This window comes from Colwellia echini (genome assembly GCF_002843355.2).
GTDB classification, from domain to species: Bacteria; Pseudomonadota; Gammaproteobacteria; order Enterobacterales; family Alteromonadaceae; genus Colwellia; species Colwellia echini.
In genome coordinates this window covers 173,014-230,684 of record NZ_PJAI02000004.1, presented here as the reverse complement: position 1 = coordinate 230,684, position 57,671 = coordinate 173,014, and the positions used below count along the sequence as shown (strand labels likewise).

General features: G+C 36.8%; 54 protein-coding genes, 4 tRNA genes and 1 other RNA gene (2 of these 59 only partly in view). 38 read left to right on the top strand and 21 right to left on the bottom strand.

The features are described 5' to 3' along the window. The 5 genes from CWS31_RS05980 to CWS31_RS05960 form a co-directional block, all read left to right on the top strand. Window positions 1-1,147: the 3' portion of an HlyD family type I secretion periplasmic adaptor subunit gene (locus CWS31_RS05980; protein WP_101345257.1), read on the top strand. 227 nt of this gene lie to the left of the window's left edge; the window shows 1,147 of its 1,374 coding nt (coding positions 228-1,374); its start codon lies beyond the left edge, outside the window; its stop codon occupies window positions 1,145-1,147. 128 nt (window positions 1,148-1,275) lie between these two features. Beyond that, window positions 1,276-2,673, top strand: a complete 1,398-nt coding sequence (locus tag CWS31_RS05975) for a TolC family outer membrane protein (protein ID WP_101345256.1) — start codon at window positions 1,276-1,278, stop codon at window positions 2,671-2,673. Continuing rightward, complete coding sequence (locus tag CWS31_RS05970; RefSeq protein ID WP_101345255.1) at window positions 2,670-3,272, top strand: OmpA family protein; 603 nt, start codon at window positions 2,670-2,672, stop codon at window positions 3,270-3,272. The genes CWS31_RS05975 and CWS31_RS05970 overlap by 4 nt, the downstream gene beginning before the upstream one ends. A gap of 31 nt (window positions 3,273-3,303) precedes the next feature. Beyond that, window positions 3,304-3,978 carry a transglutaminase-like cysteine peptidase gene (locus CWS31_RS05965; protein ID WP_101345254.1) on the top strand — a complete coding sequence of 225 codons (675 nt, stop codon included), beginning with the start codon at window positions 3,304-3,306 and terminating at the stop codon, window positions 3,976-3,978. Window positions 3,979-3,982: 4 nt separating this feature from the next. Beyond that, entirely contained in the window at window positions 3,983-5,923 is a 1,941-nt protein-coding gene (locus CWS31_RS05960; protein ID WP_101345253.1) for a bifunctional diguanylate cyclase/phosphodiesterase, read from the top strand. A gap of 405 nt (window positions 5,924-6,328) precedes the next feature. Here the strand turns inward: CWS31_RS05960 and CWS31_RS05955 are convergent, their stop codons facing one another. The 3 genes from CWS31_RS05955 to CWS31_RS05945 form a co-directional block, all read right to left on the bottom strand. Continuing rightward, window positions 6,329-6,946 (bottom strand): hypothetical protein, encoded by a 618-nt coding sequence (locus CWS31_RS05955; RefSeq protein WP_101345252.1) that lies wholly within the window; start codon window positions 6,944-6,946, stop codon window positions 6,329-6,331. A gap of 19 nt (window positions 6,947-6,965) precedes the next feature. Further along, window positions 6,966-7,193 (bottom strand): hypothetical protein, encoded by a 228-nt coding sequence (locus CWS31_RS05950; RefSeq protein WP_101345251.1) that lies wholly within the window; start codon window positions 7,191-7,193, stop codon window positions 6,966-6,968. Window positions 7,194-7,266: 73 nt separating this feature from the next. Continuing rightward, complete coding sequence (locus CWS31_RS05945) at window positions 7,267-7,449, bottom strand: hypothetical protein (RefSeq protein ID WP_101345250.1); 183 nt, start codon at window positions 7,447-7,449, stop codon at window positions 7,267-7,269. A 275-nt stretch (window positions 7,450-7,724) separates the two neighbouring features. On the opposite strand from CWS31_RS05945, the gene CWS31_RS17735 reads away from it, so the two are divergent. Further along, entirely contained in the window at window positions 7,725-8,225 is a 501-nt protein-coding gene (locus CWS31_RS17735; RefSeq protein WP_211355798.1) for a DVUA0089 family protein, read from the top strand. Between the two features lie 69 nt (window positions 8,226-8,294). Here the strand turns inward: CWS31_RS17735 and CWS31_RS05935 are convergent, their stop codons facing one another. The 7 genes from CWS31_RS05935 to smpB form a co-directional block, all read right to left on the bottom strand. Further along, on the bottom strand, window positions 8,295-8,867 hold the full coding sequence (locus tag CWS31_RS05935) for a YagK/YfjJ domain-containing protein (RefSeq protein WP_101345249.1): 573 nt from the start codon (window positions 8,865-8,867) through the stop codon (window positions 8,295-8,297). A gap of 301 nt (window positions 8,868-9,168) precedes the next feature. After that, the gene (locus CWS31_RS05930; RefSeq protein WP_246143392.1) at window positions 9,169-9,603 is read right to left on the bottom strand and encodes a hypothetical protein; all 435 of its coding nucleotides are present in this window, start codon (window positions 9,601-9,603) and stop codon (window positions 9,169-9,171) included. Window positions 9,604-9,612: 9 nt separating this feature from the next. After that, the gene (locus tag CWS31_RS05925) at window positions 9,613-9,864 is read right to left on the bottom strand and encodes a helix-turn-helix transcriptional regulator (protein ID WP_101345248.1); all 252 of its coding nucleotides are present in this window, start codon (window positions 9,862-9,864) and stop codon (window positions 9,613-9,615) included. 76 nt (window positions 9,865-9,940) lie between these two features. Then, window positions 9,941-10,657 carry a hypothetical protein gene (locus CWS31_RS05920; protein WP_101345247.1) on the bottom strand — a complete coding sequence of 239 codons (717 nt, stop codon included), beginning with the start codon at window positions 10,655-10,657 and terminating at the stop codon, window positions 9,941-9,943. 32 nt (window positions 10,658-10,689) lie between these two features. Further along, entirely contained in the window at window positions 10,690-11,928 is a 1,239-nt protein-coding gene (locus tag CWS31_RS05915) for an integrase domain-containing protein (protein WP_101345246.1), read from the bottom strand. 175 nt (window positions 11,929-12,103) lie between these two features. Further along, window positions 12,104-12,453: a transfer-messenger RNA gene (gene ssrA / locus CWS31_RS05910) on the bottom strand. Window positions 12,454-12,590: 137 nt separating this feature from the next. Continuing rightward, entirely contained in the window at window positions 12,591-13,082 is a 492-nt protein-coding gene (gene smpB / locus CWS31_RS05905) for an SsrA-binding protein SmpB (RefSeq protein ID WP_101345245.1), read from the bottom strand. Window positions 13,083-13,269: 187 nt separating this feature from the next. On the opposite strand from smpB, the gene CWS31_RS05900 reads away from it, so the two are divergent. Together CWS31_RS05900 and CWS31_RS05895 are read left to right on the top strand one after the other, a co-directional pair. Next, window positions 13,270-13,710, top strand: a complete 441-nt coding sequence (locus tag CWS31_RS05900) for a type II toxin-antitoxin system RatA family toxin (protein ID WP_101345244.1) — start codon at window positions 13,270-13,272, stop codon at window positions 13,708-13,710. Continuing rightward, on the top strand, window positions 13,710-14,144 hold the full coding sequence (locus CWS31_RS05895) for an RnfH family protein (RefSeq protein ID WP_246143391.1): 435 nt from the start codon (window positions 13,710-13,712) through the stop codon (window positions 14,142-14,144). Before CWS31_RS05900 ends, CWS31_RS05895 begins: the two co-directional genes overlap by 1 nt. A 157-nt stretch (window positions 14,145-14,301) precedes the next feature. Here the strand turns inward: CWS31_RS05895 and CWS31_RS05890 are convergent, their stop codons facing one another. The 3 genes from CWS31_RS05890 to nadK form a co-directional block, all read right to left on the bottom strand. Continuing rightward, a complete protein-coding gene (locus CWS31_RS05890; RefSeq protein ID WP_101345243.1) occupies window positions 14,302-14,793 on the bottom strand; it encodes an outer membrane protein assembly factor BamE in 492 nt (163 codons plus the stop codon). A 250-nt stretch (window positions 14,794-15,043) separates the two neighbouring features. Continuing rightward, window positions 15,044-16,753, bottom strand: a complete 1,710-nt coding sequence (gene recN / locus CWS31_RS05885; RefSeq protein WP_101345242.1) for a DNA repair protein RecN — start codon at window positions 16,751-16,753, stop codon at window positions 15,044-15,046. A gap of 293 nt (window positions 16,754-17,046) precedes the next feature. Continuing rightward, window positions 17,047-17,928, bottom strand: a complete 882-nt coding sequence (gene nadK, locus CWS31_RS05880) for an NAD(+) kinase (RefSeq protein ID WP_101345241.1) — start codon at window positions 17,926-17,928, stop codon at window positions 17,047-17,049. A 153-nt stretch (window positions 17,929-18,081) separates the two neighbouring features. On the opposite strand from nadK, the gene grpE reads away from it, so the two are divergent. The 3 genes from grpE to dnaJ all read left to right on the top strand — a co-directional run bounded on the left by grpE (window position 18,082) and on the right by dnaJ (window position 22,360). Beyond that, window positions 18,082-18,726 carry a nucleotide exchange factor GrpE gene (gene grpE, locus CWS31_RS05875; protein ID WP_101345240.1) on the top strand — a complete coding sequence of 215 codons (645 nt, stop codon included), beginning with the start codon at window positions 18,082-18,084 and terminating at the stop codon, window positions 18,724-18,726. A gap of 255 nt (window positions 18,727-18,981) precedes the next feature. Then, window positions 18,982-20,895 (top strand): molecular chaperone DnaK, encoded by a 1,914-nt coding sequence (dnaK, locus tag CWS31_RS05870; protein ID WP_101345239.1) that lies wholly within the window; start codon window positions 18,982-18,984, stop codon window positions 20,893-20,895. Window positions 20,896-21,220: 325 nt separating this feature from the next. After that, entirely contained in the window at window positions 21,221-22,360 is a 1,140-nt protein-coding gene (gene dnaJ, locus CWS31_RS05865) for a molecular chaperone DnaJ (RefSeq protein WP_101345238.1), read from the top strand. Window positions 22,361-22,462: 102 nt separating this feature from the next. Here dnaJ and CWS31_RS05860 read toward each other — a convergent pair whose 3' ends face one another. Then, entirely contained in the window at window positions 22,463-22,930 is a 468-nt protein-coding gene (locus CWS31_RS05860) for an Lrp/AsnC family transcriptional regulator (RefSeq protein WP_101345237.1), read from the bottom strand. A gap of 315 nt (window positions 22,931-23,245) precedes the next feature. Between CWS31_RS05860 and CWS31_RS05855 the strand changes: the two genes are divergently transcribed. From CWS31_RS05855 to CWS31_RS05815, 9 genes are all read left to right on the top strand, one after another. Then, on the top strand, window positions 23,246-26,038 hold the full coding sequence (locus tag CWS31_RS05855) for a monovalent cation/H+ antiporter subunit A (RefSeq protein ID WP_101345236.1): 2,793 nt from the start codon (window positions 23,246-23,248) through the stop codon (window positions 26,036-26,038). After that, on the top strand, window positions 26,038-26,385 hold the full coding sequence (locus CWS31_RS05850; protein ID WP_101345235.1) for a Na+/H+ antiporter subunit C: 348 nt from the start codon (window positions 26,038-26,040) through the stop codon (window positions 26,383-26,385). Before CWS31_RS05855 ends, CWS31_RS05850 begins: the two co-directional genes overlap by 1 nt. Continuing rightward, on the top strand, window positions 26,382-27,929 hold the full coding sequence (locus CWS31_RS05845) for a monovalent cation/H+ antiporter subunit D (RefSeq protein ID WP_101345234.1): 1,548 nt from the start codon (window positions 26,382-26,384) through the stop codon (window positions 27,927-27,929). The genes CWS31_RS05850 and CWS31_RS05845 overlap by 4 nt, the downstream gene beginning before the upstream one ends. Beyond that, on the top strand, window positions 27,929-28,465 hold the full coding sequence (locus CWS31_RS05840; RefSeq protein WP_101345233.1) for a Na+/H+ antiporter subunit E: 537 nt from the start codon (window positions 27,929-27,931) through the stop codon (window positions 28,463-28,465). The genes CWS31_RS05845 and CWS31_RS05840 overlap by 1 nt, the downstream gene beginning before the upstream one ends. Beyond that, window positions 28,459-28,728, top strand: coding sequence for a K+/H+ antiporter subunit F (locus CWS31_RS05835; protein WP_101345232.1), 270 nt, complete (start codon window positions 28,459-28,461; stop codon window positions 28,726-28,728). The genes CWS31_RS05840 and CWS31_RS05835 overlap by 7 nt, the downstream gene beginning before the upstream one ends. A 12-nt stretch (window positions 28,729-28,740) precedes the next feature. Beyond that, entirely contained in the window at window positions 28,741-29,073 is a 333-nt protein-coding gene (locus CWS31_RS05830) for a Na+/H+ antiporter subunit G (RefSeq protein WP_101345231.1), read from the top strand. A 130-nt stretch (window positions 29,074-29,203) separates the two neighbouring features. Next, window positions 29,204-29,779, top strand: coding sequence for an elongation factor P hydroxylase (locus CWS31_RS05825; RefSeq protein ID WP_101345230.1), 576 nt, complete (start codon window positions 29,204-29,206; stop codon window positions 29,777-29,779). 10 nt (window positions 29,780-29,789) lie between these two features. Next, window positions 29,790-30,953, top strand: a complete 1,164-nt coding sequence (locus CWS31_RS05820; protein ID WP_101345229.1) for an ATP-NAD kinase family protein — start codon at window positions 29,790-29,792, stop codon at window positions 30,951-30,953. 73 nt (window positions 30,954-31,026) lie between these two features. After that, on the top strand, window positions 31,027-31,353 hold the full coding sequence (locus tag CWS31_RS05815) for a YfcL family protein (protein WP_101345228.1): 327 nt from the start codon (window positions 31,027-31,029) through the stop codon (window positions 31,351-31,353). 7 nt (window positions 31,354-31,360) lie between these two features. Here the strand turns inward: CWS31_RS05815 and mnmC1 are convergent, their stop codons facing one another. After that, the gene (gene mnmC1, locus CWS31_RS05810; protein ID WP_101345227.1) at window positions 31,361-32,731 is read right to left on the bottom strand and encodes an FAD-dependent 5-carboxymethylaminomethyl-2-thiouridine(34) oxidoreductase MnmC1; all 1,371 of its coding nucleotides are present in this window, start codon (window positions 32,729-32,731) and stop codon (window positions 31,361-31,363) included. 321 nt (window positions 32,732-33,052) lie between these two features. Here mnmC1 and fabB point away from each other — a divergent pair, with 321 nt between their 5' ends. The 10 genes from fabB (at window position 33,053) to purF (ending at window position 47,260) form a co-directional block, all read left to right on the top strand. Further along, entirely contained in the window at window positions 33,053-34,264 is a 1,212-nt protein-coding gene (gene fabB, locus CWS31_RS05805; RefSeq protein ID WP_101345226.1) for a beta-ketoacyl-ACP synthase I, read from the top strand. Window positions 34,265-34,516: 252 nt separating this feature from the next. Beyond that, window positions 34,517-35,689, top strand: a complete 1,173-nt coding sequence (locus tag CWS31_RS05800; RefSeq protein ID WP_101345225.1) for a 4-phosphoerythronate dehydrogenase — start codon at window positions 34,517-34,519, stop codon at window positions 35,687-35,689. 13 nt (window positions 35,690-35,702) lie between these two features. Further along, on the top strand, window positions 35,703-36,722 hold the full coding sequence (locus CWS31_RS05795) for an aspartate-semialdehyde dehydrogenase (protein WP_101345224.1): 1,020 nt from the start codon (window positions 35,703-35,705) through the stop codon (window positions 36,720-36,722). A 539-nt stretch (window positions 36,723-37,261) separates the two neighbouring features. Next, a complete protein-coding gene (locus CWS31_RS05790) occupies window positions 37,262-40,678 on the top strand; it encodes a FimV/HubP family polar landmark protein (RefSeq protein ID WP_148747690.1) in 3,417 nt (1,138 codons plus the stop codon). Window positions 40,679-40,797: 119 nt separating this feature from the next. Then, complete coding sequence (gene truA, locus CWS31_RS05785; protein WP_101345222.1) at window positions 40,798-41,577, top strand: tRNA pseudouridine(38-40) synthase TruA; 780 nt, start codon at window positions 40,798-40,800, stop codon at window positions 41,575-41,577. 300 nt (window positions 41,578-41,877) lie between these two features. After that, entirely contained in the window at window positions 41,878-42,735 is an 858-nt protein-coding gene (gene accD / locus CWS31_RS05780; RefSeq protein ID WP_101345221.1) for an acetyl-CoA carboxylase, carboxyltransferase subunit beta, read from the top strand. 69 nt (window positions 42,736-42,804) lie between these two features. Continuing rightward, window positions 42,805-44,154 carry a bifunctional tetrahydrofolate synthase/dihydrofolate synthase gene (gene folC, locus CWS31_RS05775; protein ID WP_101345220.1) on the top strand — a complete coding sequence of 450 codons (1,350 nt, stop codon included), beginning with the start codon at window positions 42,805-42,807 and terminating at the stop codon, window positions 44,152-44,154. A gap of 146 nt (window positions 44,155-44,300) precedes the next feature. Beyond that, on the top strand, window positions 44,301-44,921 hold the full coding sequence (locus CWS31_RS05770) for an SPOR domain-containing protein (RefSeq protein WP_101345219.1): 621 nt from the start codon (window positions 44,301-44,303) through the stop codon (window positions 44,919-44,921). Window positions 44,922-45,013: 92 nt separating this feature from the next. After that, complete coding sequence (locus CWS31_RS05765; protein ID WP_101345218.1) at window positions 45,014-45,496, top strand: CvpA family protein; 483 nt, start codon at window positions 45,014-45,016, stop codon at window positions 45,494-45,496. Window positions 45,497-45,742: 246 nt separating this feature from the next. Next, window positions 45,743-47,260, top strand: coding sequence for an amidophosphoribosyltransferase (gene purF / locus CWS31_RS05760; protein ID WP_101345217.1), 1,518 nt, complete (start codon window positions 45,743-45,745; stop codon window positions 47,258-47,260). Window positions 47,261-47,403: 143 nt separating this feature from the next. Here purF and CWS31_RS05755 read toward each other — a convergent pair whose 3' ends face one another. The 3 genes from CWS31_RS05755 to CWS31_RS05745 all read right to left on the bottom strand — a co-directional run bounded on the left by CWS31_RS05755 (window position 47,404) and on the right by CWS31_RS05745 (window position 50,093). Continuing rightward, window positions 47,404-48,003, bottom strand: coding sequence for a Yip1 family protein (locus tag CWS31_RS05755; RefSeq protein ID WP_101345216.1), 600 nt, complete (start codon window positions 48,001-48,003; stop codon window positions 47,404-47,406). Between the two features lie 287 nt (window positions 48,004-48,290). Then, window positions 48,291-48,596 (bottom strand): hypothetical protein, encoded by a 306-nt coding sequence (locus tag CWS31_RS05750; RefSeq protein WP_101345215.1) that lies wholly within the window; start codon window positions 48,594-48,596, stop codon window positions 48,291-48,293. A 225-nt stretch (window positions 48,597-48,821) separates the two neighbouring features. After that, entirely contained in the window at window positions 48,822-50,093 is a 1,272-nt protein-coding gene (locus CWS31_RS05745) for a Vgb family protein (protein WP_246143389.1), read from the bottom strand. A 155-nt stretch (window positions 50,094-50,248) separates the two neighbouring features. On the opposite strand from CWS31_RS05745, the gene miaE reads away from it, so the two are divergent. Further along, a complete protein-coding gene (miaE, locus tag CWS31_RS05740) occupies window positions 50,249-51,004 on the top strand; it encodes a tRNA isopentenyl-2-thiomethyl-A-37 hydroxylase MiaE (RefSeq protein ID WP_101345214.1) in 756 nt (251 codons plus the stop codon). A 57-nt stretch (window positions 51,005-51,061) separates the two neighbouring features. Here the strand turns inward: miaE and CWS31_RS05735 are convergent, their stop codons facing one another. Next, window positions 51,062-51,808 carry a UDP-2,3-diacylglucosamine diphosphatase gene (locus CWS31_RS05735; RefSeq protein WP_101345213.1) on the bottom strand — a complete coding sequence of 249 codons (747 nt, stop codon included), beginning with the start codon at window positions 51,806-51,808 and terminating at the stop codon, window positions 51,062-51,064. 15 nt (window positions 51,809-51,823) lie between these two features. After that, window positions 51,824-52,315 carry a peptidylprolyl isomerase gene (locus CWS31_RS05730; protein ID WP_101345212.1) on the bottom strand — a complete coding sequence of 164 codons (492 nt, stop codon included), beginning with the start codon at window positions 52,313-52,315 and terminating at the stop codon, window positions 51,824-51,826. 201 nt (window positions 52,316-52,516) lie between these two features. On the opposite strand from CWS31_RS05730, the gene cysS reads away from it, so the two are divergent. Continuing rightward, entirely contained in the window at window positions 52,517-53,923 is a 1,407-nt protein-coding gene (cysS, locus tag CWS31_RS05725) for a cysteine--tRNA ligase (RefSeq protein ID WP_101345211.1), read from the top strand. Window positions 53,924-54,082: 159 nt separating this feature from the next. Here cysS and folD read toward each other — a convergent pair whose 3' ends face one another. Beyond that, window positions 54,083-54,937, bottom strand: coding sequence for a bifunctional methylenetetrahydrofolate dehydrogenase/methenyltetrahydrofolate cyclohydrolase FolD (gene folD / locus CWS31_RS05720; protein ID WP_101345210.1), 855 nt, complete (start codon window positions 54,935-54,937; stop codon window positions 54,083-54,085). Window positions 54,938-55,278: 341 nt separating this feature from the next. Between folD and CWS31_RS05715 the strand changes: the two genes are divergently transcribed. The 6 genes from CWS31_RS05715 to clpP all read left to right on the top strand — a co-directional run. Next, a tRNA-Pro gene (locus tag CWS31_RS05715) sits at window positions 55,279-55,355 on the top strand. A gap of 48 nt (window positions 55,356-55,403) precedes the next feature. After that, window positions 55,404-55,480: transfer RNA gene (locus CWS31_RS05710), tRNA-Arg, on the top strand. Window positions 55,481-55,510: 30 nt separating this feature from the next. Beyond that, window positions 55,511-55,586 (top strand) — tRNA-His (locus CWS31_RS05705). Between the two features lie 46 nt (window positions 55,587-55,632). Beyond that, window positions 55,633-55,709, top strand: a tRNA-Pro gene (locus CWS31_RS05700). Between the two features lie 491 nt (window positions 55,710-56,200). Continuing rightward, the gene (gene tig / locus CWS31_RS05695; protein ID WP_101345209.1) at window positions 56,201-57,508 is read left to right on the top strand and encodes a trigger factor; all 1,308 of its coding nucleotides are present in this window, start codon (window positions 56,201-56,203) and stop codon (window positions 57,506-57,508) included. 137 nt (window positions 57,509-57,645) lie between these two features. Then, window positions 57,646-57,671, top strand: the 5' end (the start) of a protein-coding gene (clpP, locus tag CWS31_RS05690; RefSeq protein ID WP_425457513.1) for an ATP-dependent Clp endopeptidase proteolytic subunit ClpP. 622 nt of this gene lie beyond the right edge of the window; the window shows 26 of its 648 coding nt (coding positions 1-26); its start codon is at window positions 57,646-57,648; the stop codon falls past the right edge of the window.

The following is a 57,671-nucleotide window of genomic DNA, read 5'->3' as shown; positions in this document are numbered from 1 at the left end:
ACAAGAGCTATTTGTCAAAGAAGGTATGCAAGTTACCAAAGGTCAAATTATAGCGAGAATAGATGATACTCGTTTTCGCTCTGATATGGCGCAACAAACCCAAGAAGTAGATGCACTACGAGCAAATATTATTAGGTTACGTGCCGAGTTAAGTAACGTATTAGTAGCAGATGTTGATGATTGGCAGTTGCAAGTAAAAATAGAAAAAACACAATTACAATTTCCAGAAGACTTAATCCAAAGTTCACCAGAGCTCGTTATTCGTAATCAAGATGAATACAATACTCGTTTAAATAACATTGAAAATCAAGTCGCTATTCAAGGGCAACAAATAAAACAACGCGAACAAGAAGTTAAAGAACTAACGTCTAAAATCTCTACTCTTAGGGGCAGTTTAGCATTAGCAAATAGTGAACTTGAATTAACTATTCCTTTAGCGAAGAAAAAAATAGTGCCTGAGGTTGAGTTATTAAAACTAAAACGTGTAGTGAATGACTTAGAAGGTGAATTGAGCACTTTAGTACTATTAAAGCCCAAAGTTAAATCGGCGCTTGATGAAGCCATTTTAAAACGTCGTGAAGCCGTTTTCAAATACCGTTCAGATGCGCGTGCGCTGTTAAATGAGTTACAGTCTAAGCTTTCGCGTTTAAATGAAGCACAAGTTGGTGCTCAAGATAAAGTCAGTAAAGCATTAATAATATCACCCGTTGTTGGTACCGTAAAAACATTACATATCACAACCTTAGGTGGTGTTATTAGGCCAGGTGAAGTGTTACTTGAAATTGTACCATCAGAAGATAAGTTATTAGTTGAAGCAAAAATTATCCCTAAAGATATCGCTTTTATCTCTGTAGGTTTAAAAGCCATGGTAAAAGTTACGGCTTATGACTTTACTCGTTATGGTGGTTTAGAAGGTGTGGTTGAGCATATTAGTGCAGATACTACACAAGATGAAGAAGGTAATAGCTTTTATATCATCAGAGTTAGAACAACAGAGTCGAGTATGAAAAGCCGAGATAATACGGCAATGCCAATAATTCCAGGAATGATGACGAGTGTTGATGTCATGATCAGCAAAAGAACGGTATTAGAATATATTTTGAATCCGATCATGCGAGCCAAGGAGCGAGCACTCAGAGAATATTAACAATAACATGTAATCATTAGTACATAGAAAACCTCATGTTCGTGTTAAAGAAATTGATAGAGGGTCATAGGCGCGCTAATACCAATGCCTATAACAACCTGTGAAGCTTATTATAAATATGGATTAATATGAAAAAAGAATGCTTTAAGCAAGTGAATATAAAAGCAATGACACTTTTATCCTGTACTATGCTTTTTCAAACCACCGTAAATGCACAATCGCTTGAACAAGCGGTTGCTTTTACCTTTGACACGCACCCTGAATTAAGAGCCGCTTATACTCGCTTTAAAGTGAGTGAAAAACAAATAGATCAAGCCAAAGCTGGCTATTTACCTACTGTTGATGCTACCGCCGCTTTTGGTTATGAATATACCGACAGCCCAGGTACTCGTAGACAAATAACCGACAACGGCGAAGATACAACTGAGTTACCTCGACGTGAACTTGGCCTCATTGTTAACCAAGAACTCTTTAGCGGTTTTCATACCCAAAGTGAGGTTGATCGTACTAGTTCAACAGCTAGAGCAGAACAATGGCGTTTAAATGGTATTGCTGAAGACTTAGCTTTAGAAGTAAGTAAAGTTTATATTGATGTTATTAAAGCTAAGCAATTAGTGGGCTTGGCAGAGCGCAATTTAAAATCTCATCAAGAAATTTATGATCAGATAAAACAACGTACTGAATCTGGCTTTAGTAGCTCGGCAGATCTTTCTCAAATTGATGGTCGTTTAGCTAAAGCTCATTCCAACTTAATTGCTTCTAAAAATAACTATTTAGACCGTGAAGTAATCTTCTATCGTGTAATTGAACAAAGGCCAAATAATTTAGTTATTCCTATTCCTGATGCTGATTTATTGCCCCAAACAGAAGCCGAAGGCTTACAGGTTACGTTAAAAAATCATCCTGTTATAAAATCTGCGGTGAGCGATATTAAAGCCGCTAAAGCACAATATAAAGCAGCAAAATCAAATTATTACCCTAAGGTATCTTTTGAAATAACCGCAAACTACAACGACAATTTAGACGGTGAAGATGGTATTACAAGTTTTGGTGATGTGGGTGGCGAAAATAATGAAGTGGCCGCCATGTTGCGAGTTTCTTACAATATATTCTCTGGTGGTCGACATGATGCTTACGCAAAAGAAACCGCGTATAAAATAAATGAAGCCAAAGAGCTAAATAGTAATATTCATCGTCAAGTAACAGAAGGTTTTATTTTATCGTGGAATGCTTTTGAGCAATTAAATCTACAAAAGAAATATATAAAACTGCATGTTGTTTCCTCGAAAAACACCCAGTCAGACTACAAAGAGCAATTTAAAGTAGGACGACGTAGTCTACTCGATCTACTTGATACCGAAAATGAATTGTATCAAGCACGTCGTGACTTCTTAGAAGCTGAGTTTTCTGAAATTTCTGCACAATACAGAATTCTACATTCAATGGGGATGTTAGTTGAAGCTTTACGGGTAACACGACCAAATAGCTGGTTAGGTGAAAATGATTACGAAGAGGACGAAAAGTGAAGTTTATAATACTTATATGGGTGCTATTTATCTCGGCGTGTTCAACACAAATAGTTGAGATGACACCAGAGCCTACGGTACAAAAATATGATCTGTCGGATAGCGAAGGTGATGGCATCATTCTCGCTAGAGACGAATGCCCAGATAGTAATGTGGGCGCAAAAGTAGACAACAAAGGTTGTGGCTCGCAAACAGTTTATACAATACGTCATAGGTTAGATGTTAATTTTGATATCAACTCTTACCAAGTAAAAGATATATATAATGCTGAAATTGAAAGCCTAGCAATATTCATGGACGAATATCCTGAAGTGACAGTTATAATTGAAGGGCATACCAGTGTTAGGGGCTCTGCCGCGCACAATTTAAAACTATCTGAAAATAGAGCATTAGCAATTCAAAATATATTGATAAACAAGTATAAAATTTCAGCTGATCGCATCACTGCTGTTGGCTATGGTGAAAGTAAATTACTAGCAAACGGCAATGATAACGTTAGCCATCAAAAAAATAGACGTATCGTTGCAGAAATTAGCAGTGATAAAAGTTTAATTGATATGAAATGGACCATCTATAGCGTTGATAAAGAAGCTGAGTAATAGGTAAGTGCATAATAAGCGTGTTTTTAAAATGTTTAAAATACTAATTATTAGTAGCTTGTTAATTGTGGTGAATATCACTTTATATGCAAAAAAAAATAGCAGTTTAGACGAAGTACAAATCATTAATGCACTTATCAATAATTACGGAGAGCGCGCAGGAAAAAGAGGTAAGGCTTGGTTTAATTTAATTGAAGAGTCTCACCAACTTGAGGAAGAAAATAAGTTAGAAAAGGTAAATAACTTTTTTAATCAACTATATTTTACAAGTGATATAACACTTTGGGGCGTTAGTAATTACTGGGCGACCCCACTTGAATTTATAGGTGTTAATGCAGGTGATTGTGAAGACTTTGCTATTGCTAAATATTTTACCTTATTAGAGCTTGGTATTCCCGATGAAAAAATGCGCATTAGCATGGTAAAAGCCGTGACTTTAAATCAATATCACATGGTTGTTGCTTACTATCCCACACCAAGTTCGGTGCCCGTTATCCTTGATAATATCAATGGTACTATTAAGCCTGCAACCGAACGTAAAGACCTTATTCCGGTATATAGTTTTAATGGTAAACAACTTTGGCTTAACAAAAAGAAAAACCAAGGTGTTCTCGCCGGTAAATCGAAACGCTTAAAGCAATGGACTGATTTAAATCAGCGCATGGGTATATTAAATATGAAACAACCGAAATTGAGAATGGAGTAAAATAATGACGCTTTTTAATCAAATAAACTCACTGTTATTTACAATGTTTTTATTAATTATGTCGAGTTTGGTCTATTTTCAGTTTACTGAAACTAAAGCCTTCATGGTTGAACAGATGGAATCTGACTTAAATAACACAGTAACTTCACTTAGCTTAGGGCTTAAACCGCATTTAGAAATAGGTGATGAAGTGGCCGCTAATACTTTAGTGAATGTTATCTTTGAAGGTGGTTTTTATAAAAAGGTACAATTAACTTGGCTAGCTAATCAACAACAAGAAGTTTGGGAAAACGATATAGCTATTGAAAGCGTACCTAGTTGGTTTAGTAATTTAGCGCTGTTTGATACCCAAAGTAAAGAAGTTACTATTACCTCTGGTTGGCTACAACTTGCTACTTTAAAAGTTGAAGCTAACCCCGCAATCGGTTATCGCGAATTATGGCGGATCATGAATGACACCTTAATGGTATTGTCTGCACTTTTCCTTTTATCTGTTATGGCATTACGTTTTCGTTTAAAAATAATCTTAAAACCATTAGACGAAGTTGCAAAGCATGCACGTGATATTTCTCAGCGAAAATTTCATTCTAAAATGCCAATGCCATCAACAACCGAGCTGAAAGAAGTTGTAGTGGCAATAAATTCAATGTCAGGTCAGTTGAAACATGTATTTAATGCACTAGATGATGAAGTAGATAACTTGAAAAAACATACGTTGTGCGATCAAGTATCTCAACTTCCTAATCGTTTATATCTTACTGGGCAGCTTAACAGTTGGTTAAGTGAGCCAGATTTCGGCGCACTTTTATTAGCAGATATGAGTTGGCTAGATGAAATACACAGTAAGTATGGTTATCAAATGCGTGATAAAACCATTAAAGCCTTTGCGATAAAGTTATCAACTAAATTACCTCAATCGGATGAAACCTTAGTTGCTCGAATTTCTAATACTGAATTCGCTTTCATGATCCGAAACGCAGAAAAAGAGCAAATAAGTCATTATTTACAATCGTTAATTCGACTCATAAATGAAGAAATAATTAACGCAGGTTTTGAGCCGAATAAACACTTTGCTATAGGTGTGGCGCAACGTAGTGAAAATATAAGCCGTGAAGAATTATTATCGCAAGCAGACAGCGCCTTACAAAAAGCACTAAATGAACAAAAAACTAACCACTGGTTTTATCTTGAAACAGAAAAAGCCTTTAGCAGAGAAACTTGGCGTACTCAGTTAGTAAAAGCAATTGAACATAGTGATTTTCTTTTTAAATGGCAGCCAATTCAACAGTGTAATGACAACAAAGTAATCCACCGTGAAATTTACTGTAGTTTAGAAGTAGACGGTAAAATAATGCCAGCAGGGCAGTTTATGCCTTACATAGAGCAATTATCACTGGGCTCTAAACTAGACAGATGCATCTTAGATGCAATCATTACAGATAATTTACTTTCTATAAATAACACCCCTATAGCGGTCAATTTATCTCGTAAATGCATCATGAACGCAGATTTTCATATATGGTTGAGCAGCTACTTAGACAAAGTGACGCATCCTGAAAAAATTCACTTCGAAACATCAGAAACCGCTATCACGCAAAACTTGGCTTCGGCTATACAGCTTCGTGACATTATTGAAACAGCTGGAGCAAAATTTGGTGTGGATAATTGCGGCAGACAAATGGGATCGTTAACTTACCTGCAAGAATTAAAACCAGATTACATTAAATTAGACATGTCTCTTTCTTGTTACGATAGCGAAACAGATAAAGAAAATTTACAAAACTTCGAGCTTTGTCAGGCACTAGTCAACATTGCTAAAGGCTTAAGTATTCAAGTGATTATTACCGGTATTGAAGATGAAAAACACTTACAAACGATTAAACCACTCAGAGCTGATGGTTATCAGGGCTACATCATGCCGCCAGTTGATATTGTAAAAGAATAGATTTTCTTTATAAACTTAAGCTTATATCAAGTTATGCCTAGTAAGATAGAGTGGTTAAGTTGCCATAGCGCATTTATGGCGGCTTACTTGAACAAATAACACTAGATGGTAGATCTAAATTTTAACTATAAAAAAACCGCAATTAAGCGGTTTTTTATGTCATAAGCAAAATCTGTTTATGGCCAAATCTAAAAGTTACTAGGTATAACGAATAGACTAAAAAGGTCTTTATTTGGGCGGGGGTCATCTGAATTGGGTGTTTAATGTTTTGTAATTAAAGGGTAATGTTGTTTTGGTTTTTTACTGAACCCCCTACCAAACCCCTTAAGTTTTCTTGTCACCCTATTTATTGAATGAAAACTTGAATATTTTTCTAACGGCTAGTGACCTGAGAAAAGTCTTTAATTATTTATAATCACTAAGAAGTTGCTCACCAAAAATTGTTTCCATGCGAGTAACAGCCATAGGCCAATATTGTTCTTCCAACTCAATTATCTTAGCGCGTTTTTGTTCAAAAGTTTTCCAGCGCATCCATTTAGGTTTAGGCCAATAAATAACGTGTTTAAACATGTTGTTTACTTCAGGCCAATCATAACCCCATAATTCTTTTCTAAGCTTTCTAATACGTCTCATTAACCTTTCATTAGGTCTTTCGCTTTGGCATACGTAATGTAAACCTATACATTGCCTACAAGCATAGGCGTATTTAATCGCGTAAAGGTGCTGGCATTGTTTTTGGCAGTAAGGGCAAGTGATATATAGTTTATTGCTTGCGCTACGTTTATCTAGTTTTAGGGCTATTGTATGGGGCTTATCGTTTATGGTGAATGTTACATAGCGAACACCATTTGTATTTTCTTTTAATATTAATTCTCTATGATTATCACTTAAATATTCAGAATTGATTGAATAGCTACCTAATGGGTCGGTTAGCAATGATTTAAACACTTTGGCATTTATACGGGGATAATCGCTTGTGTAAGATCTCCTTTGTTTTCTCCCGTAATGATTACCTTTAAGCATTGCTTATTACTCCGAAAAACTAAATAGAAAATATATCATCTTCGCCAGTTTCTCTACGTGCTGTCATAACGCCAACTTGTTTAATAGGCGCACAAACAAAAGGCATTAACTTAGTTAAGAAGTTTAACCTTTGAACAGGGTCTTTTATTTCGGATAGAGTTGTAGGTAGGTTGGCTAGTTCATTTTGAACGGCTTTATTGATTAAATGCCTAATGTCACCGCTCATGTATTTTGATTTTTGCGCCATAGATGAACCATTGTAATTTATGCGGGCTTATATTTTACCATTTACCAATACGAAAAACAGGCGTTAACGTAGGTTAATGAACCACTTTCTGTTCTTCTTGATACAGGTACATTTCTGCTTCATAAACTGATTGAAAGTTGGCAAGTACTCTAGATTCAACAACGCACTGTGCTTGGTTGTTTTCTGGCTTTTGTTGGCTGTAGTAAATATCTAACCAAGTTTTTTTGAGTATATCAGGCGGTTTATTATTTGGCATTGTTAGCGTTCCTTGCTGAGTGAATTCTAAGTGTAGTAGATAATATTTAACCTTGCGTGGTCTTTACAATAATTATATCAACGACCATTTACGATAAGGAATCATTAGCTATCTAATGTCGAGTTCTTTTACACGCTCATAATATAAAATATCATCATTCTTTCTATGGTATTGAAATAAAAGCCTTTGTTATTGTTGGTATGCTTACTGCTTAATCTTCGTAATTATAAAATATGCCTTTCTACTATCAGAAATGTATTACCAAGGAAATAATAATGAATATAAAAATGTTGAAAGCTGCTGTTACTGGTTTAGTTTTAATTGTTAGTGGTTTTGCTAATGCTGGGTTGATAATAAATGATGATTTATTATCTGGTACTACTAACCATCATTACATTTCTGTAACAAGTGATGCGGTGATTGATTTCAATATGACTAGTAGCAACATTGATACTTATTTATGGTTATTTGAAGATGATGGCACATTAGATGTAGCAGATCTTTTAGCTAATGATGATGATGGAGGCGCAGGCGTTAACTCTTTTATTTCTATTTTTCTTACCTCTGGTGATTACGTAATTAGTGCTGATGCTTGTTGTCATTCGGTTAGCGAAACAATTAATATGTCGAATACTCATTCTCATGCTGGTAGCTATAGTATAAATATCAGTGGTCCTGTTGTAACAAACGCGACCAATGTACCAGAGCCATCAACCCTTGTTATCTTCGCATTAGTTATTATGGGTTTAGCATCACGTAGATTCAAAAAACAGTAATTTAGTCTGTTTTATACTCATACATTCAAGTAATGAGTATCAAATAAAGCACCATTGATTGGTGCTTTTTTATTGCCTGTCATTTACCTTTATGCGACTAGTGCCATAGTTTTTAGTTTGATCTGGCTTGTAACCTTTCCCTCTAGCTTTGGCTAAGTAGGATATTCGCCAAATAGCGGGCTGTATTGACTCGTAGTCACCGCGCTTTAGATTGTAATAGCAGTTCTTAGGGAAGTATTCAGAGCCGTCTAATTGCCGCCATATCTCTTTTACTTTGGTTGTTATTTCATGAGGGGTTCTTACCTTATGACCATCAATTATTAAGGCATAATGATAATGTTGTTGTTTTGATGTTTCTAACTCTCTACACCATATAAAACCGACACGCTTTAAATCGTATTTACGCTTAAGCCATTTGTGTAATCTACGATTAAAGGCCGTTATAATGCCGTTATTTTCAGTGTATTCATAAACTCTTAAGTCAAAACGGATAACATGGATTTTACTATGATGGCTTAGCATGGCATCGACTTGGCTAATCATCGCTTTAATCGAATGCGTAATTAACCCACTTCCTCGTGAGTTTACCCACCAAGTTTTACCATTTACCGTTATTGCTTTGTCTTTGGTTATATATGCCATTAGATACTTTTAATAACTAAGATAACGCTAAAGGATATTATTAATTACCTGTAAACTTAAATTTACGCTAAGGAGCAACAAGCCTGTATCATATGACGCTTATCGATATTAAAATAAAATTTCTAGGGTAATAAACCTATAAATAAGGGTCATTAATAATCAATACATATCGGATAGTAGTTAACAGGTATGTAACTGCTAACTTTTTAAAAGCTGCTATCTTAGTTATACTCTAGTTATTGGCTAGTGGTTTAGCCGCAAAACTTCTTCCACTAGCCTGTTTAAACGAAAGCCTACTTTGTTAATCCTCTGTGGGCTTTTTACTTTCTATACGCTGTTCATATTCTTTATCAGCTTCGGCTTTTTCTTGCCTCGCTTGCTCAAGACGTTTTACAGCGTTTTTAGTACCATAATATGAACGGTCTTTATATTGCTTTCGGGCAATGGTGCGAGCGTCTTTATCCTGCTCCCAATCGCAAGAAAAGTGTCTTTCATCTAACCAATAGAAAGATTGTTTTTTACCGTTATATTCACTTTGCTCAGTATGAATAAGCCAGTGTTGATAGTACTCACCTGTTAGCTGTTGTAGATAAGCACGAAAACCACCTCCTAATTCATTACACAAATGATCCCTAGGGTGTTTTTTACCATCATTTAGCGTTGATAGTAATTCATAAGCAGGGCTATTTATTTCTGGTAATGCGCCATCAGGAGCGGTAAATATTAAGTTATCCATAATTGACCCCTATGCCGCTTTGCGTTGTTTAATTAGCTCAGAAACGAGCAGTTTTATTTGCTCAGGAGGTTGTTCTTCAATGCGTGCTTGAATAATAGCTTCTACTTCATGCTTGATGTAAGCAACGGCACGATCACCGATATTTATAGGGGGGCAAAACAGACCCGCTTTTTCATCGAGCTGTAATGCGGATTTTGATCTAGCTGTTAAAGCTAATGCTTCAGGTCTGCGGATTAATTGATAATGTTTGTTAATAGTCATGTCAGTTCCTCTTTGGTTAACTGACTACCTATTATTCACACAAATTACATAGTGAAAATTGGGGAATTAAAAATTTTTACTTCCCCTCTTTATCAAATTTTTTAGCTTTTTTTATCCAGTCGAGTTTTTGCTTAAAAAACTCACTAGTTGAATAAGGTTTTTTAGGTTCAACGCCTGATTTAATTGCTTCAATTTGTCTTTCTTGAGCTAATCTATTGCTTTTTTCGTCTCGTTTAGCCTTTTCTCTTTGTTCTTTAGGTCTTAAATAGCCTGTAGTTTTATATAAATAATCATTGTAAGCAGTTAGCGCAAGTAAAAGTAAACCACGAGGCCTGTATACGAGACTTTCATTTTTTAAATCAGCATGTGGGAAGCTGTTTGACTCCATCATAGTTTTATAATCAATAGAATTGTCAGCTGCTAACTTATGAATACGATCTCTGATTGTTTTATTTGTAAATATTGAATTTCTCGTTTCATCTATTTTATGATAATTTTTTTGAAACTCTCTACTTGCTTTTGAAACTCCATGAATCCTCGCGTAAGCCCAAATAAATAAATCTAATTCAGTAACCTTTTTAAATTGCCCTCGTTTATTTTTAGCTCTTAAATTACTATAAGGAAGTTCGGCTTTAGTTAAGTATTTAATAAGGGCGTTGGCTGAAAACCGCACCCCTTCATCTTCGTGGTACTTGTTTTTTTTACACCATTCAATTATTTTTTTAACCTCGTAGGCTTCACTGTCCTCAATGTATTTTTTGTAGGATTCGTATTTTTTATAGTCAATTCCCATTATATACCCTTGTGTAAATCAGACCTATTTGTCTACCCTATGATTTTTAAGCCTTTGTTATATTTATTTAACTTTCCTGTTTGAGCTTGCTCAATATGCTCAGACCACCAGTACATTAACTTTCTTCTACGTTCTAAATATTCAGCACGGTTATAAGCTCGCCTTACTTCGTTTTGATCAATATGTGCTAATGCCGCCTCGATAACATCACCATCAAAACCTTGTTCGTTTAAGGTGGTACTGGCTAAAGCTCGCATACCATGAGCAACAAGTTTTTTATGATAGCCCATGCGTTTTAATGCTGCGTTTGCGGTTGATTCATTAGCGTGTCGTTTTGGATCTCTATCGGCAGGGAATAAATATTCTCTGTGACCACTGATAGGTTGTAGCCGTTCTAATATCTCAATTGTTTGCTTGGTTAGCGGTACAGTATGATCACGTTTCTTCTTCATGCGCTCAGCAGGAATAAGCCATTGGTTATTGTCTAAATCTATCTCTGACCATTTAGCGCCAGCCGCTTCACTTGGTCTAACCATAGTATGAAGTTGCCATTCAATTAAACAGCGAGTAACAATTTTTATGCTGGCGTAACTAATAGTTTTCATTAATTCAGGTAATTGATCAGGGGTAAGGGTAGGCATGTGATTTTTTTCAGGTTTTTTAAATGCCGCTTTTATACCTGTTAATGGGCTAGCATGAATAAGCCCCGTATTAACCGCATAGTTCATAATTTCATTTAAACGCTGAGTAAGTCGTTTAACAGTTTCAAGGCTACCTTTTGCCGCTATAGGCTTGATAACATCAATTGTTAGGGGGGCGGTTATTTTACTAATAGGGTGTTTACCAAGCGCAGGGAATATATGTAATTCTAATGATCGCCATAGGTCTTTGGCATAATCAGCACTAATTTCTGTTTTTTTAACCTGAAACCAATTAGCGGCTACTTGTTCAAAAGTATTACTTAGCGTTTCTTGCTGTTGGCGGTTAAATTCATCTTTGTGTTCTTTTGGGTCAATGTCTTTAGATAATAACTCGTTTGCTTTTGTTCTTAATTCCCTTGCTTCAGCTAGGCTAATACTCGGGTACATGCCAAAAACTAATTCAGCGCGTTTTGTAACGAACGGCTTTTTATACATAAACAACCACGATTTTGAGCCGTTTACTCTTACCTTTAACACTAAGCCAGCGCCATCAAATAGCTTATAAGGCTTGTCTTTGGCTTTAGCCTGTTTTACTTCGGTATTTGTTAAAGGTTTTGTTATTTTAGCCATTTTAGGGGGTTCACTTTTATGAGTTAATCTTGAACCCCCTAACAGTACCCCTAAAATTATTGGTTGTCATTAATTATTAAAAATCGTTAATAACCACTAAATACGCCTAAAACGTACTGTTTACTGAATTTTAGGCATAAAAAAAGACGCTAGGACGCGTCTTAATCTTTAAAATTGGTGGAGCGGGGGGGAATCGAACCCCCGTCCAAAAAGCCTACATCCTCGGTACTACATGTTTAGTCGCTTATTTATTTAACCAATTGGACGCCAAGCGACAGGCTTCGTCATGGTGAGCTTGATACTGTTTCGCGGTTCGGCCTCAAGCGTGCTTCCCTCGCTATCCTATTTGGGGTGACCATCAATCCTCTAAACAACAGGACAATTTTTGAGGTGATGGCTAGCCTAAGCGGCTAGTGCGAACGTTTCGTCGTTTGCAATTATAGTTTTGCGGCTTTTTACCAGGCCAACCGCCCCTGGACATGCACCTTGGGTTTCATGAATCTTGTCGAATCCTAGATCCGCCCCAAAGTTTTCTATTACTTTTTTACGGTTTACATTTTCTTTTTACTAATAGACTCGAAATGTCTATGTCTCACATTATACAACGCTTATCTGGAATAGACAACGTGGTAATTTTTAATCAATAAACTATTAAGTTAATATTAACGGTCTAAATTTTTATTCTTCATTAAGCGTCCTTTATCAACAGCCCATTCTCTGTCTTTAATATCAGAACGTTTATCATGATCTTTTTTACCTTTACCTAAGTAAAACTCTAGTTTTACCCAGTTTTTACGCCAATACATCGCGGTTGCAATCAATGAATAGCCGTCACGCTCAACAGAAGCAGTTATTTTGTCGAGTTCTCTACGGTTAAGTAGTAATTTTCTATCGCGGTTAGGTTCACATACAACGTGACTTGACGCAGCATTTAGCGGCATTATTTCAGAGCCTAATAAATAAGCTTCGCGGTCTTTTATGTGTACGTAGCAATCAGAAATGTTTACTTTACCACTTCGAATGCTTTTAATTTCCCAGCCTTGTAGGCTCATACCACCTTCGAATTTATCTGTTAAGGTGTAGTTATGCCTCGCTTTTTTATTCAAAGCGATCGTACTACTATTAGATTTATCTTTTGATTTTTTCTTAGCCATTTTTACCTTCCATTTCTTTGCCACAAATAGCGGCAAACGCAATGATTATACTGATAATAACGGCTCATTACATCCTTGATCGAAAGAATAAACTCTTTTTTAAGATAAAATATTGCAGAATAATGCGCTTTTAGTAAGGTTTTTGTTATTATGTCGCCCATTCACTTGGGTGACATACGGAGTAAAAATGCCAACCATAAGTCGTAGTGCGTTAGTAATGCACAGCGTTGATCAAATGTACCAATTAATTAATGATATTCCCTCGTACCCAAAATTTCTTCCAGACTGTAACGATAGTAAGGTTATTAGTTCTGATGATGAGTCAGTTACCGCTGCTTTGTTGGTTTCTAAAGGTGGCTTAAGTAAGTGGTTTACGACGAAAAATACATTAATATCTAATGAGAAAATACATTTGTCGCTAGTTGATGGTCCTTTTAAAACACTTGAAGGTTATTGGTTACTTACGCCTTTGTCTGACGATGCTTGTAAAGTGAGCTTAGAGCTTGAGTACGAGTTTTCTAGTAAGTTAGTTTCTTTGGCTTTTGGTAAGGTTTTTGGTCATTTTAGTAACAGTTTGGTGAAAGTATTCACTCAAAGAGCAAAAGAAATTTACGGAGCTAACTTATAATGATGACTTCAGATAAAACGCGTATTGACGGCATTGATAATGCTGAAAGTAACGATAGTATTAAAACTATTGATGTAGCTGAGACAAATAGCAAAATCACGATAGAAATTGTTTATGGCATTCCACAAAAACAAAAAATTTTAACGCTTTCTGTTGTCTCAGGTACAACGGTTGAACAAGCAATAATTGACTCCGGTATTATTAAATTATTCCCAGAAATAAACTTAAACGAAAATAAAGTTGGGATTTGGAATAGAACGGTAAAATTAACTGACAGTGTTGATGATTTAGACAGAATTGAGATTTATAGACCATTAATTGCTGATCCAAAAGATGTTAGAAAACGTCGCGCTGAAAAAGCTAAGTTAGAAGGGCGTGCAGACAAAACAACGGGTGGTAGAGTTAATCCTTTACGTGTCGATTCTAATAAATAGTTATAATTTCTAGGTACTAGGTACTAGGTACTAGGTACTAGGTACTAGGTACTAGGTGCTAGGTACTAGGTGCTAGGTCTAGACAATAATCCAAACAAAAAACGGCTTAATTGCCGTTTTTTTGTTTATGAATCAATGATAATTAACTTTAGTAATATTAATTATCCGTATCATCAGAATCCGTTGAGGTGTCTACCTCTGTTTCGGTTTCGGTTACTTCTGTAGTTTCAGTTACACCAGCATCACTTTCTGAAATATTAACATCAACATTAGCATTTTCTAGCGTTACTTCAAGGGGAACTGAAGCATTGAATGGAATATTAAATTTATCAGACAATGGGTAATCACCCGTAGCTGAAACTAACTTGTCATTAGTGAATTTTAGAATTAAGCGCTTGTCTATATCAAACTCTTTATCTCGGCCTGATATTAATTTATAAACATAACTCCATGTATCGTCATTAAAGGAATCGACAACAACAGGACTACCTAAAATAAATTTAACTTGCTCTTTGTTCATACCTACTTGTAGTTGGTCAATTCCCTTTTTATCAAGGTAATTTCCTTGTGGGATATCGTAACGGTAAACCCAACTAGAACAAGAGGATAAAACCATGGCTGTAATGATAATGGCAACACGAAAATACATAAAACTTACTTACCTTTAAGTAGTAAAACAAACAGACTAAAAGTGTGAGCATGGATGATACCCAAGCAAAGCACTGAATCAAAGCTATTTTAACCAATTAAAGATAAAAAACCATGCAGTCACTTAACTTGAATATTACTCAAATTTAAACTTAAACGGAAGTAAAGTGTTTCTAGCATGGTCAATTACGAGTCATATTCTGCTTATTTACTACTTATGTAGCGAAGAGTTAGACGACTTTATGATGTGGTTAACTTGCTAATAGCTCTTGTGCGTTAGCTAAACTATGCTGAGATATTTTATCTCCAGCTAACAAACGCGCAATTTCTTTGACCCTATTCGATTCACTTAGTTCAGTTACGGTTGTTTCTGTTAAACCACCATCAATATGTTTACTCACAAATAACTGCTGATGCCCTTTACAGGCTACTTGTGGTAGGTGAGTTACACAAATTACTTGGGTGTTTTTAGCTAACTGTTGCAGTTTTTTACCAACCATTGCTGCTGTTGGCCCACTTATGCCGACATCAACTTCATCAAAAATAAGCGTTGGTGTAATAACTTTATCAGCCAAAATTACCTGCATAGCTAAACTGATTCTAGATAATTCACCACCTGAGGCTACTTTGTGCATTGCTTCGAGTGCTTGCCCTGGGTTAATACTCACTTGGAAATTAATTTGGTCTGTACCATTACTATTAATACTGTCTTTAAAATCAGCTTGAATACTTCCTTGTTCGATGTTTTTAGCTTTAGGTTGCTCGGTAGCGATATGAAATTTACCATGCGGCATATTAAGCTCTTGCATGCTTTTACTAATCAGTTTACTTAAGCGTTGTGCTGATTTTTGTCTTGAGATTGATAAGATGTTTGCACTGTCGTGATAATGTTGTTTAGTAGTTTCTAGTGCTTCTATAATAGTGTTAATACGTGATTCGTCATTAGACATTGAGTCCAATTGTTGTTTTAGTTCACCATGAAAATTTACCAACTCTTCTGGTGATAGTTGATGTTTTTTAGCGAGCTGTAAAGCGGTAGAGTAGCGATCTTCAATAAGTGCATAGCTTTGAGGGTCTAACTCTAATTGTTGGTAATAATGGCTTAAGTCACTACTGGCTTCATCTAATTGAATTAATGCCTCTGATAATATACTGGCAACATTGGCAAGTTGCGGATCAATACGGGCAATAGAATGCACATTTTCACTGCATTCTCGCAGAGCATCTAAAATATTAAAGTTTTCATTTTCTGACAGGGTTTGTAATGAACTTAAGGTTGAGTCAAGTAAGTCTTGTGCGTTGCTGTGACGTTTATAGTCTGCTTCTAAAGTGGCAAACTCGCCGTGTTGTAAAGCAAACTCATCAAGTTCATTTACTTGGTATTGAATAAGTTGCTGCTCAGCTTCGCGTTGTTGTTTGCTTTGTTGTAATAATGCTAATTCTTTATTGAGTTTACTCCATTGTAGGGCGTAATGTTTTACGTCATTTAATAGCGTAGGGTGATTAGCGTAACTATCGAGTAATCGACATTGGTGGCTAGCCTTAACAATAAGCTGGTGATCATGTTGGCCGTGAATATTAATTAATAATTGGCCAATTTCTTTTAATTGAATTAACGGTACTTGGCTACCATTGATATATGATTTTGAACGCCCTTCGGCAGAAATAACTCGACGTAATATACATTCACCGTCGTGCTCAGAGATGAGCTCATGTTGCTTTAACCAAGCAATGGCTAATTTGTTTTTTTTAATTTCAAAGGTTGCCGCTAAATCTGCTTTTTTGCAGTTTGGTCTAACAACGTTTGTGGTTGCTCTATCACCTAAACATAAGCCTAGCGCATCAATAGCAATTGATTTTCCTGCGCCAGTTTCACCGGTAATAGTGGTCATGCCAGAGTGCCAATCTATATCGAGTGAGCGGACAATAGCAAAGTTTTGAATGTTAAGTTGCAATAGCATAAATTAGCCTTAGGCATGGGTAAAAAACCAGTTACTGTTAATTTATACAGTAACTGGTTTTTATTCAAGCTTATTTATTATAATTTGTGCGATTTTTGTAATGTTTTTTAATTGAGATACTTAGCTATTTAGCTAATCAATTAATTTATATAGTTATTTTAATTTATTTTATTTTGGTGATTTTTAAAAAAATTATGTATGGTCTCTGTACAAATTCCATTTAAGTTATGTGAGCTCTATTTCAGTGTGATCTATATTTCGGTCTTAGCTCGGTTTAGCTCAGTATTGAGATGTTAATAAAGTCTATTACCCCAACTTAATTTATTTCGTAGTACTGTAAAGTAATTATGATCAAGCGGATGAATTAAACAAATGCGAGCATCACTTTTTTTAATGATCACTTCATCACCTGGCATCACGGCTAAAATAACATGGCCATCACAGCTTACTTGCAGACTTTCATGATTGTCGTTGGCGAGTACTAACTTAATTTCACTATTACCGTCTACCACTATTGGCCGGCTCGTTAAAGTGTGTGGAAACATAGGAACGAGTGATAAAGCATTTAAATTAGGAGTTAATATTGGCCCCCCCGCTGACATAGAATAAGCGGTTGAGCCAGTAGGTGTTGATACAATTAGACCGTCTGAACGTTGGCTAAACATAAAACTGCCATCAATATATACTTCAAATTCAATCATGCTGGCAACTTTACCCGCATGAAGTACGGCTTCATTTACAGCACTGTTACTACTTTTAAGCTTACCGTGACGATATACTTCAGCCTCAATAATAAAGCGTTGTTCGGAGCGTGATTCACCGGCTAGTATTTGTGCGAGTGGTGGAATAATATCTAACGGTGAAAGATCGGTTAAAAAGCCTAAGTTACCGCGATTTACGCCAATAACCCCAATATCATAGCAAGCAAGAACTCTAGCTGCGCCAAGCATATAACCGTCACCGCCTACTACAATAGCAAGATCGGCTTGTTTACCAATATCGGTTAAGTTGCCAGTCTCCAAGTTATTAATATTTAAAGATTGCGCAACCGCATGTTCTACAATAACGCAATATTTATTTGCAATTAAGTATTCATGCAAGGTTTCAATGGTGGCTGTTGCGCCATCATGATCTGGTTTGCCTATAAGGCCAATGGTTTTATAGAGTTGAGCCATGTTGCTATTTTTTTATTACAAGGGATAGGGCAGTTTCGCTGTATTTTAAACGGTTGTAAAGTTCACTTTTTTATAAAATGTCTTAATTCAAGCTTGAATACTAAATCACAAGCCCCATAATATCCGCATTAGTTAAAAAATTAAGGAAATTCCATGACAACTGAGTCAAAAAATAACGAGCAAGAAGTAACCGAACAAGATTTAACTGCTGAGCAATTAGCCGATCAAATAGTTCAAGAAGCCGAAGAGCAAGTTGAAGAGCAACATGAACACGCTCATGAAGTGATTAGTGCAGAGCAAGAACGCATTAATGAACTTGAGTTAGCCGTTGCTGCAGCTCAATCTACAGTAGCGGATCAAAAAGATTCAGTTACTCGTGCAAAAGCTGAAGTTGACAATATTCGCCGTCGTGCAGCTTTAGATGTAGAAAAAGCACGTAAATTTGCCTTAGAGAAGTTTGCTGCAGAAATGCTTACTACGGTAGATAACCTAGAGCGTGGCTTACAAAACATTGATAAAGATGATGAAAATAACAAAGCAATTATTGAAGGTGTTGAATTAACCCTGCAAGGTTTAATTACTTCGTTAGAAAAATTTGGTGTAACTGCTGTTGATCCTCAAGATCAACCATTTAACCCAGAGTTACATCAAGCTATGTCTATGCAAGAAGTAGCAGGTGTTGCACCTAATACTGTTATTGCTGTTATGCAAAAGGGTTACGAGCTTAATGGCCGTTTAATTCGCCCTGCTATGGTGATGGTATCTAAAGCCGCACCAAGTGTAGACGAAACCGCTTAATAATTTAGAGTATTGCTTAAGTTTAATAAGCAAAACTTTAGTTTACGTTAAGTGGAACAATATTATCAAGCCAGACCATTGTCTGGTTTTTTATTGCCGAAATGAAATTGTGAATAAAAATTTCATTTATTTTTGATTTTTTTCTTATGAATAGTTGAAAAGCAAATTGCAGACCCCACTTAATATTCAACAAACAATTTAATTAATTTTACTCTACCTTTTGTGGGTAGAGATTACTGAATAGGAGCTCCCAAAATGGGTAGAATCATTGGTATAGATTTAGGTACAACTAACTCATGTGTTGCTGTTTTAGATGGCGGTAAAGCACGTGTAATTGAAAATGCTGAAGGCGATCGTACAACACCTTCAATCATTGCTTATACAGAAGACGGTGAAACATTAGTTGGTCAACCAGCTAAGCGTCAATCAGTAACAAACCCTAAAAACACATTGTTCGCAATTAAACGTTTAATTGGTCGTCGTTTTGATGATAAAGAAGTTCAACGTGATCTTGACATTATGCCTTTTGGTATTGTTAAAGCTGATAACGGTGATGCTTGGGTTACAGCACGTGATAAAAATGTTGCTCCACCACAGGTTTCTGCTGAAGTTCTTAAGAAAATGAAAAAAACAGCTGAAGACTATTTAGGTGAAGAAGTAACTGAAGCTGTAATTACTGTTCCTGCTTACTTTAACGATTCACAACGTCAAGCAACTAAAGATGCTGGTCGTATTGCAGGTCTTGATGTTAAACGTATTATCAACGAACCAACTGCTGCTGCTCTTGCTTACGGTATGGACAAGCAAGAAGGCGATAAAGTTGTTGCGGTATACGATTTAGGTGGTGGTACATTCGATATTTCAATTATTGAAATTGACGAAGTTGATGGCGAGCATACTTTTGAAGTACTTGCGACTAACGGTGACACTCACTTAGGTGGTGAAGATTTTGATAACCGTTTAATCAACTACCTAGTAGCTGAATTCAAAAAAGATTCAGGTATGGACTTAACTAAAGATCCACTAGCTATGCAACGTCTTAAAGAAGGCGCTGAAAAAGCAAAATGTGAACTTTCTTCTGCACAATCAACAGATGTAAACTTACCTTACATTACTGCTGATGCGTCTGGTCCTAAGCATATGAACATTAAAGTTTCTCGTGCAAAATTAGAATCACTTGTTGAAGATATGGTTCAAGCAACTTTAGTTCCTCTTAAGCAAGCATTAGCAGATGCTGACTTATCAATTAGTGACATCAACGATGTTATCTTAGTTGGTGGTCAAACACGTATGCCTATGGTGCAAAAAGCAGTAACTGAATTTTTCGGTAAAGAGCCACGTAAAGACGTTAACCCTGATGAAGCAGTAGCTTCTGGTGCAGCGATTCAAGCGGGTGTTCTTTCTGGTGACGTAACAGACGTTTTATTATTAGACGTTACACCGTTATCATTAGGTATCGAAACAATGGGCGGCGTGATGACGAAAGTTATCGACAAAAACACCACTATCCCAACTAAACAATCACAAACCTTCTCTACAGCTGATGATAACCAAGCTGCAGTTACAGTACATGTTGTACAAGGTGAGCGTAAGCAAGCTTCTGCTAACAAATCACTTGGTCAATTTAACCTTGAAGGTATTGATCCAGCTCCACGTGGTACACCACAAATCGAAGTAACTTTCGATATTGATGCTGATGGTATTTTACATGTTACAGCGAAAGATAAGAATACAGGTAAAGAGCAAAAAATTACGATTAAAGCGTCTTCAGGTTTATCTGATGAAGAAGTAGATCAAATGGTACGTGATGCTGAAGCTAACGCTGACGCGGATATTAAATTTGAAGAATTAGTAACTGCTCGTAACCAAGCTGATGGCATGGTTCACGCTACTCGCAAGCAAGTTGAAGAAGCTGGCGAAGACTTACCAGCTGAAGACAAAGAGAAAATTGAAGCGGCGATTACTGAACTTGAAGTGGCAATTAAAGGCGACGACAAAGAAGCTATCGATGCTAAGCAACAAGCATTAATTGAAGCATCTGCTAAATTAATGGAAATTGCTCAAGCTAAGCAACAAGCTCAAAGCGCGCCAGAAGGTGAAGCACAGCAAGAAGCACCTGCTGACGATGTAGTAGATGCAGAGTTTGAAGAAGTTAAAGACGACAAATAATAGTTTTTTATTCGCTTAGCTGTCGTTAGAACGGTTAATTTCTTCGACGAAGGTACTCACGTATAGTAATACGCTTCGTGCCTTCTTCTTGAAACTTAATCTTAGCGGATAAAATAGTTCAGCTATGTCATCTGTACTTGTATAGAAATATTAAGCGTCGGTTACGGCGCTTTTTCTATGTGAAACATTAGTAACTTATATTTTATTTGGTGCTAATTCTCTTGGTTTTTACCTTGCTCTACGTTTAATAAATGTACGATAAAAAGCGTGCAACCAAAAATCAAAACAATTAGTCTCAATCAACCAGAAGTAAAGAAACAAATTTATGTCAAAACGTGATTATTACGAATCTCTTGGTGTTTCAAAAAATGCTGATGAGAAAGAAATTAAAAAAGCTTATAAAAAATTAGCAATGAAATATCATCCAGATCGCACGGCGGGTGATAAAGCTAAAGAAGAAACTTTTAAAGAGCTTCAAGAAGCGTATGAAGTTTTAAAAGACGATCAAAAACGTGCTGCTTACGACCAATATGGACATGCTGCTTTTGAGCAAGGCGGTCACGGTGGTGGTGGCGGTGGTTTTGGCGGCGGCGGTGGCTTCGGTCAAGACTTCGGTGATATCTTCGGTGATATCTTCGGTGGCGGCGGTGGTCGTGGTCGTCAACGTCAACAACGTGGTTCAGACTTACGCTACAATGTTGAGCTATCACTTGAAGATGCTGTTAAAGGTAAAAGCTTAGAAATTAAAGTACCAACTTATGTGGCGTGTGAGCCTTGTGATGGCTCTGGTGCTAAACCAGGTACTTCGGCTAAAACCTGTAGCACTTGTCATGGTCATGGCCAAGTTCAAATGCGCCAAGGTTTATTCGCGGTACAACAAACTTGTCCTACGTGTAATGGCGCAGGTAAAGTTATTGCAGATAAATGTACCTCGTGTCGTGGTCAAGGCCGCGTTGAGAAAACTAAAACTTTATCAGTTAAAATTCCAGCGGGCGTTGATACTGGTGACAGAATTCGTTTATCTGGTGAAGGTGAAGCCGGCGAGCATGGTGCACCAGCAGGTGATTTATATGTACAAGTAAATGTACGTGATCACAGCATCTTTGTACGTGATGAAAACCATTTATATTGTGAAGTGCCAATTAGCTTTGTAACTGCTGCCCTTGGTGGTGAAATTGAAGTACCAACGCTTGGCGGTAAAGTTAAGCTTAAAGTACCTAAAGAAACACAAACAGGCAAAATGTTCCGTTTACGTGGTAAAGGTGTTAAGTCTGTGCGTAGCGCAACAACTGGCGATTTAATGTGTAAAGTAGTGATTGAAACACCTGTGAATTTATCTGGTGATCAAGCTGACTTACTACGTCAACTAGAAGAAAAAATGGCAGGAAGCAGTAAAAAACATAGCCCTAAAGAGACTGGTTTCTTTGACGGTGTTAAAAAGTTTTTTGATGACCTTAAAAGCTAATATTTAGGCTAGGTTGTTAAAACTAAAAATCCCGCGTTATGGTGACATGACGCGGGATTTTTTATGTGTAATTTATCAGGTTAGTTATTTGTTCTTACTTAGCTATTTGTCAAAGTTAGGTAAAATGCCACTGCGACTATGTTCAAATACCAATGACGTTTCAACGGTAGTTACTTCATCGCGCGAAGTTATCTTTTTGAACACAAACTGGCGTAAGTGTTCGCTGTCTTTAACCGACATATGAATATAATAATCGTAGCTTCCACCCATGTGATATAAATTAAGAATCTCGGGGTATTGCAACATATCATCGCGAAATTGATTCACAATTTCTTCTGAATAAGGTTGTAAGCGAATAGCTGCTATTGCTTGTATATTACCGCCAATATTCTTTAAATTAACGTCAATATAAGCCCCTTTAATCACGCCACTTACTTTTAAACGTTTTACGCGTTCTAAACACGTTGAAGGAGCGATTCCTATTTGGGCAGCAAGTTCTTTATTGGTAATGTCGGCGTTGTTGTATAACAAGGTTAATATTTGTACATCAATACTGTCGAGTTTTTTCATTAACTACACTTATATTTTGCGGCTCTAATTAATCTGAATAATACACTGTATTTAAGAGATAAAACTAGTACTAGGGACATGCGACTTTAACTTTTAATATAACATTCACTATAATCTAATTTGTTTAGGTGTTTAACTGCATCTATATTGATTTACACTATATGAAGTATCATCACAAATTATAGACATATGAACTAATAATACAGTAAAATCATGCTCGGTTTGTGTGTATAATGCTGTATTAAATACATGAATCATCAAACAAAATTTGATTTACGGTCGTACTAAAACGACGCTATAAAAAAGGTTTACTCTATGACTTTGCTTTGGATACCCCTGTTATCCTTACTTGGCAGTATTATTTCCTCAATGACGGGTAAATTAACACGTAATCAATCGACTATGTTGTCGTTGTTAATGCCAATAATCGCCTTAGGTATGAGCATTAATTTAGCCCCTGCTGTATTTGCTGGCGAAGAAATACGTGAAACATTTTCTTGGCTTCCTGAGTTAGGTATCAATATCGCTTTTCGTTTAGATGGCTTAGCGCTTCTCTTTGTCTTTATGATTTTAGCTATTGGCATTTTAGTTATATTTTATGCGCGTTATTATTTAAGCGATAAAGATTCAATGCCAAAACTTTACTCCTATTTAATGTTATTTATGACGGCGATGCTCGGCATTGTTATGTCTAATAACATCATTCAGCTCTGGTTTTTTTGGGAGCTTACTAGTATTAGTTCGTTCTTACTAATAAGCTACTGGTGGTATAAGTCTGAAGCACGTAAAGGTGCCATAATGGCGCTAACTATCACAGGTGGTGGTGGCTTAGCATTACTTGCTGGCTTATTGTTATTAGGTAATATTGTTGGTAGTTATAATTTAGATATTATTTTAGCCAGTAAAGAAATAGTGCAAGCTAGTCAATGGTATGAAGTAACCCTTATTTTAATTCTGCTTGGTGCCTTTACTAAATCTGCACAGTTTCCATTTCATTTTTGGCTGCCTCACGCCATGGCCGCCCCAACGCCGGTAAGTGCGTACTTACACTCGGCAACTATGGTTAAAGCAGGTATTTTCTTGCTAGCACGTTTTTATCCCGTGTTAGCCGGCACCGATCTTTGGTTCTTTATTGTCAGTATTACCGGTCTTGCTACCTTATTATTCGGTGCTTATATAGCATTATTTAAACATGATTTAAAAGGTTTACTCGCTTATTCGACTATCAGTCATTTAGGTTTAATTACCTTATTATTCGGTTTAAATACTGAACTTGCTACCGTTGCTGCTATTTTTCATATTATTAACCATGCCACCTTTAAAGCCTCGTTATTTATGGCTACCGGCATTATTGACCATGAAACTGGCACCCGTGATATGCGGAAAATTAATGGTATGTGGAAGTTTATGCCATATACCGCAACGCTAGCTATGGTTGCTGCTGCATCGATGGCCGGTGTTCCACTATTAAATGGCTTCTTGTCGAAAGAAATGTTTTTTGCTGAAACCCTACATCAACAATTATTGGGCTCTTTATCTTGGGTTATTCCTGTACTTGCCACAGTCGCGGGCGCTTTTTCAGTCGCTTATTCAGCGAGATTTATTCATGATGTATTCTTTAATGGTGATCCTGTCGATTTACCAAAGCAACCCCATGAACCACCGCGTTATATGCGTGTTCCAATTGAAATATTGGTAGCACTTTGTTTAATTGTTGGTATTTTTCCAAGCTTTGTTGTTGATGATATTTTAGTAGCGGCATCATTTTCTGTACTCGGTGGTTATGCGCCAGAGTTTGAAGTTGCCTTATGGCATGGTTTTAATCTGCCATTGTTAATGAGTGCCTTTGCGGTAACTGGTGGTATCTTTATCTATACTCAACGTCGTTATTTATTCTTATTTCAAGCTTCACTGCCTACGGTAAACGCTAAAAAGACTTTTGATAATACTATTTATTCCTTAATAAAGTGGAGTCAAGCCAAGATTGGTGCGATAGAAAATGGCTCGTTACAACGTTATTTAATGCTAATGCTTTTAGTTGTTTTACTTGCAGCAGGTTGGCCATTATTTGAAATGAATCAATTAGCTGGCGCTACAGATCGTACGCCAATAGATATTCATAATGCTATAGGCGCAGCCTTACTGATGATTGGTGCATTAAGTACTGTAATTTGGTATCGCACACGCATGGTGTCGTTAATCATGATTTCAGTTGTAGGTTTAATGGTGTCGATTGTTTTCACTCGATTCTCAGCACCTGATTTAGCTTTGACGCAACTAACCGTTGAAGTGGTTACTATTATTTTACTTATGTTAGCGCTGTTTTTCTTACCACAACGCTCCCCAAGGGAGTCAAGTTCTATGCGTATTTTGCGTGATTTAGGAATATCTTCAGCGTTAGGTATTGTGGTTGGTAGTATTTGTTATGCATTAATAACACGTCCGTTTGAGTCTATTTCTGACTTTTTTATCGATAATGCTAAAACTGGTGGTGGTGGTACTAACGTAGTGAACGTTATTTTGGTTGATTTTCGTGGTTTTGATACCTTAGGTGAAATTTGTGTTTTAGGTATTGCCGCCTTGGGTATTGCTAAATTATTAATTAACTTGCCATTATTTATGCCAGGTAGTGATAGTGAAGGGCGACCGTGGGCAAAAGACCGTTATCCGTCTTTATTAGCTAGTATTTCACAATGGTTATTGCCATTAGCGCTATTAGTGTCGTTTTATATTTTCTTACGCGGTCATAACCTTCCTGGCGGTGGTTTTATTGCTGGGCTGATCACAGCTATTGCCTTTATTTTGCAATATATTGCCCATGGATCAAATTGGATTACTGAACGCTTAACGATTAACTATCGTAAAATTATTGCTTCAGGTATCGCCATCGCTTTATTTACAGGTGTTGGTAGTTGGTTCTTTGACAAGCCATTTATGACAACCTGGTTCGATTATTTTGATATTCCATTTATTGGTGAAATTGAACTCGCCAGTGCGTTAATTTTTGATTTAGGTGTTTATATTACAGTGGTAGGTGCAACGTTAATGATTTTAGCAAGTCTGGGTGAGTTAACGGCTGATGCGTCTAAAGAAGAGGTAAATATTTAATGGAATTACTTTACGCAGCCAGTGTTGGGTTACTTGTATCTTGTGGCGTATTTTTAATATTACGCTCTAGAACATTTCCTGTGGTTTTAGGTTTAACCATGCTTTCTTATGCGGTTAATTTATTTCTCTTTTCTTCCGGAAGACTGAGTTTAAATAGTGCCGTTGTTTTAGGGCAAAGTAGTGAGTATGCCGATCCACTTCCGCAAGCTTTTGTATTAACGGCTATTGTTATTGGTTTTGCAATGACAGCTTTTGTGGTTATTCTTTCAATAAGAGCACGAGCAGATTTAGGAAATGACCATGTTAATGGCCATGTTCCAGAGATTAATAATAAGAGAAAAGTATGATCCAGCATTTAAGCTCTTTACCTATTTTATTACCTATGTTGGCGGGAGTGATATTGTTAATGCCGCCATGTGGCAAAAGTGTCAGCATAAGACGGTTCGCTTCGGTAACTTTTAGTTTATTAACCTTTTTAATTTCAGTCGCTTTATTATTAAAGGTACAGATAGATGGCAGCCTAGTGTATGCCATTGGCGACTGGAGTGCGCCATTTGGCATTGTATTGGTTGCTGATCCGCTTTCTACCTTGTTAGTGTGTTTATCCTCATTATTAGGCATGGTTTGTATTCTATACTCTTGCGCAGGCGATGATGAGCAAGGGAGTTATTTTCATCCCTTAGTGCACTTTTTAGTACTTGGTGTTAATGGTGCCTTTTTAACGGGTGATGCTTTTAATTTATTTGTATTTTTTGAAGTGTTACTTATTGCTTCGTATGCTTTATTAATGCATGGCGGCGATAAGAAAACTACCCGTGCAGCGCTGCAATATGTGATTATGAACTTGGTAGGTTCAGCGGTTTTCCTGATTGCTCTAGGTGTTTTATACGGGGTATTAGGAACACTGAATATGGCCGATATGGCACAAAAAATATCGTTATTGCAAGGTGATGATGTTTACCTTGCAAAAATAGGTGGCTTGTTATTATTAGTTGTTTTTGCGTTAAAAGCGGCTTTGTTACCATTGCATTTATGGTTGCCTAATACGTACGCCGCTGCCGTGCCTATGGTCGCCGCGTTGTTTGCTATCATGACTAAAGTTGGCGTGTATTCAATCATGCGCGTTTATACTTTGATTTTTGGTGATGAGGCGGGTGAATTAGCGCATATGGCACAAAATTGGTTGTGGTGGCTTGCACTAGCAACCATTGCAATGGGCACTGTTGGTGTTTTAGCTAGTCAAGATTTAAGAAAATTAATTGCTAATTTAGTTATTATTTCTGTTGGAACATTAGTTGCGTTAGTTACGATACAAACTGTTGAAGCAAGCTCTGCCGCTATTTATTACTTAGTACACTCTACGTTAGTTACTGCAGCCCTGTTTTTACTTGCCGATTTAATTGGTCGTCAACGTGGTAAAGTAGCTGATCGCATTACCGCTGGTACGCCTGTAGCCCAACCTGCATTACTCGGAGTTTGCTTTTTAATTGCCGCTATCGCCGTAATCGGTATGCCGCCATTATCTGGTTTTATCGGTAAAGTTTGGTTACTACAAGCAACATTAAATACTGAATACAGTATGGTGTTTTGGGCTCTTTATCTGGTTGCAAGTTTAGCAGTATTGTTTGCGGTAGCTAAAGCTGGCAGCACAGTGTTTTGGCATCATCAAACTAATGGTAGTAAAAATAAACCGCCAGCAAATATGGCGACAGAAAGTAGCATCAAAGACCGTGTACAACCAGTGCAGATCGTGGCAGTCATCATTCTAGTTGCTGGCGCGCCATTAATGAGTTTGTTTGCAGGCCCATTAAGTGAATACGCCATTGGTGCAGCAAGTCAGTTACACGACTTTAATAATAATATTGATCTTATTCTTTTAGGAGGTAAGTAATGCGCTTAGACACTCGGTTTAAATGGCTACCTGCTCCGTTATTAAGTATATCGTTGTTTTTTGCTTGGTTAATTCTTAATAACAGTATCTCAAATGGTCAGCTTGTTTTGGCTGTCATTGTTGCGGTGGTTATCCCTTGGGTTACTAACCCTTTTAGAGTTAAGCAACCACGCGTTATAAAAAAAGGCTTGGCTATACGCCATTTGTTCCTTGTTTTATATGACATCATTACCGCAAACTTTCAGGTGGCGATTTTAATTTTAGGGCCAACTAAAAAGCTAAATCCTGGTTTTGTTAAAGTCCCTTTAGACTTAACTCATACTACGCCAATTACACTCCTAGCTAGTACTGTGTCATTAACCCCTGGCACAGTTAGTGCTGAAGTTTATCCTTGGCAAGAAAGTTTAGTTTTAGGACAAGAGCCTGAGCAACGTTATTTATTGATTCACGTGTTAAACCTTACTGATGAACAAGCGTTAATTGATAGTATTAAACAACGATATGAAGCACCGCTTAAGGAGATATTTCAATGTTAGATACTGTTATTCTCATTGTTTTTGCGATGATTGGGTTGTCATTATTATTAAATATTTGGCGCTTAATGGTAGGCCCTTCAGTACCAGACAGAATACTTGCCCTTGATACAATGTATATTAATAGTATCGCCTTAATTATCCTGTACGGGATGAACATGGGAACAGACCTGTATTTTGAAGCAGCACTGCTCATCGCTATGCTTGGTTTTGTAAGTACGGTAGCAATATGTAAATACTTGCTCCGTGGCGATATAATTGAATAGGGTAGTAACGTAATGACGGAATGGATAATTTCAATATTATTATTAATTGGTGGTGTTTTTGTACTGGTTGGCTCAATCGGTTTAGTAAAAATGCCTGATTTTTTTATGCGCCTACATGGACCAACGAAAGCAACGACATTAGGCATGGCATCGTTATTAATTGCTGCTATGATATTTGTTAGTACAAGTGAAAACAGTCTCAGCGTGAAAGAAATATTGATCTCAATATTTTTATTACTCACCGCGCCGATCAGTGCTTATATAATGATTAAGTCAGCTATTCATCATAAGCTTGACAGTATTGAGCGCACTAAAGGTAAGCATAATATCGAAGATGATGTTTAAACGTATTACCTTAATTTAAGAATTAGAGGTTTTTACATTTTTAAAGTGGCGATGTAACAATCGCCATTTTTCCTACGTGCAAACTAGGCCACCTAATTAATGGAACTGGTATAACTGCCTTATTTTACAAATGCCATACCAATATTCAGATCTCATTTCATTATTCGACAACACGTTTTTTGCGCAATATAACACTCGGTTGATTAGAGGCGGTGATGAGCCCTTGTATTTACCAGCAAATGAAAACTGCTCTTATCATCAAATTATTTTTGCCCATGGTTACTTTGAAAGTGCGTTGCATGAAATATCACATTGGTGTCATGCAGGTGAAAAAAGACGTTTACTAGAAGACTTTGGTTATTGGTATACTCCTGATGGACGAGATGCACAACAACAAAAAGAATTTGAGCAAGTTGAAATTATTCCACAAGCTATTGAGTGGGCTTTCAACGCAGCAGCACAAAAAAAATTCAACACTTCTGCTGATAATCTCAATGGTGATACTGGTGACAGTCAAAACTTTAAAGTTAAAGTCCATCAACAAGTTTTAACCTTTATTGAACAAGGTTTTCCTGCACGTGCTCAACAGTTTATTGAGACGTTAGCTCTGTTTTATCAAACTAGTTTACCTTTAACCGCTGCGCAATTTCCGCTTAATGATGAAGGTACAAATGAGCAAGACATTAGTAATATAGAAATAGGGTAACGGGAGCATTGTGCAACAATTTAAATTAGGCTTTATCATCAACCCTATTGCAGGACTAGGTGGCAGTGTAGCCCTTAAAGGTAGTGACGGTATGGCGCAGCACGCGCTCAGCCTTGGCGCAAAACCACAAGCGAATGCACGCGCAGCCCAGGCTCTTGACGTGTTGCTGCCTTATAAAGATAAGATTGTTATTTATACGGCTAATGATTTAATGGGGGAGCAGTGCGCTAATGCCTTGGGCTTTACCGTGGAAGTGCTTTATCAATCAGCAAATACAGTGACAGAAAATAGCGATAGCAAATTAGCCGCTAGCGCTTTATTAGCAGAGCATGTAGATATTATTCTATTTGCTGGTGGTGATGGCACGGCGCGCGACATTGCCTCGGTAGTAGCTATTGATGATAACCATCAACAAGTGCCTGTTTTAGGTATACCTGCGGGGTGTAAAATTCATTCTGGGGTTTATGCTATTACACCGAAAGCCGCTGGGCGTATTATTGAATTGATGATTAACAAAGAGCTAGTTACATTAACATCTGGTGATGTAATGGATATTGATGAGCAATTATTTCGCCAAGGCATTGTTAAAGCAAAACGTTATAGTGAAATGCAAATACCCAGCGAACTTCGTTATGTTCAAGCGGTTAAGTCTGGCGGTAAAGAAAGTGATGAACTGGTATTACAAGATATCGCCGCCAATGTTATTGAAACGATGAACGATGAAGAAAATACCCAGTTTATTATCGGCTCAGGCTCAACTACCGCTTTTTTAATGGAAGAGATGGCGTTAGATAACACCCTTTTAGGCGTTGATTTAGTACGTGAATTATCATTAGTTGCCAGTGATATGACAGAAAATGAGTTATATACAGCAATATCTGAATATCAAGGAAGTAATAAACTGATCATTACTTTAATTGGCGGGCAAGGGCATGTATTTGGCCGCGGAAATCAACAATTAAGTCCGCGTATTATCCGTGCTATTTTAGCCCAACCCGGTAATCGTGATAACATTATTATTATTGCTACTAAAGCTAAATTAATGGCTTTGCAGAATAAACCTTTAATAAGTGACACAGGTGATAGCGAACTTGATCAACAACTGTCTGGTTTTATGACAATAACAACCGGATATAAAGATCAGGTACTTTACCCGCTTGCTAGTCCACAGTAAAATAACGCAAAGCATTCATCCATATTCAATACTATTAAGTAATTTAGTATACGACCTTTTAAAAGTGATTTTTATGTCAACTGATTTCAACAACTCGGCAATTGAAGCTAATGCAAACGAGCAAACAGCTCAACTTAAAACTGCAGCAGATTTATACCATTATTTAGATGATTTATTTGAACAAGATGCCGATAGTGATACTTTATTCGCCGGCGGATATCTACGAGGACTTAGCTCGTTAGTAGCAACCGACTTTGGCGATGAAAATCAAGCGTTAACAGCTAAGTTAGTTGAAAGCATTACGGCGAAAATCAGCCAGTCAAAGAGTGAATTAACTCCCCAAGATTACGCGATAGTGACAAATTTTTGGTTATTAGTTCAAACTAAAATAGCTAACTGATATAAGGCTAAACATTAATTTTTCGTTTGATAATATCTCGAACGATAAATCGATTAGGACTTAAGTTAAACAACATTTTGTGGTCCACCGGATAAGGTAAGTTACACAAATCTGCGGTTAGAATGTCGGCCGCTAAAGGCGCTGAACATAAACCTCTAGCGCCTAACCCCAATAACACATAAAGATTCTCAACACATGGTGCAGCTTCGCTGTATTTCCAATTTTTATCTTTAGCTAAATGAGGGTAAGTTTTAATATGTTCGTTAATATTAGGTACAGCTCCCACTAAGGGTAAGTGATCTTGTGACATACCACGTAGCCTTGCTTTACTCGTAACTATGTCTTGTTCTTGCCAGTTAATATCAGCAGATAATTCAGGTAAACATTTCGCTAGTGTGGTTAAATTGTATTGGTCATCTTTGCTATTGGTTGTTAAGTTAGTATCATTCTTTTGAAAAGTCGCGCCGACACAATGTATACCGTTATTCTCAGGAGTTAAATAGCCTTTATGGCAAATTACAGTTGATAATTTACTGATAGAATTGGTACTTTTCATACTGGTAACTTGGCCACGAGTTGCAGTTAGCGGTAATGCTTTTAACTGTTCAATTTCAATGGCATCAGCTCCCGCACAAATCACTAATACGTTGGCATTTAACTCACCTTGATTAGTCGATAAACACCACGAGATTGGTGATAATTCATTGCTAGTTATCGTCGTATTTTTTACTTGGCGTATTTTACTAATGTGAGTATTGGTGATAATGGTTAAGCGTTTTGTCGCTGATGCGGCATTAAACAGTTGCTTAACTAAATCTTGCGGAGATACCCAACCAGCATTGGGCATAAACAGCCCGCCATAAGGTAAATTTATATTAGCAAAGACACTGGCTTGATCAGCATTTATGCTTTGAATTAGGGCATCTGGCCATGCTTTAAGTTTTTCAAAAGCGATTTGTCTTTTTATTAATGACTCTTTATAAGAGACTTCTAATAAGCCACACCATTGGTGCGGGAATGAATAACCTTGCTCTTCAATTTCATTGTATAATGCTTTAGCGCGCCAAAAAGCTTGCTGATAAAAATCGCTTATTTCATCTTTTTGTTGATGCAATAATGGAAATAAAGCTGCAATGGCATTACTTGAGCCGCCTTGGGCAACTTCGTTATCTTTACAATATAAAGTAATGTTTACCCCTTGTTTGGTTAAAGCATAGGCCGCACAAGCTGAAGCAATACCGCCACCAATAATAGTTACATGGTCAGGTATTTTAATTTGAGGACGTAAATAATAGCCTTTATCGATTGTTGCATTAGATTCTGTTACGGTATTGATAAATGATTGAGTGCTGTTATCTGCTTTATTTTGTTTTGTCATTAAAATGTCTTTAAGTAGAATTACAGTGTTGTGATCGATTTCTGCGAATGTAGTTTGCTTATTTTACGTGAAATAGTGACTTTGAACATAAAATATCAAGAGATTAATGAAAATGTCATAGATATCTTGCAATGGATATCATAATATAGTGTACAACTGTACGCTGGTTTTTTTGTAAATGATGTCTATGTTTTCAAATGTGTTTTAAATCAACATAAGTAAAATATAGCTAAACAACAAGTAATACCAGTTTAATGGCTACTACCTGTATTTTTACTGGTATAATAGCGCAAAATTTTATAATTATAGATGGTTAGTTAAATGAAACGTGTCGTAATAACAGGCTTAGGTATTGTCTCAAGTATTGGTAACAATGCTGATGAAGTATTAACTTCTTTAAAAACGGGGAAATCAGGTATTTCTCATTCTGCAAGTTTCGAAGAGTATGGTCTACGTAGCCAAGTTTGGGGTAAACCTGATATTGATACTAAAGACTTTATTGACCGTAAAGCTATCCGTTTTATGGGTGATGCAGCAGGTTATGCTTATATCGCAATGGATCAGGCAATTAAAGATGCTAAATTAACCGAAGATCAAATATCGAATGTTCGTACTGGTATTGTTGCTGGTTCTGGTGGTGCATCATCAGAAAATATCGTTGCTTCTACCGATACACTCCGTGAACGTGGTATTCGTCGCGTAGGCCCTTACGCTGTACCTAAAACTATGGGTAGTACTGTATCAGCTTGTTTAGCAACACCGTTTAAAATTAAAGGTGTTAATTATTCAATCAGCTCAGCGTGTGCTACAAGTGCTCATTGTATTGGTAATGCTATGGAGCTTATTCAATTAGGCAAACAAGATATTGTTTTTGCTGGTGGTGGTGAAGAGTTACATTGGTCACTTGCTATGATGTTTGATGGCATGGGCGCATTATCTGCAGGTCGTAATGATACTCCAGAATTAGCTTCTCGTACTTATGATGCTGATCGCGATGGCTTTGTAATTTCTGGTGGCGGCGGTATGGTTGTTGTTGAAGAATTAGAGCATGCACTTGCTCGTGGTGCACATATTTATGCTGAACTTGTTGGTTACGGCGCAACGTCTGATGGTTACGACATGGTTGCTCCAAGTGGTGAAGGCGCCGTTCGTTGTATGCAACAAGCTATGCAAGGTGTTGAAGGTAAACTTGATTATTTAAATACTCACGGTACTTCTACACCAGTTGGTGATGTTAAAGAGCTAGGCGCTATTCAAGAGTTATTTGGTGAAGACTCACCAGCAATTAGTGCGACTAAAGCTATGACAGGTCACGCACTTGGTGCTGCAGGTGTTCACGAAGCTATTTACTCAATTTTAATGATGGAAAACAACTTTGTTGCACCTTCTATTAATATTGACAACTTAGATGAACAAGCTAAAGGTTTAGATATCGTTACTGAAAAACGTGATGTAGAGCTTAATTTAGTTATGTCTAATAGCTTTGGTTTTGGTGGTACAAATGCCACATTAGTTATGAAAAAATATAAATAAGACTTAATTTTAAAATGTTAACTTATCTATAACTTATAGATAAATTCCATATTAAAAGCATTAAGTCAAAAGCCACATTAGCATTAGTTTAATGTGGCTTTTTTATTGTCTAAATATACTCAGCATTTGTCTAAAACTAGCGTTATGCTTAATAAACAAGGTATAATTACGCGCTTTAATATATTCAGACTTAAAAGAAGCTCTTAATTAGTTAATAAGTCAGTTAATAAATCAGTTAATAAGATTACCTTAATGAAAATATATTTTGATGAGAACATGCCATTTGCCAAAGAGTTTTTTACAGAGCTCTGCCTGCTACATAGTGATGCTGGCGAGAAAGGTGAGTTAATTGCTTTTTCTGGTCGTACCTTAACCGCAGAACAAGTTGCTGATGCGGATGTGCTTTTAGTGCGTTCAATTACGCAAGTTAATGAAGAGTTACTTCATCTCAATACTAAACTTTCATTTGTGGGTAGCGCTACAATAGGCACAGATCACATTGATCTGGAGTATCTTGAACGTCGTAATGTTACTTTTCACTCAGCGCCAGGTTGTAATGCTATATCCGTCGCTGAATATGTATTAAGTGCTTTAGTTGTTCTAGCTGAACGCTATTTAATTAATCTTGCTGACTTAACTGTTGGTATTGTTGGGGGCGGAAACACAGGTACTCGCTTAAGTGAAAAGCTGCAGGCGCTAAGCATTAATTATAAAATATGCGATCCGATACTTGAGCAAAAGCAAGCTGAAGGTAACACTACTGATGAGCGAACGTATTCTTCATTAACTGAAGTGTTAGCTTGCAATGTTATCTCTTTACATGTACCAAAAGTTGAAGGAGGGCAGCACCCCACTTATCAACTTATTAATGCTAAAAACCTGGCTTTATTGCGTGACGATCAAATTTTGATCAGCGCTTGTCGTGGTGATGTTATCGACAACCATGCATTATTAGCGTTAAAAGAATCAGGTCATGGTCTTAAAGTGGTACTTGATGTTTGGCAAGGTGAGCCAGATGTACTGGCAGCGTTAATTCCTTTTACCGAAATCGCTACAGCACACATTGCTGGTTATAGCTTAGAAGGAAAAGCACGTGGCAGTGAAATGCTCTATCAGGCATTATGTCAACAATTAGCGGTTGAGCCTGTATATCAGCTTACTAATTTTTTACCTTCGGCTAGTATTCCAATGGTAGAAATTAATGCTGAATTCAACCAAATACTACTAAACCAGTTAGTTAAAATGGTTTACGATGTACGTAGAGACGATGCAATATTTCGTCAACAATTATTTATTCAAGGCTTTGACAGCTTACGCAAGAATTATCCGATTCGTCGGGAATTCTCAGCTGTTGAAGTCACTTTGTTACCCAATGCCTTCAGTGATGTGCCACATCGCTTAGGTTTTAGTAAAAAATCCAACTAGAAGAGAGAGGATCATGGCACAGAAATTTGACGTATGTATACTTGGCGCAACTGGATTAGTTGGCAAAACAATCATGGAAATCTTAGAAGAAAGAGATTTTCCAATTAACAAACTTTACCCTTTAGCAAGTGCTCGTTCGGCTGGCGAAATTATTGAGTTTAAAGGCGAAAGTATCGAAGTACTTAATGCTGATGAATTCGATTTTAGCCAAGCTCAAATTGGTTTCTTCTCAGCAGGTGGTTCAATTTCAGCTAAATTTGCCCCTATTGCTGGTGAAGCGGGTTGTATCGTTATTGATAACACCTCAGAATTTCGTTACGAAGATGACATTCCATTAATCGTACCTGAAGTAAACCCAGGTGCATTAGCTGAATACAGAAACCGTAATATCATTGCTAATCCTAACTGTTCTACAATACAAATGTTAGTAGCGCTAAAACCAATTCAAGATGCTGTAGGTATTGACCGTATTAACGTATGTACATACCAATCTGTTTCTGGTGGCGGTAAAGAGTCAATGGATGAATTAGCAAAACAAACCGCTGATTTACTACAAGGTAAGCCTGTAGAGTCTCAAAACTTCTCACGTCAAATCGCTTTCAACGTGATTCCTCAAATTGATGTTTTCCTTGAAAATGGTTACACCAAAGAAGAAATGAAAATGGTTTGGGAAACTAAGAAAATTTTTGGTGATAATAACGTATTAGTTAACCCTACAGCTGTTCGCGTACCGGTTTTCTTTGGTCATGCTGAAGCATTACACATTGAAACACGTAGCCATATTTCGGTTGAAGAAGTTAAAGACTTATTAAGAAATGCACCGGGTGTTGTGTTATGTGACAATGATGCTGACTTCCCAACGCAAATTGGTGAAGCAAGTGGTAAAGATGAGACTTTCGTGGGCCGTGTTCGTGAAGATATTAGTCATCCAAATGGCATTAATTTATGGATTGTTGCCGACAACATTCGTAAAGGTGCGGCAACAAATAGTATTCAAATTGCAGAATTACTAATTAAAGACTACTTAAGCTAATTGATCAGCTTAATTGGTTAAGTTAATTATTTAATTTAAAAATAATTAAGAAATATCGCAAACTCGCCGTTATCTATAATAAGCCAGATAACGGCGAGTTTTTTTTTACTTGATCTATATCTCAAGAGGCTAATACAACGGAAGGTAGTGGAGCCGTTATTTAGAAGGGATAAATACGTTATTCCAATTCCATTAATTAGGTGTTCTATTTTAACCCGGATAAATGATCATATTTTTAATCGGGTTGGGATTAATATTAATTCGCGTGCTCAAGCTATTTCACTAACCGCGTAAACATTCAATGAAGTACTAAAAAAACGAGACTTATCGAGTTATTTTGCTATTATCTTGTTAGTTAATGCTTTTTTGGAATAAACATTGCATTTTATCTTTTAGGTAAGCTTTATCTCCAAACAATGAAGTAATATGATGTTTTTTTGGCACTAAGTGGTATTTGTTAGGCCGATAGTTACATTAGTTAATTAAATAAAATACTTAAATTACTCAGTTAAATTAGATACTTAAATTAGGACATCCCAATGCAAAAATTATTACGTCTGTGCCTATGGCAGGCGATTTTTATCAGCATACTTACCGCCCATTTTCATCTAAATGCCGAAGAAGAACGCGGCATTCGTATGTTAGGTCCTAAAAGTAGTGATGTTTTCCCCTATGAGCGCTATGGTCCAATCCAATCTACAGACACTTTATGGAATATTGCTACTCGAGTGCGTCCTGACGCTCGTTTAAGTATTTATCAAGTCATGCATGCGTTATACATAGAAAACCCGCAAGGTTTTGTTGATAACAATATTAATTATTTAGTAGAAAGCGAATACTTAAAGATCCCTTCGTTTAATGCCATGATGGCGATTGATGCTAATGAGGCAAAAGCAAAATTTCAAAGCGCCAGTCAATCTTGGAAGAAAGCACAGCCGAAAAAGCCTAAGGAAATTGAGCCTATTGTACCGAGTGTTAAAAAAGAAGATTTAGACAGTGTAAAAACTGAAATAAATGATCAGATGCAAAAGTTTGATGGTCAACAGCAACAACGATTAGAGACGATACAAAATGATATAACCGACTCAATTGACGGCTTGCAAACAATTTTAAAAGAAAATGATGATTTACGTCAGCGTCTTAGTACTTTTAATGACAAGCTTGGTGTAATGCAAGAAGAAGTAGCAAAAGGCAAAGAGATTAAGTTGCAAATGGACGATATGATCAAGTTGCAACAAGCGTTACTTGCTAAAGCAGAAGCCAGAGAAAAAGAGTTATTATTAGAAAAGCAATTGGCCGAGCTATCGAAGCAAGATATTACTTCACAATTGTGGTTTATGATCCTTATGGGAACCTTGCCTGCAATCTTGGTTTTAGGGCTGTTAGCTTTCTTATTCAAACGTAGAAAACAAGCTTCTGATGAAGCCTTCTTTAGCGAGTTAGAAAATAAAAAGCAACCAGATAAAGTTCCAGAGACGGGAGCCGCGGTTGCTGCTGCAACAGAGGAAGCCCTTGACTTAACCCTCGATGATGAACTTGACCTATCGTTAGAACTAGACAACGAGCTTGATTTATCGCTTGATGACGATATTGACTTGTCAATTGATGATGAACTGTCCCTCGATAACGATGTTATTCATTTAGATGATGATGACAACCTTGATGAGCTTGATGATCTTGACGACATATTACTTGATGATGATAGTGATAATGATCTACTTGATATCGAGGACTCAGAAGAAGAGAACATCGATTCATTATTGTCTGGTTTAGATGATGATATACAAGATACAGATGCTGAACTTGAAAACGGTGAACTTGATCAAGATGATTTAAATTCATTATTATCGGGTTTAGACGATGAAATCGAAACCTCAGCGCTAACTGAAGAAAATGAAGAGCTTGAAGGTGGTGAGTTAAGTCAAGATGACTTAAATGATTTATTGAATGGTTTTGCTGCAGATGATGATAATGAATTAGATGATGCTATTGAAGAAGAAATAGCAGAATCTAAAAGCCCTGTAGAGCCAAAACCAGAGACAGATGTAACCGAACCTGATGATATTGATGCACTGCTAGACGCTGTTAATAACGATTCTGTAAATAACGACTCTGTTAATAGTGCTCCCGTTAAAAGTGACTCAGCAAGTGATGCTGAGCCAGAAGCTGATGTAACCGATCCTGATGATATTGATGCACTGCTAGACTCTGTTAATAACGATTCTGTAAATAACGACTCTGTTAATAGTGCTCCCGTTAAAAGTGACTCAGCAAGTGATGCTGAGCCAGAAGCTGATGTAACCGATCCTGATGATATTGATGCACTGCTAGACTCTGTTAATAACGATTCTGTAAATAACGACTCTGTTAATAGTGCTCCCGTTAAAAGTGACTCAGCAAGTGATGCTGAGCCAGAAGCTGATGTAACCGACCCTGATGATATTGATGCACTGCTAGACTCTGTTAATAACGATTCTGTTAATAGTGCTTCTGTCAAAAGTGATTCAGCAAGTGATGCTGAGCCAGAAGCTGATGTAACCGACCCTGATGATATTGATGCACTGCTAGACTCTGTTAATAACGATTCTGTAAATAACGACTCTGTTAATAGTGCTCCCGTTAAAAGTGACTCAGCAAGTGATGCTGAGCCAGAAGCTGATGTAACCGATCCTGATGATATTGATGCACTGCTAGACTCTGTTAATAACGATTCTGTAAATAACGACTCTGTTAATAGTGCTCCCGTTAAAAGTGACTCAGCAAGTGATGCTGAGCCAGAAGCTGATGTAACCGATCCTGATGATATTGATGCACTACTGGCGGCTACAGCTGGAGCAGCAGTCGGAAGTGTTGCGGAAAAAGTACTAAGTAACAATCAAGCTGATAAAGAAGATTTAGTCGAATCGACAAAGCAAAAAAATGCTGATGCGCCGACTGATGAAAAATCTATAGATGATCAGCTAACTGATGATGAAAATCCATTAAGCGATGAAGACTTAAAAATACAAAATGAAATAGCTGAAAATGAAGCTAAAATAGCAGAATTTACGGCGGAATATGTTACGCCATTTCTTACAGCTGATTTTAGTGACATGCTTCCTACGGACAATGAAACAAATACCGATGCTGCTGATACAAACGTTGAAAGTGAAGATGTTGATGATATTGGTGATAGTTTAACTGCATCTGCAGTGACTGAACCGTTAGATAATAAGTCGGATGATATTGGTCTTAATGAATCTGATTTAAATCACTTACTCACTGAAGATATTACCGAAGATAAGTCAGAGCAAGCTGATTCATTGGACGACATTGAATTAATTCCTGACTTTACTGATGAAGATGTATTAGCGGAATTACTAGCTGAAGATCCTAACTCTGCAGAAGCTGACTATGAAGTCAGTGATGAGTTAGATGCTGATGAAGTAGACATTGATGAACTTGAAGTGATTAAAGAATTGGATGATGTCGATTTTGATGAACTACTCGCTAATATAGAAGAAGAGTCTGCAGAAAGCTCTTTATCAGAGACTAAAGGGCAAAGTAACTCTGATAGTGATGACTTAGATGGTGATGATATAGGCGACGACTTAATTGCTAGTAGCATTAGTAAAGACATTGATTTAAACAATGATAATGACGCAACACCTCAACAAACTGAATCCGCAGAAGATTATGTTTCTGTCGATGATTTACTTTCTGATAGTTTAGATGAAGGTGACAATTCAGAACCTTATGAAAAAACTAATATCGATGTTGGGTTAGGTCAATACGCACAAAATAATAGCGGTGTAGACGTAGATGATAATGGCTCAATGTCGAGTAAGTTAGATTTAGCTAAAATGTATATTGAGATGGGTGACGAAGAAAATGCTCAAGTAATCTTAGAAGAAGTCATTGCAAAGGGTGATGCGACGCAAAAAGCAGAAGCGCAAGCAATACTCGATACATTATAAACCTGATAATAGAGCTCTCTAACTCTAGAGAGCTTTATATAATAACAAGCATAGCCTAACAGGATAAAATAAAGGATAATGCCCGCGAAAATTATTTATTACGGGATGGGCGAATTTGTATGCGGTATGCATTAGGCATTGAGTATGACGGTAAAAATTATTGTGGTTGGCAGCGCCAAAATAATGCTATTACGGTACAAGAAAAAGTAGAAAAAGCATTAGCTATTATTGCTAATGAACCCATCAAAGTTATTTGTGCCGGTCGTACTGATACAGGCGTAAATGCTACTAATCAAGTTATTCATTTTGATACTTTAAAAAAACGTAAAAATGTTGCTTGGACTTTAGGCGTTAATACTCATTTACCTAGTGATATCGCTGTGCAGTGGGTAACAAAAGTTGATGATGACTTTCATGCTCGCTTTAGCGCTACAGCTCGTAATTATCGTTATATTATATACAATAATCCACTTCGCTCAGCAATACTGAGCCATGGTATTAGTCATTGTCATTACCCATTAGATGAAAACCTGATGCAAGAGGGAGCTAATTATCTAATTGGTGAGCATGATTTCACTTCTTTTCGTACTGTTCATTGTCAATCACATTCGGCGGTGAGAACAATCCAGCATTGTAGAGTTACTCGACAAGGTCATTATATTGTTGTTGATATTAAGGCGAACGCCTTTTTACACCACATGGTTAGAAACATTGTTGGTAGCTTAATGCGCGTAGGTCAATCACAAGAAACAACTGCGTGGATGAAAGAAGTTTTGCTGGCTAAAAACCGTTGTGTTGCTGGCGTAACAGCGCCACCAGAAGGCTTATACTTTGTTGATGTGGAGTACCCCGATAAATTTGAGTTACCCAAAAGTCGTTTAGGACCTTTATTCTTATAAAAAGTTTGAGACGTAAAAGTAGTATAAATAATAATTATTTACTGAACAGACCAGTTTTTTATATAATGATTAGGTTATACTATGGTCTAATATGTGGTTTAGAATAATTAATACTTTAAACTAGTGTTTGATGGTGTTTATGCTTAATTCATAATCAATGAATAATTAATCATAATAAATGAGTAATTATAGAGCGAATTAAATTATTGGAATAACTTATCAAGTTACTTCAATAAGGCAAAATAAATAGACCATCAATGAATCGACAGATATTTCGTTGCAACAGGCAAAAATAAAATTATGAGCTGGATAGAAAAAATTCTCCCGAAAGCAAAAACGACACAAAAAAGTAATATTCCTGAGGGTGTATGGAGTAAATGTACTTCATGTAACGCTGTGCTTTATAAAGCTGAGTTAGAACGACAAATCTCAGTATGTCCGAAGTGTGATCATCATATGCGTATCAGTGCACGTAAACGCATTGATAGCTTTCTTGACCAAAATAACCGTTTGGAACTAGGTGAAGAATTTGAAGCACAAGATATCTTAAAGTTTAAAGACTCTAAGCGATATAAAGACCGTCTTAGTGCTGCACAAAAAAGCACGGGTGAGAAAGATGCACTCGTGGTAATGAAAGGTGAACTTCATGGTATGCCTGTTGTTGTGGCTGCTTTTGAATTTGGCTTTTTAGGTGGTTCAATGGCTTCTGTTGTTGGTGCTCGTTTTGTAAAAGGTGCTGAATATTGTCTAGAGCATAATATCCCTTTTATTTGTTTCTCTGCTAGTGGTGGAGCCCGTATGCAAGAAGCTCTTTTCTCTTTAATGCAAATGGCAAAAACAAGTGCTGCTTTAGCTAAAATGAGTGAAAAAGGCTTACCTTATGTGTCAGTATTAACTGATCCAACTATGGGTGGTGTATCTGCAAGTTTAGCTATGCTAGGTGATATTAACGTTGCTGAGCCTAAAGCCTTAATTGGTTTTGCAGGCCCTCGTGTTATAGAGCAAACAGTGCGTGAAAAACTACCTGAAGGTTTCCAACGTAGTGAGTTCTTATTAGAAAAAGGCGCTATCGATATGATTGTTGATCGCCGTGAAATGCGCATTACGCTAGCACGTATGTTAGGTAAGTTTATGGGACAGCCTAGCGTTGTTTCATAGGCTTAGTTGCTTATCTGAAGTAATAGCCATTATTGTCTATTTTAAACTAATCACTTGTTGATAGCATAAATGTCCAAATCAAATTCAAGCCACTATCAAGATTTTACTCGTCTCGATCAGTGGCTTTATTATTTAGAAAACTTACACAGTAGCGAAATAGACCTAGGTTTAACACGTATTGGCAAAGTTGCGACCCGTTTAGAGATTGATCTAAGTTTTGCTAAGGTCATTACAGTTGCAGGTACTAATGGCAAAGGGACTACCTGTGCATTTATTGAAAATGCGTTGCTTAGTAAGCAACTACAATTTCACGTTGAAAATTGCCAAACTCAATCTACTGAAAATCAGCCTCCTAAAGTCGCCGTTTATTCTTCACCGCATATTAATCACTTTAATGAACGTTTACGGATTAATAAATCTGATGTTGAAGATCAACCGTTAATTAAAGCGTTTAACAAAATTGAACTTGCCCGTGGTGATATATCATTAAGTTATTATGAATATACTACCTTAGCGGCGTTACTCGTTTTAATGGATATTAAGCCTGACTTTATCATTCTTGAGGTGGGGCTTGGTGGGCGTTTAGATGCGACCAATATCATTGACGCCGATATCGCTGTTATCACTACTATTGATTTAGACCATCAAAGTTTTCTTGGTAATGACAGAGAAACAATCGGTTTTGAAAAAGCAGGTATCATGCGCCAAGGGCGAGATATTGTCATTGGTGATACGGACACACCTAAATCAGTATTAGCCCATGCAAAAAGTTTACAAGCAACTCATGGTGAGAACTTATTTGTCCGCGAACAAGATTTTAGAATTACTGATATTGATGACTCTTGGGGCTGGCATGCAGAACAAACCAACTTACCCGAATTAAAGGCAACTTATATTCCGCGTGATAATGTTGCCACAGCGCTTATGGTATTAGAGAAGCTTAATGTTAAATTAACCACTATGTTTGTTAATGAGGTTATTTCAGCGACGAAAGTGATAGGTCGTACTGAGCTAATAAAACAAAAAGGGCAAAGCGATGTTATTCTTGATGTTGGCCATAACCCGCAAGCAGCTCGTTATCTTGCGAGTTACCTTAAGCAAATAAAAAAGCAGAAAAACTATCAAATTATTTATGGGGTAGTTTCTATGTTGGCTGATAAAGATATTAGTTCAAGTTTACACTCACTTAAAGATTCTGTTGATGTCTGGTACACAGGTGCACTCAATGTACCAAGGGCTGCAACCAGTCAAGCGATGGAGGGCTATTTAACCTCCTTTAGTGATAAGGTGAATTGCTTTGACAATATAGAAGAGGCCTTTAAAATAGTGAATCAGCAAGCGTCAAAAAATGACTTGATTCTTGTTTTTGGCTCATTTTTTACTGTCGCTAAAATAAGATCGCAACTCATAACTGTTTAACACCATCACTTTATAACCTACTTATTGAACCGTTAGAACTTGTTAATTGGTTAAATCGATTGGCTAAGTTAATTAGATAAGTTAATTGGATAAGTTAAACAGTTAGGTTAATTAGTTAAAGAAAACGTATTATTTAGGAGAGTTTCTTGTCTACACCGTTTCAAAATAGGCTTGTCGGGACCATTATTGTCGCAGCCGTCGTCATAATCTTTTTGCCTGATCTACTCGACGGCGAAAAAAAATCAAACAAAGCCGATTTTGAAGCCATTCCTCATGCCGAAGCTTTCTCTGGTAAATTAACCAACAAACCTTTCCCAGAAGAGCGCTTAGTACGAGAAGAAATGCCCGAAATAACCGATGAACCCGCTATTGATGATACCTATATGGATACAGAGGTCACTGTCGATGTTGTAGAAAAAAATGATGTGAAAACAGTTGTTACTCCTGCGAGAATAGATCCTCCAGTAGCCGCGATAACTAGTAATCAACAAACGAAAACGTTACCAGAGAAAGCGGTAGCGTCTGAAGCTTGGGTTATCCACTTAGGCAGTTTCAAAAATAAAGACAATGTAGAGCAGTTACTGAAAAAGTTAAAAGCACAAGGCTATGTCGTTTTTACTAAACCAATTAAAACCAAGCAAGGCACTTTAACAAAAGTTATTATAGGGCCTGAGTTAATAAAGTCTGCGATGGAAAAGAAAATTCCTGCATTAAAAAAACTTACTGGTATCCAAGGCAAGGTCGCCACTTTTGAAGTAAATCAGTAATTGGCTTTCATAAAAAACTAGGCATTATTTTGCTAATTCTGATAGAATGCGCGCCTCTGATTTTGAGAAAATAAATTCAACGAGAACCCCGTATGGTTTGGATAGATTACGTCATTTTGGCCATTATAGGCATTTCAACCTTAGTTAGCTTGATACGTGGCTTTGCAAAAGAAGCGGTATCTTTAGTTATATGGATTGGTGCATTTTTTGTTGCTAGTACCTTTTATGGTAATCTTGCGAATTTATTAACAAATATTTCCGATCAATTCTTACGCAATGCCGCTGCAGTTGCCATACTTTTCATATCAACACTAGTGATCGGCGCCTTAATCAATTACCTCATCGGTCAATTAGTTAGTAAAACAGGTCTTTCTGGCACAGACCGCGTGTTAGGTATCGTTTTTGGTGCGCTTCGTGGCGTGCTTATTGTTAGTGCTTTAATATTTTTTGTTGATGCTTTTACTGGTGTAGAAAATACGCCATGGTGGAAAAGCTCACAACTTATTCCTGAATTTACCTTAATTGTAGAATGGTTTTTTGAATATATTAAAGGCTCATCGAGTTATGTGAGTTAGTTTTAGTTGAATTTAAAAAACATTAACCCGAGCGTTAAATTTATTTTTATTTATCTTAGCTGTTTTAGCGCAGTATCTGCGTTAATTAACATCAGTTAAGTAATTGCGGAGTCGTTCCGTATACGATTATTTATAAGATATTATTTCAATATCGTATAATTCAATATTTATTTGATGAGTTCATTCATCCAAAGCAAAGTTAGCTTTGATAAGTGTTGTAAATATTTCTTTTGTGGAGAGAGTTTCATGTGTGGCATTGTTGGTATAGTCGGTAAATCCCCAGTTAGTCAGTATATATATGATGGCTTAACAGTACTTCAGCATCGAGGTCAGGACGCAGCAGGTATTGTAACTATTCACAATAATACCTTTAGACTAAGAAAAGCTAATGGTTTAGTGAAAGATGTTTTTCATACCCGTCATATGCTTCGCTTACAAGGTAATATTGGTATTGGCCATATTCGTTACCCAACAGCAGGTACTTCTAGTTCATCAGAAGCACAACCATTTTATGCTAACTCTCCTTTTGGTATTTCATTAGCGCATAATGGTAATTTAACTAACGCTGACGAGTTAAGAACATGGTTATTTAATGAAGCTCGTCGTCATGTTAATACCACATCAGACTCTGAAGTGTTACTTAACATCCTAGCGCACGAATTACAGCAAAGAGAAAACATTTCTCTTACTCCTGATGATATTTTTACTGCCGTCGCTAATATGCATAAACGTGTTCGTGGTGCTTATGCCACCGTAGCGCTTATTGTAGGTCACGGTATGATCGCATTTCGTGATCCTAACGGTATTCGTCCATTAGTTTTTGGTAAAAGAGAAACTAAAAAAGGTGTTGAGTATATGGTTGCCTCTGAATCGGTTGCATTAGATGCATGTGCGTTCGAATTTGTACGTGATGTAGCGCCAGGTGAAGCGATATACTTTACTGAAGATGGCCAAATACACAGCCTGCAATGTGCTGAAAATCCTGTTTATAACCCATGTATTTTTGAGTTTGTTTATTTTGCTCGTCCAGATTCAACTATTGATAAAATGTCTGTTTATGCTTCTCGTGTAGAAATGGGGACTAAACTAGGCCAAAAAATTGCGGATGAATGGCAAGATCTTGAGATTGACGTGGTTATTCCTATCCCTGAAACTTCTTGTGATATAGCTTTACAAATAGCACATCATCTTGATATTCCATACCGTCAAGGCTTTGTTAAAAATCGTTATATTGGCCGAACGTTTATTATGCCAGGTCAGGAAGAGCGTAAAAAATCAGTTCGCCAAAAACTCAATGCTATAACGGCTGAATTTAAAGACAAGAATGTTTTACTTGTTGATGATTCTATTGTTCGTGGGACTACATCATCTCAAATTATTGATATGGCGCGTGCTTCAGGTGCAAAGAAAGTTTACTTTGCTTCAGCAGCACCAGAAGTTAGATTCCCTAACGTTTACGGTATTGACATGCCAAGTGCAAATGAGTTAATTGCCCATGGCCGTGAATTAGATGATATTTGTGAGCTAATTGGTGCAGATAAGTTAATCTTCCAATCAATTGATGACTTAATTACAGCAGTGAGTGCAGGTAACCCTGAAATTAAAACGTTTGATACTTCTGTATTTGATGGTAACTATGTTACCAACGATATCAACCAAGAGTATTTAGAAAGATTGGACGCATTACGTAATAATACTACGAAAGAAGAGTCTGATAAAAATGCTGATTCGATTTTAGATATGCATAATGAAGGTGCAGAGTAAATATTATCTAACTTGTTCGTGATAAATTAGCGATATGCGGTATACATAAAAAGGCCTTGTTTCTGTGAAGAAACAAGGCCTTTTCTATTATATTAATTAATCCCATTGGGATTATTCAATATGATAATAAATCAGTTGGTTCGCTAGGATACAAATTCAGGGCCAAAGCCCATAGTCCACATGATTGCAGTTCCTGCCATGAGTGTAACCAGTAAAACTAAACCACAGGTCACAACTGAGCTAGAATAAATAAAACCCTTTTCCTCAGGAATATTCATCATTATAGGTACTCCAGAATAGAGTAGATAAATTGAATAAGCTACTGCAGCCATGCCGGCTAAAGCAACAAACCATAATACTGGGAATAAAGTGGTGATACCTACCATAAGTAGTGGTGTTGCCGTATAAGAGGCGAGTTCGAGAGCTTGGACAAAATCAGGCTTTGAATCAAAAGTTTTAGCCATCCATTGTATTAATACCGCTAATGCAAAAACGCCAAAAATTAGAGCGAAATACATACTGATTGCCATCAATTGTGCACTGGCAACACTGATTTTAATCGGATCTCCAACTCCAATAGTCCAGCCTATATATGCCGCAGCATAAAAAGAGCAGATGGAAGGAATTAACGCTATCGTTAAAATATGTATCAAGCTATAACTCAAACTCTCGTGACGCTTTTCAATAACGTGCCACTCTTCTTTAGGGTGAGCGTACAATCCCCATATATGGTTAAGTATCATAATCAATCCTCTTGCGCTTAATGTTCGAAAAGTACTTTCTATTGTAAATATACAGCCTATTTTTATGTCTTTTCAGCTTAAACTGAACAAGGCTCATAAAATAAATGTTTACACTATTAATACTATTATTATTACACCCTTAGTTATGAGAGATATAAGGGAAACAGTCAAGTTTTGATTGAATAATAAACAATAACGCTCTATATAAACGTTTTTTAATATCTTTCGGTCATAAGAGAATTTGCATCTTTAATAATAGCGGCTATTTGGAACGGGTATAAGCAAAACTAACTAACCTTAATGCGTACTACCGACATTACTTCAATTTCAAACCCTGCGACAGTTTCAATGTCTGGATAGTAAGTAAGATTAACGCGCTGACCTTGTAAGCTTTGATAAAGTTTTTTACGCTTGTATTTAAAAGGTACGTCTATGTTTTCAAGCATAAGTGTGTTGATGATCCATTCATCATTATCTCTTTGTACATGAGAAACTACTTTCATATTTTCACTATGTGTTAACTTATCGTGTTTATTAACTAACTTTTGTGCGGCATTTTTATTGTTAAGCTTTGTCTTTATTATGGAACTCATAATTTTTAAGTATCTATATTAAAACTAAGTGATATTAGTATCTCAATAAAAAACAAGTTTATGAAGTAAAGCTAGCTAATACTTTATAAAATATACCCGTTACCATTCAAGATGCAGGTTTCAGAGTGCTTGAGCGATATCAATTCGAGGCACTGTGATGAGATAAGGGTTATTTCCTTATCCCAAATTAATTATCTCGATTTCAGGTTAACTAGAACTGACCGGCTATTTTTCAATGTTTACTTTAATTATTTTATTAGTACTACTTTGATGAATTAATAAATTACCATCGCGAGTAGGGCGCATGTGTCGAATAATACCAGCATAAACATTGCCAGATGGAATAGCCCAACTTTGAAATTTTTCTGTTGTAGGGTCAAATCTGACTAAAGTATCGGGTCTCATACCCGATTCGTTATACCAAACAATATTGTCTATAACTGCAATTGCATACGGGTGTGAAGCATTGCCGCTAGGCGAGGCCCATTCTTTAATTTCTCCATCTTTAGGGTTATACCTTCCTAATCGACCTTGTGAAGAGTTAACGTACCAAATCATACCGTTATCAGCAATATCAAGGCGACGAACCCTAGTTGCTTCATTAGGGAGTTTAATTTCAGTTAATTCCATTGTTGTTGGGTCAACTTTTACTAGGCAGTTACTCCCATTACAAGCAACCCAAGGAGTGCCATTCTTATCTATTTTAATGCCATAAGGTTTAGAGTTGGGTGAATTCATCGTCACTAATTTTATTTCTTCTGTGATCGGATTTAATCGCCCAATCATATTGCTGTGTTGCAGCGTAAACCAGAGTATTCCTTTATCATCGAAAATAGCACTATGCGGGTCTTTGGCATTTTTATCGGGCATTTTATATTCGGTAATCTTTTTAGTTTTTATATCTAACTTACCAACAGTGCCATTTTTATTACCTGTATACCAAATATTACCTACACTATCGGTTGTTACGGTATGAGGCATAGCATTGGCCGGCAATAAATATTCTTTCATATCGCCTGATGTTGGATTTATTTGCCCAATAAGGTTTGCTCGTTGTCCAGCCCACCAAAAAGTACCATCAGCTGCTTCGATAGGATCGCGAGAGCGCTGTCCAAGTGTTGGTGTTTGCCACTCGGTAAAAGATATTGTTGTATCGCCAGGAATAAATGTTGGACTACGGCGTGAGTTAGGAGCATAGGTTTGAGCAAGGTAATTAAATATAGGCTGTGCTATCTCGACATGATCAGATAAATCAATCATGGTTTTTGTTAAAGCTTGCCAGCCATCAACATCATAGCCTGAACTGTTCGTTATTAATTTCATTGAATGGCAAGTCGTACAGTATTGCTCAACTAGTATTTTGCCTTGGGATTTTGGAATTACATCAACTGACGTAGGGTTAGATGTTTGAGTTACAGCCAAACAAAAAGGTGCAACAAAGGCGAAGTAACCACTAGTAATTAACAATATCGATTTTATAAACGTATGTTTAAACATTATCTAGCTCCTGATTTTTTACTTAATTGTATATTGAAGGTATTTATTAATAATTAAAACACGCTAATAAATTTTCATGTTAAAATTCGCATAGATCTTTAACGCAGTGAGTAGTCATTAGGCGTTAAATAATTTAAAAGAGAAGTTTACTCCGAATGTATGAAAAACTATTAGCACCTATTAACGCCTTTTTAAAATATCCTACACCTGATCTTTGGGTTGATGAAGCAAAAAAATCAGAAAACTTACCTATATTGCTTCGTGATCATTTAATTTGTGAATTAAAAGCTGCGCAAAGTGCTTTGTTCTTACTTAAACGTTATGCGTTAACTCCTGAAGGGGTTGCACAGTTAACTGAACTGATGACACCTTATGAGCAGTTTGCCTATAAGCGACTTGGTAATACTGAAACACTTAAAGGTAAAAACGTACTATCTAAATCAATAACTGCACGTGAAGATTGTCCGTATGGGCAAGATATGGTTGATAAAATGGTGTTGTTGATTCGCGAAGAGTTACATCATTTTTATCAAGTGTTAGAAATTATTGAAGAAAACAATATCCCTTATGATCCAATTCCTGCGGCACGTTATGCTAAAGGTATGCTTAAAGGCGTACGCACTTATGAACCTGAAGCGCTTATTGATAAGTTAATTGTTGGTGCTTATATAGAAGCACGATCTTGTGAACGCTTTGCTAAAATAGCGCCGCACTTAGACCATAAAATAGGTAAGTTCTATTTATCGTTATTGCGCAGTGAAGCCCGCCATTATCAAGATTATTTAACCCTAGCTGAGGAAATTTCTGGTGTTGATATCTCAGATAGAATTACTTTTTTTGGTGAGCTCGAAGCGGGATTAATATCAAGCCCAGATGAAGATTTTAAATTTCATTCTGGTTTACCTGCTTGAAGATAATTAAATTAACACAAGCAAGCTTTAACAGCAGTATTCTAGTTTTAGATATTGTTAAACTAAAGGTCGGTTTAATAACTCAATTGAATTAGGGGTGACTTTCAGCCAAGCCCCTTGCTCGTACCAGTCTCCCAATACAATGCGCTGTGCTGGCGCATTATTCGCTATTAAGTCATGTACAGCCGGTCTGTGGGTGTGACCATGAATTAATAACTGGCTTTGATATTGCTCTAAGCATTTAACCACTTCGGTTTCGGTAACATCCATAATATCTTGTGACTTCATTGCGGTAGCCGCAGCACTCTTTTTACGGTAGTCTTCAGCAATTTTTTGTCTAACAAATAAAGGCAAGCTTTTAATCATGGTTTGCCACCACCAGGTTCGTGATTTTTTACGAAATACTTGATAATCAACATCACGGGTACATAGAGTATCGCCGTGCATAATTATTGCTTTTTGACCGAATAGGTCGATAGGCACTATTTCAGGTAAAAGGGTCATGCCTGCTTGCTTGGCATACCGTTTCCCTAATAAAAAGTCTCTGTTGCCATGAATGTAATAAATATCGGTACCCGACTTACGCACAGCCATTAGCGCATTAGCAATAACTTTTAGATACGGACTTTTGTCGTCATCACCAATCCAATATTCAAATAAGTCACCTAATATATAAAGCTTACCCGCTTTAATCGCTTCGGTTTCTAGAAACGTAATAAAACAGTTGGTTATATCAGCTCTACTTTCGCTTAGATGTAAATCAGCTATAAAATAGATTAAAGCTGATTTATTTTGCTCATTCATGGCAGTCAAGAGTACTTATTCTACAATAGCTGATTCAATGATGATTTCATCTTTAGGAACATCACCGTGGCCATGTAAGTTACCTGTTTCAACTAAGGTCATTTTATCAACAACTTCCATACCTTCAACAACTTCACCAAATACACAATAACCCCAGCCTTGTACATTTTCGGCGCTGAAATCTAAGAAAGTGTTATCTGCTAAGTTAATAAAGAATTGCGCTGATGCTGAATGTGGTTCTTGCGTTCTCGCCATTGCTAACGTACCACGCTTGTTGCTTAAACCATTATTTGCTTCGTTTTTAATGCTAGCACGAGTTTCTTTTTCGTCTAAACCTGAAGCAAAGCCACCACCTTGTGCCATAAAACCTTTAATTACACGATGAAAAATAGTGCCGTTGTAGTGACCTTCTTCAACATATTGCTTAAAGTTAGCAGCTGTTACTGGTGCGTTATCAAAGTCTAATGCTATTTTAATGTCGCCAAGGTTAGTTTTAAATATAATCATAATATTCTCTAATATTCTCTAATATAAGTTGTTAGTTAAGGTTTGAATTAACTTTAATCTAAGGGGTATAAATTAATTGCCGATAATTGTACGCTAACTTGCCATTAAGTGCATTAGTATTGATGATCCTTTAGATGAGTTGATGTACAATCTAGCGCTTATTTGTTGTCATAAACTATTCATTAGGAATCATAAAATACCATGTTGCAAATTTACAACACGCTAAGTCGTCAAAAAGAAACCTTTACGCCAATTCACCCCGGTAAAGTAGGCTTATACGTTTGTGGTTGTACTGTTTATGATTTATGCCATATAGGCCACGGCCGCACTTATATTAGTTTTGATAACATTGCTAAATATTTGCGATTTTCGGGTTTTGAAGTCAACTACGTACGTAATATTACCGACGTAGAAGATAAAATTATTAACCGTGCTAATGAAAATGGTGAAACAACAGAATCATTAACTGAACGCACTATTGCTGCAATGCATCAAGATTTTGATTCATTAAATATGGCAAGACCTGATTTAGAGCCGCGAGTAACAACACACATGGATGAAATAATCACCATGATTGAAGCGCTAATTGCTAAAGAACATGCTTATGTTGCCGGCGAAAATGCAGAATCAGGGCTGGGGGATGTATTATTTAACGTATCTAGTTTTGCTGACTACGGTAAATTAAGTGGACAAAACCTTGAGCAACTGCAATCTGGCTCGCGTGTTGAAGTTGATGAAAGCAAAAACAACCCACTTGATTTCGTATTATGGAAATCAGCTAAACCGGGCGAGCCAAGCTGGTCATCTCCTTGGGGAGAAGGTCGCCCCGGTTGGCATATTGAATGTTCAGCAATGAACGCTAAAGAATTAGGACATCATTTTGACATTCACGGTGGTGGCTCAGATTTAACTTTCCCTCATCATGAAAATGAAATTGCGCAAAGTTGTTGTGCCCTTGATACGCCGTATGTGAATTACTGGATGCATACCGGTATGGTACAAGTTGACCAAGAAAAAATGTCTAAATCATTGGGTAACTTTTTTACTATTCGTGATGTGTTAGCACAATACGATGCTGAAACCGTTCGTTTCTTTTTAACAACAGGGCATTATCGTAGTCAGTTAAATTATTCTACTGATAACTTAACGCAGGCGAGAGCGTCAGTTGAGCGTATTTATACGTCGTTACGCGATGTGAATATTCAAAAAGACTTTGTATTAGATAAAAACTCAAGCTTTGTAAAACAATTTTGCCAAGCAATGGATGATGATTTTAATACACCTCAAGCATTAGCTGTATTTTTTGAAATATCTAAAGAGTTAAACGTAGCTAAAGCCGCTAATAACGATGAGTTAGCAAGTGAGTTAGCTTCAACCCTTGTTGCTTTAGGTGAAATTATCGGTCTATTACAACTTGACCCGGCTGCTTTTTTACAGGGTGATAATAATAACGATGAAGTAGCAGTAATTGAAGCGCTAATTGTACAGCGTAATCAAGCACGTATAGATAAAGACTGGGCGATGGCAGATGATGCCCGTGACAAGCTTAATGCAATGAATATAGTATTAGAAGATAGCGCTGGTAAAACTACGTGGCGTAAAGCTTAATTAATAAAAAGCTAAGCGCTTGTTTAACTGAGTTTTACTTAACGAAGTTAAACAAAAACTACGCTGAGTTAAAGAAAAAAAGGCGAACACTCATTACAGTGTTCGCCCTTTTTATTTCATTATTCACCGCAAATAGCGCTTGCTATGAATAAAAATTAATTAAATATCTGTTGCTTCACACGCTTGTAAGGTGTTTTCAATTAAACAAGCGACTGTCATCGGGCCAACGCCACCGGGAACTGGTGTAATATAAGCAGCTCTATCCTTCGCTATGTCAAAGTCAACATCGCCAACTAATTTACCAGAATCTAAACGGTTTATACCAACATCGATAACAATTGCACCTTGTTTAATCCAATCACCAGGAATAAATCCAGGCTTACCAACAGCAACAACAATAAGATCAGCACCTTTTACTTTACTTTCAAGGTCTTTAGTAAATCGGTGCGTTGTTGTAACGGTACAGCCAGCGAGTAATAATTCGAGTGACATTGGGCGACCAACTATATTTGATGCGCCAATAACTAGTGCGTCTAACCCTTTAGGATCTACACCTGTTGACTGAATTAAGGTCATAATGCCTTTTGGTGTACATGGTCGCAAACCCGGTTGTCTTAACGCTAACTTGCCAATATTAAAAGGGTGAAAACCATCAACATCTTTTAAAGGGTTGATATGTTCAAGTATTAAATTAGCATTTAAGCCTGCGGGTAAAGGCAGTTGCACTAATATACCATCAATTTCATTATCGTTATTTAACTCAGTGATTAAAGCTAATAGCTCACCTTCAGTAGTTGTTTTTGCTAAGTCGTATGAGCGAGAAATAAATCCTACTTCTTCGCAGGCTTTACGCTTACTCCCCACATAAACTTGTGAAGCAGGATCTGAACCCACTAAAACAACAGCTAAACCAGGTATTCTTTTACCATTGGCAAGGCGTTGACTTACCTTTTCTTTAACTGAATCTCTAAGTTGTTTGGCAATTTCTTTGCCATCAATCAATGATGCTGTCATAACGATGATGTAGACCTTGGATGTAAGTGGTGATGTAAGTAATAATAAAACGCGGCTATTTTGCCATAAAGTAGAATCATGTTGTAGGTTTACTTTTACTAATGATTAAATGCTTAACCATTTTTAAGTTAACACTTATATAGAGGTACATTTTAACTCTAAGAGAAAAGTTAAAAAAGCAGGCAAATAATGATGGCGACGAAGAATATTTCATCGGCTTGCTTTAAAAGTAAGCGAACAAGCATTTATTTATAAAAAAGGTTTGACGACAGGTAAGCAAATCGGTAATATCCGCACCCGTTGAAACGAGACAATTTATTGTTTGTGACAACAGCATAAATCGGTGATTAGCGCAGCTTGGTAGCGCACTTGGTTTGGGTCCAAGGGGTCGCAAGTTCGAATCTTGCATCACCGACCACTTTTCTTTTATATTTTAAAAGTAAGTGGCCTGCTTTGTAGGAAATGTGCGCCCTTAGCTCAGCTGGATAGAGCAACGCCCTTCTAAGGCGTGGGTCGCAGGTTCGAATCCTGCAGGGCGTGCCATACAGCCATGTATGGTAGTAAAAGGTTATGGTGGCTATAGCTCAGTTGGTAGAGCCCCGGATTGTGATTCCGGTTGTCGAGGGTTCAAGTCCCTTTAGCCACCCCATCTTTTACTTCTTCCTGAAGTAGTAGTTCAAAAAAGTTAAACATGTCGGTGATTAGCGCAGCTTGGTAGCGCACTTGGTTTGGGTCCAAGGGGTCGCAAGTTCGAATCTTGCATCACCGACCACTTTCTTCTTATAAAAATTCCATTTCATCTAAGTTCTAAACTATACTGTTTACACCTCATATATAAATCAATATAAAATTACAATTAAACGCTTATTAATTTAATTATTAAATAGCTGCATATTTTCATCCTGTAAAATATTCTTTATGTTCTTTGGCCTTTTAATAACAGTCACATCAATACCAGTCACATCAATTATCTAAGTTAATTTTCTAAGTTGTATTTTAGGGATATCGATTATAAAACAATAATAATCTTAATTTAGACTTGAAAAAAAAACTTTACCCCTTAAATAGTAACTCTAATGTTTGACAAATTTGGCAGGTGGTCAAAACTTACACCTTGCAACTTTTTTTTGTGCTCGCTATAATTCGTCGTCATATTTTTGTAATAGGGCATCTTTTTATCTTTAATTTGGTAAGTTTTATCAAAATTATTGATAATAAATTGATGCGTAAAAAGCGTAATACGCTAATTTTTGAGGTATTTAAATGCAAGTTTCAGTTGAGACTACACAAGGTTTGGAACGTCGCCTGACTATTTCTGTTCCAGCCGAAAAAGTAGATGTAGAAGTTAAGAACCGTCTTCGTCAAATTAGTAAAACACAGCGTATTAATGGTTTCCGTCCAGGTAAAGTACCACCGGCAGAAATTCAAAAACGCTTCGGTAAATCAGTTCGTCAAGAAGTTGCAGGCGAAATTATGCAACGTAACTTTGTTGAAGCAATCGTTGCAGAGAAAATCAACCCAGCGGGCCGTCCTTCATTTGTAGCTAAAAGCAATGAAAATGGTAAACCATTAGAGTTTGAAGCAACTTTTGAAATTTACCCTGTAGTTGAATTAAAAGATTTAGATAAAATTGCTATTGAACGCCCAAAAGTAGAAGTAACTGATGCTGATCTAGATGAAATGTTTGTTACTCTACAAAAACAACACCAAACATGGAAAGAAAATAAGCGTAAATCTAAGAAAGGCGATAAGCTAACTCTTGATTTTGTTGGTCGTGTTGATGGTGAAGAATTTGAAGGTGGCAAGGCTGAAGGCTTTGAATTAGAACTAGGCGCAGGTCGTATGATCCCTGGTTTTGAAAAAGAAGTTACAGGCATGAAAGCCGGTGAAGAACAAACAATCAAAGTAACCTTCCCTGAAGATTACCATGCTGAAAACCTTAAAGGTAAAGAAGCTGAATTTGATATCGTTCTTCATAAAAATGAAGGTCCTGTTTTACCTGAAATTAATGAAGACTTTGCTAAACTTTTCGGTATCGAAGAAGGTGGCGTTGAAGCTTTACGTACTGAAGTAAGTAAAAACATGGCACGTGAATTAACACAAGCTGTTAAAGCTAAAGTTAAAACTCAAGTGATTGATGGTTTACTTGCCGCTAATGAAGTTGATTTACCATCAGCATTAGTTGCTCAAGAAGTAAATGTTTTACGTCAACAAGCAATGCAACGTTTCCAAGGTCAAATGGATCCTAAGAACTTGCCAGAGCTTCCTGCTGAAATGTTCACTGAACAAGCAGAACGTCGTGTTAAAATCGGTTTACTTTTAGGTGAAGTGATTAAAATTAATGAACTTAAAGTAGATGATGCTAAAGTTGATGAATTAATTGCTTCTGCTGCTTCTGCTTATGAAGATCCTAAAGAAGTTATTGAATACTACGCTAATAACCAAGAATTAATGCAGCAAATGCAAAACGTTGCTTTAGAAGAGCAGGCGATTGATTTACTTGTTGAAAAAGCGAAAGTAAAAGATAAAAAAGCTAGCTTCTCAGAAATAATGAACCCAGAAGCCAAATAATATTAAGCAAAACGTAAGTTTATCGTAGGTTTGCATTGACAATAGACTTAGCAATCGCTTAAATTCAATGGCTTGTATGGCAACATACAAGCCATTTTTATTTACAAAGGGAAGGAATACTCTTGTTTAATTCTCAAATTACATCACAAAGAACATCTCAAGT

Bases quoted from the DNA above. Each gene is read 5' to 3' on its own strand.
- CWS31_RS05950 (WP_101345251.1), bottom strand. From the start codon at position 7,193: ATGGCGCAAAAATCAAAATACATGAGCGGTGACATTAGGCATTTAATC.
- CWS31_RS05965 (WP_101345254.1), top strand. From the start codon at position 3,304: ATGTTTAAAATACTAATTATTAGTAGCTTGTTAATTGTGGTGAATATC.
- CWS31_RS05845 (WP_101345234.1), top strand. From the start codon at position 26,382: ATGATCCAGCATTTAAGCTCTTTACCTATTTTATTACCTATGTTGGCG.
- CWS31_RS05750 (WP_101345215.1), bottom strand. From the start codon at position 48,596: ATGAGTTCCATAATAAAGACAAAGCTTAACAATAAAAATGCCGCACAA.
- dnaK (WP_101345239.1), top strand. From the start codon at position 18,982: ATGGGTAGAATCATTGGTATAGATTTAGGTACAACTAACTCATGTGTT.
- CWS31_RS05955 (WP_101345252.1), bottom strand. From the start codon at position 6,946: ATGCTTAAAGGTAATCATTACGGGAGAAAACAAAGGAGATCTTACACA.
- CWS31_RS05730 (WP_101345212.1), bottom strand. From the start codon at position 52,315: ATGATTATATTTAAAACTAACCTTGGCGACATTAAAATAGCATTAGAC.
- CWS31_RS05960 (WP_101345253.1), top strand. From the start codon at position 3,983: ATGACGCTTTTTAATCAAATAAACTCACTGTTATTTACAATGTTTTTA.
- CWS31_RS05925 (WP_101345248.1), bottom strand. From the start codon at position 9,864: ATGACTATTAACAAACATTATCAATTAATCCGCAGACCTGAAGCATTA.
- CWS31_RS05945 (WP_101345250.1), bottom strand. From the start codon at position 7,449: ATGCCAAATAATAAACCGCCTGATATACTCAAAAAAACTTGGTTAGAT.
- mnmC1 (WP_101345227.1), bottom strand. From the start codon at position 32,731: ATGACAAAACAAAATAAAGCAGATAACAGCACTCAATCATTTATCAAT.
- CWS31_RS05850 (WP_101345235.1), top strand. From the start codon at position 26,038: ATGGAATTACTTTACGCAGCCAGTGTTGGGTTACTTGTATCTTGTGGC.
- miaE (WP_101345214.1), top strand. From the start codon at position 50,249: ATGTATGAAAAACTATTAGCACCTATTAACGCCTTTTTAAAATATCCT.
- CWS31_RS05830 (WP_101345231.1), top strand. From the start codon at position 28,741: ATGACGGAATGGATAATTTCAATATTATTATTAATTGGTGGTGTTTTT.
- CWS31_RS05975 (WP_101345256.1), top strand. From the start codon at position 1,276: ATGAAAAAAGAATGCTTTAAGCAAGTGAATATAAAAGCAATGACACTT.
- grpE (WP_101345240.1), top strand. From the start codon at position 18,082: ATGACAACTGAGTCAAAAAATAACGAGCAAGAAGTAACCGAACAAGAT.
- accD (WP_101345221.1), top strand. From the start codon at position 41,878: ATGAGCTGGATAGAAAAAATTCTCCCGAAAGCAAAAACGACACAAAAA.
- CWS31_RS05765 (WP_101345218.1), top strand. From the start codon at position 45,014: ATGGTTTGGATAGATTACGTCATTTTGGCCATTATAGGCATTTCAACC.
- CWS31_RS05755 (WP_101345216.1), bottom strand. From the start codon at position 48,003: ATGATACTTAACCATATATGGGGATTGTACGCTCACCCTAAAGAAGAG.
- CWS31_RS17735 (WP_211355798.1), top strand. From the start codon at position 7,725: ATGAATATAAAAATGTTGAAAGCTGCTGTTACTGGTTTAGTTTTAATT.
- CWS31_RS05735 (WP_101345213.1), bottom strand. From the start codon at position 51,808: ATGAATGAGCAAAATAAATCAGCTTTAATCTATTTTATAGCTGATTTA.
- CWS31_RS05790 (WP_148747690.1), top strand. From the start codon at position 37,262: ATGCAAAAATTATTACGTCTGTGCCTATGGCAGGCGATTTTTATCAGC.
- purF (WP_101345217.1), top strand. From the start codon at position 45,743: ATGTGTGGCATTGTTGGTATAGTCGGTAAATCCCCAGTTAGTCAGTAT.
- CWS31_RS05855 (WP_101345236.1), top strand. From the start codon at position 23,246: ATGACTTTGCTTTGGATACCCCTGTTATCCTTACTTGGCAGTATTATT.
- folC (WP_101345220.1), top strand. From the start codon at position 42,805: ATGTCCAAATCAAATTCAAGCCACTATCAAGATTTTACTCGTCTCGAT.
- CWS31_RS05840 (WP_101345233.1), top strand. From the start codon at position 27,929: ATGCGCTTAGACACTCGGTTTAAATGGCTACCTGCTCCGTTATTAAGT.
- CWS31_RS05930 (WP_246143392.1), bottom strand. From the start codon at position 9,603: ATGGATAACTTAATATTTACCGCTCCTGATGGCGCATTACCAGAAATA.
- fabB (WP_101345226.1), top strand. From the start codon at position 33,053: ATGAAACGTGTCGTAATAACAGGCTTAGGTATTGTCTCAAGTATTGGT.
- CWS31_RS05900 (WP_101345244.1), top strand. From the start codon at position 13,270: ATGCCAACCATAAGTCGTAGTGCGTTAGTAATGCACAGCGTTGATCAA.
- CWS31_RS05825 (WP_101345230.1), top strand. From the start codon at position 29,204: ATGCCATACCAATATTCAGATCTCATTTCATTATTCGACAACACGTTT.
- CWS31_RS05795 (WP_101345224.1), top strand. From the start codon at position 35,703: ATGGCACAGAAATTTGACGTATGTATACTTGGCGCAACTGGATTAGTT.
- truA (WP_101345222.1), top strand. From the start codon at position 40,798: ATGCGGTATGCATTAGGCATTGAGTATGACGGTAAAAATTATTGTGGT.
- CWS31_RS05915 (WP_101345246.1), bottom strand. From the start codon at position 11,928: ATGGCTAAAATAACAAAACCTTTAACAAATACCGAAGTAAAACAGGCT.
- smpB (WP_101345245.1), bottom strand. From the start codon at position 13,082: ATGGCTAAGAAAAAATCAAAAGATAAATCTAATAGTAGTACGATCGCT.
- CWS31_RS05935 (WP_101345249.1), bottom strand. From the start codon at position 8,867: ATGGCATATATAACCAAAGACAAAGCAATAACGGTAAATGGTAAAACT.
- nadK (WP_101345241.1), bottom strand. From the start codon at position 17,928: ATGGCTCAACTCTATAAAACCATTGGCCTTATAGGCAAACCAGATCAT.
- CWS31_RS05835 (WP_101345232.1), top strand. From the start codon at position 28,459: ATGTTAGATACTGTTATTCTCATTGTTTTTGCGATGATTGGGTTGTCA.
- CWS31_RS05890 (WP_101345243.1), bottom strand. From the start codon at position 14,793: ATGTATTTTCGTGTTGCCATTATCATTACAGCCATGGTTTTATCCTCT.
- CWS31_RS05815 (WP_101345228.1), top strand. From the start codon at position 31,027: ATGTCAACTGATTTCAACAACTCGGCAATTGAAGCTAATGCAAACGAG.
- folD (WP_101345210.1), bottom strand. From the start codon at position 54,937: ATGACAGCATCATTGATTGATGGCAAAGAAATTGCCAAACAACTTAGA.
- dnaJ (WP_101345238.1), top strand. From the start codon at position 21,221: ATGTCAAAACGTGATTATTACGAATCTCTTGGTGTTTCAAAAAATGCT.
- CWS31_RS05860 (WP_101345237.1), bottom strand. From the start codon at position 22,930: ATGAAAAAACTCGACAGTATTGATGTACAAATATTAACCTTGTTATAC.
- CWS31_RS05745 (WP_246143389.1), bottom strand. From the start codon at position 50,093: ATGTTTAAACATACGTTTATAAAATCGATATTGTTAATTACTAGTGGT.
- recN (WP_101345242.1), bottom strand. From the start codon at position 16,753: ATGCTATTGCAACTTAACATTCAAAACTTTGCTATTGTCCGCTCACTC.
- tig (WP_101345209.1), top strand. From the start codon at position 56,201: ATGCAAGTTTCAGTTGAGACTACACAAGGTTTGGAACGTCGCCTGACT.
- CWS31_RS05800 (WP_101345225.1), top strand. From the start codon at position 34,517: ATGAAAATATATTTTGATGAGAACATGCCATTTGCCAAAGAGTTTTTT.
- cysS (WP_101345211.1), top strand. From the start codon at position 52,517: ATGTTGCAAATTTACAACACGCTAAGTCGTCAAAAAGAAACCTTTACG.
- CWS31_RS05895 (WP_246143391.1), top strand. From the start codon at position 13,710: ATGATGACTTCAGATAAAACGCGTATTGACGGCATTGATAATGCTGAA.
- CWS31_RS05920 (WP_101345247.1), bottom strand. From the start codon at position 10,657: ATGGGAATTGACTATAAAAAATACGAATCCTACAAAAAATACATTGAG.